General features: G+C 71.0%; 42 protein-coding genes and 2 pseudogenes (1 of these 44 only partly in view). 22 read left to right on the top strand and 22 right to left on the bottom strand.

The genetic code is table 11. The annotated features are described in order from the left end of the window. Positions 1-123: 123 nt before the first annotated feature. Positions 124-801 (bottom strand): MFS transporter, encoded by a 678-nt coding sequence (locus tag FM051_RS38995; protein ID WP_202919241.1) that lies wholly within the window; start codon positions 799-801, stop codon positions 124-126. A gap of 54 nt (positions 802-855) precedes the next feature. Here FM051_RS38995 and FM051_RS38990 point away from each other — a divergent pair, with 54 nt between their 5' ends. The 3 genes from FM051_RS38990 to FM051_RS50160 all read left to right on the top strand — a co-directional run bounded on the left by FM051_RS38990 (position 856) and on the right by FM051_RS50160 (position 5,701). Further along, positions 856-1,599 (top strand): AraC family transcriptional regulator, encoded by a 744-nt coding sequence (locus tag FM051_RS38990; protein ID WP_158852149.1) that lies wholly within the window; start codon positions 856-858, stop codon positions 1,597-1,599. A gap of 204 nt (positions 1,600-1,803) precedes the next feature. Then, positions 1,804-5,142 (top strand): AfsR/SARP family transcriptional regulator, encoded by a 3,339-nt coding sequence (locus FM051_RS38985; protein ID WP_158852148.1) that lies wholly within the window; start codon positions 1,804-1,806, stop codon positions 5,140-5,142. Continuing rightward, on the top strand, positions 5,129-5,701 hold the full coding sequence (locus tag FM051_RS50160; protein ID WP_162470782.1) for a suppressor of fused domain protein: 573 nt from the start codon (positions 5,129-5,131) through the stop codon (positions 5,699-5,701). The genes FM051_RS38985 and FM051_RS50160 overlap by 14 nt, the downstream gene beginning before the upstream one ends. Here FM051_RS50160 and FM051_RS52355 read toward each other — a convergent pair. The 5 genes from FM051_RS52355 to FM051_RS38965 all read right to left on the bottom strand — a co-directional run bounded on the left by FM051_RS52355 (position 5,657) and on the right by FM051_RS38965 (position 8,858). Next, positions 5,657-6,151, bottom strand: coding sequence for a hypothetical protein (locus tag FM051_RS52355; protein WP_238412965.1), 495 nt, complete (start codon positions 6,149-6,151; stop codon positions 5,657-5,659). The two genes, FM051_RS50160 and FM051_RS52355, sit on opposite strands and share 45 nt — an antisense overlap. Continuing rightward, positions 6,073-6,774: an FAD-dependent monooxygenase gene (locus FM051_RS52350; RefSeq protein WP_238412964.1), complete on the bottom strand. Its 702-nt coding sequence runs from the start codon at positions 6,772-6,774 to the stop codon at positions 6,073-6,075. The genes FM051_RS52355 and FM051_RS52350 overlap by 79 nt, the downstream gene beginning before the upstream one ends. After that, positions 6,774-7,115, bottom strand: coding sequence for a DoxX family protein (locus FM051_RS38975; protein WP_158852147.1), 342 nt, complete (start codon positions 7,113-7,115; stop codon positions 6,774-6,776). Before FM051_RS38975 ends, FM051_RS52350 begins: the two co-directional genes overlap by 1 nt. Positions 7,116-7,224: 109 nt before the next feature. After that, positions 7,225-7,728, bottom strand: a complete 504-nt coding sequence (locus FM051_RS38970) for a fumarylacetoacetate hydrolase family protein (RefSeq protein WP_158852146.1) — start codon at positions 7,726-7,728, stop codon at positions 7,225-7,227. Beyond that, a complete protein-coding gene (locus tag FM051_RS38965) occupies positions 7,725-8,858 on the bottom strand; it encodes a VOC family protein (protein ID WP_158852145.1) in 1,134 nt (377 codons plus the stop codon). The genes FM051_RS38970 and FM051_RS38965 overlap by 4 nt, the downstream gene beginning before the upstream one ends. 170 nt (positions 8,859-9,028) lie before the next feature. Between FM051_RS38965 and FM051_RS38960 the strand changes: the two genes are divergently transcribed. Further along, positions 9,029-9,658 (top strand): TetR/AcrR family transcriptional regulator, encoded by a 630-nt coding sequence (locus FM051_RS38960; RefSeq protein WP_238412963.1) that lies wholly within the window; start codon positions 9,029-9,031, stop codon positions 9,656-9,658. Positions 9,659-9,835: 177 nt separating this feature from the next. Then, positions 9,836-10,204 (top strand): STAS domain-containing protein, encoded by a 369-nt coding sequence (locus FM051_RS38955; protein ID WP_158852143.1) that lies wholly within the window; start codon positions 9,836-9,838, stop codon positions 10,202-10,204. A 48-nt stretch (positions 10,205-10,252) separates the two neighbouring features. On the opposite strand, the gene FM051_RS38950 is transcribed toward FM051_RS38955, so the two are convergent. Continuing rightward, positions 10,253-10,636, bottom strand: coding sequence for a hypothetical protein (locus FM051_RS38950; RefSeq protein WP_158852142.1), 384 nt, complete (start codon positions 10,634-10,636; stop codon positions 10,253-10,255). An 86-nt stretch (positions 10,637-10,722) separates the two neighbouring features. Here FM051_RS38950 and FM051_RS50910 point away from each other — a divergent pair, with 86 nt between their 5' ends. Next, complete coding sequence (locus FM051_RS50910) at positions 10,723-10,890, top strand: hypothetical protein (RefSeq protein WP_202919240.1); 168 nt, start codon at positions 10,723-10,725, stop codon at positions 10,888-10,890. Between the two features lie 203 nt (positions 10,891-11,093). Further along, positions 11,094-12,806, top strand: coding sequence for a tryptophan 2-C-methyltransferase (gene tsrT / locus FM051_RS38940; RefSeq protein ID WP_158852141.1), 1,713 nt, complete (start codon positions 11,094-11,096; stop codon positions 12,804-12,806). A 9-nt stretch (positions 12,807-12,815) separates the two neighbouring features. Here tsrT and FM051_RS38935 read toward each other — a convergent pair whose 3' ends face one another. The 4 genes and pseudogenes from FM051_RS38935 to FM051_RS38920 form a co-directional block, all read right to left on the bottom strand. Next, positions 12,816-13,445 carry a LysE family translocator gene (locus tag FM051_RS38935; RefSeq protein ID WP_158852140.1) on the bottom strand — a complete coding sequence of 210 codons (630 nt, stop codon included), beginning with the start codon at positions 13,443-13,445 and terminating at the stop codon, positions 12,816-12,818. A 148-nt stretch (positions 13,446-13,593) separates the two neighbouring features. After that, the gene (locus FM051_RS38930) at positions 13,594-15,669 is read right to left on the bottom strand and encodes a carbon starvation CstA family protein (protein WP_158852139.1); all 2,076 of its coding nucleotides are present in this window, start codon (positions 15,667-15,669) and stop codon (positions 13,594-13,596) included. Positions 15,670-15,754: 85 nt separating this feature from the next. Continuing rightward, entirely contained in the window at positions 15,755-16,090 is a 336-nt protein-coding gene (locus tag FM051_RS38925) for a hypothetical protein (protein ID WP_158852138.1), read from the bottom strand. Beyond that, a pseudogene (locus FM051_RS38920) lies at positions 16,087-16,197 on the bottom strand (DUF3311 domain-containing protein); the annotation flags it as partial. The gene FM051_RS38925 and the pseudogene FM051_RS38920, both read right to left, overlap by 4 nt. A gap of 32 nt (positions 16,198-16,229) precedes the next feature. Between FM051_RS38920 and FM051_RS38915 the strand changes: the two are divergent. The 3 genes and pseudogenes from FM051_RS38915 to FM051_RS38905 form a co-directional block, all read left to right on the top strand. Further along, positions 16,230-17,402 (top strand): annotated as a pseudogene (locus tag FM051_RS38915) (sodium:solute symporter family protein); the annotation flags it as partial. After that, positions 17,395-17,940: an RNA polymerase sigma factor gene (locus FM051_RS38910; RefSeq protein ID WP_158852135.1), complete on the top strand. Its 546-nt coding sequence runs from the start codon at positions 17,395-17,397 to the stop codon at positions 17,938-17,940. The pseudogene FM051_RS38915 and the gene FM051_RS38910, both read left to right, overlap by 8 nt. After that, positions 17,930-18,172, top strand: coding sequence for a hypothetical protein (locus FM051_RS38905; RefSeq protein ID WP_158852134.1), 243 nt, complete (start codon positions 17,930-17,932; stop codon positions 18,170-18,172). Before FM051_RS38910 ends, FM051_RS38905 begins: the two co-directional genes overlap by 11 nt. Before the next feature lie 26 nt (positions 18,173-18,198). Here the strand turns inward: FM051_RS38905 and FM051_RS38900 are convergent, their stop codons facing one another. After that, the gene (locus tag FM051_RS38900) at positions 18,199-18,471 is read right to left on the bottom strand and encodes a DUF1876 domain-containing protein (protein WP_158852133.1); all 273 of its coding nucleotides are present in this window, start codon (positions 18,469-18,471) and stop codon (positions 18,199-18,201) included. A gap of 448 nt (positions 18,472-18,919) precedes the next feature. On the opposite strand from FM051_RS38900, the gene FM051_RS38895 reads away from it, so the two are divergent. Together FM051_RS38895 and FM051_RS38890 are read left to right on the top strand one after the other, a co-directional pair. Then, positions 18,920-19,342 carry a CATRA system-associated protein gene (locus FM051_RS38895; RefSeq protein ID WP_158852132.1) on the top strand — a complete coding sequence of 141 codons (423 nt, stop codon included), beginning with the start codon at positions 18,920-18,922 and terminating at the stop codon, positions 19,340-19,342. After that, a complete protein-coding gene (locus FM051_RS38890; protein WP_158852131.1) occupies positions 19,323-21,008 on the top strand; it encodes a CATRA conflict system CASPASE/TPR repeat-associated protein in 1,686 nt (561 codons plus the stop codon). Before FM051_RS38895 ends, FM051_RS38890 begins: the two co-directional genes overlap by 20 nt. A 16-nt stretch (positions 21,009-21,024) precedes the next feature. Here the strand turns inward: FM051_RS38890 and FM051_RS38885 are convergent, their stop codons facing one another. Both FM051_RS38885 and FM051_RS38880 read right to left on the bottom strand, forming a co-directional pair. Beyond that, complete coding sequence (locus FM051_RS38885; RefSeq protein ID WP_158852130.1) at positions 21,025-23,964, bottom strand: CHAT domain-containing protein; 2,940 nt, start codon at positions 23,962-23,964, stop codon at positions 21,025-21,027. A gap of 103 nt (positions 23,965-24,067) precedes the next feature. Beyond that, entirely contained in the window at positions 24,068-25,135 is a 1,068-nt protein-coding gene (locus FM051_RS38880) for a LacI family DNA-binding transcriptional regulator (protein ID WP_158852129.1), read from the bottom strand. Positions 25,136-25,339: 204 nt separating this feature from the next. On the opposite strand from FM051_RS38880, the gene FM051_RS38875 reads away from it, so the two are divergent. The 7 genes from FM051_RS38875 (at position 25,340) to FM051_RS38845 (ending at position 34,943) form a co-directional block, all read left to right on the top strand. After that, positions 25,340-26,854 (top strand): sugar ABC transporter ATP-binding protein, encoded by a 1,515-nt coding sequence (locus tag FM051_RS38875; protein ID WP_158852128.1) that lies wholly within the window; start codon positions 25,340-25,342, stop codon positions 26,852-26,854. Further along, positions 26,851-27,918, top strand: a complete 1,068-nt coding sequence (locus FM051_RS38870) for an ABC transporter permease (protein WP_158852127.1) — start codon at positions 26,851-26,853, stop codon at positions 27,916-27,918. Before FM051_RS38875 ends, FM051_RS38870 begins: the two co-directional genes overlap by 4 nt. Then, positions 27,908-28,954, top strand: coding sequence for an ABC transporter permease (locus FM051_RS38865; protein WP_158852126.1), 1,047 nt, complete (start codon positions 27,908-27,910; stop codon positions 28,952-28,954). The genes FM051_RS38870 and FM051_RS38865 overlap by 11 nt, the downstream gene beginning before the upstream one ends. A gap of 65 nt (positions 28,955-29,019) precedes the next feature. Continuing rightward, complete coding sequence (gene rhaS, locus FM051_RS38860) at positions 29,020-30,114, top strand: rhamnose ABC transporter substrate-binding protein (RefSeq protein ID WP_158852125.1); 1,095 nt, start codon at positions 29,020-29,022, stop codon at positions 30,112-30,114. Between the two features lie 91 nt (positions 30,115-30,205). Further along, entirely contained in the window at positions 30,206-31,381 is a 1,176-nt protein-coding gene (gene rhaI / locus FM051_RS38855) for an L-rhamnose isomerase (RefSeq protein WP_158852124.1), read from the top strand. A gap of 38 nt (positions 31,382-31,419) precedes the next feature. Then, positions 31,420-33,456, top strand: coding sequence for a bifunctional aldolase/short-chain dehydrogenase (locus FM051_RS38850; protein WP_158852123.1), 2,037 nt, complete (start codon positions 31,420-31,422; stop codon positions 33,454-33,456). Continuing rightward, positions 33,453-34,943 carry a rhamnulokinase gene (locus tag FM051_RS38845; RefSeq protein ID WP_274383860.1) on the top strand — a complete coding sequence of 497 codons (1,491 nt, stop codon included), beginning with the start codon at positions 33,453-33,455 and terminating at the stop codon, positions 34,941-34,943. The genes FM051_RS38850 and FM051_RS38845 overlap by 4 nt, the downstream gene beginning before the upstream one ends. Positions 34,944-34,960: 17 nt before the next feature. Here the strand turns inward: FM051_RS38845 and ehuA are convergent, their stop codons facing one another. The 5 genes from ehuA to FM051_RS38820 all read right to left on the bottom strand — a co-directional run bounded on the left by ehuA (position 34,961) and on the right by FM051_RS38820 (position 38,740). After that, the gene (gene ehuA, locus FM051_RS38840; protein ID WP_202919244.1) at positions 34,961-35,725 is read right to left on the bottom strand and encodes an ectoine/hydroxyectoine ABC transporter ATP-binding protein EhuA; all 765 of its coding nucleotides are present in this window, start codon (positions 35,723-35,725) and stop codon (positions 34,961-34,963) included. 5 nt (positions 35,726-35,730) lie between these two features. Then, positions 35,731-36,390: an ectoine/hydroxyectoine ABC transporter permease subunit EhuD gene (gene ehuD / locus FM051_RS38835; protein WP_158852121.1), complete on the bottom strand. Its 660-nt coding sequence runs from the start codon at positions 36,388-36,390 to the stop codon at positions 35,731-35,733. Next, positions 36,387-36,746 (bottom strand): ABC transporter permease subunit, encoded by a 360-nt coding sequence (locus FM051_RS38830; protein ID WP_158852120.1) that lies wholly within the window; start codon positions 36,744-36,746, stop codon positions 36,387-36,389. Before FM051_RS38830 ends, ehuD begins: the two co-directional genes overlap by 4 nt. 16 nt (positions 36,747-36,762) lie before the next feature. Beyond that, the gene (gene ehuB / locus FM051_RS38825) at positions 36,763-37,644 is read right to left on the bottom strand and encodes an ectoine/hydroxyectoine ABC transporter substrate-binding protein EhuB (protein ID WP_238412962.1); all 882 of its coding nucleotides are present in this window, start codon (positions 37,642-37,644) and stop codon (positions 36,763-36,765) included. Between the two features lie 274 nt (positions 37,645-37,918). Further along, positions 37,919-38,740, bottom strand: coding sequence for a DUF4142 domain-containing protein (locus FM051_RS38820; RefSeq protein WP_158852119.1), 822 nt, complete (start codon positions 38,738-38,740; stop codon positions 37,919-37,921). Positions 38,741-39,165: 425 nt separating this feature from the next. Here FM051_RS38820 and FM051_RS38815 point away from each other — a divergent pair, with 425 nt between their 5' ends. Next, positions 39,166-39,987 (top strand): hypothetical protein, encoded by an 822-nt coding sequence (locus tag FM051_RS38815; protein ID WP_158852118.1) that lies wholly within the window; start codon positions 39,166-39,168, stop codon positions 39,985-39,987. 73 nt (positions 39,988-40,060) lie between these two features. Here FM051_RS38815 and FM051_RS38810 read toward each other — a convergent pair whose 3' ends face one another. Next, complete coding sequence (locus tag FM051_RS38810; RefSeq protein ID WP_202919239.1) at positions 40,061-42,241, bottom strand: esterase-like activity of phytase family protein; 2,181 nt, start codon at positions 42,239-42,241, stop codon at positions 40,061-40,063. 290 nt (positions 42,242-42,531) lie between these two features. Here FM051_RS38810 and FM051_RS38805 point away from each other — a divergent pair, with 290 nt between their 5' ends. Further along, positions 42,532-44,742, top strand: a complete 2,211-nt coding sequence (locus FM051_RS38805; RefSeq protein WP_158852116.1) for an NACHT domain-containing protein — start codon at positions 42,532-42,534, stop codon at positions 44,740-44,742. A 240-nt stretch (positions 44,743-44,982) separates the two neighbouring features. Here the strand turns inward: FM051_RS38805 and FM051_RS38800 are convergent, their stop codons facing one another. Continuing rightward, entirely contained in the window at positions 44,983-45,798 is an 816-nt protein-coding gene (locus tag FM051_RS38800) for a hypothetical protein (RefSeq protein WP_158852115.1), read from the bottom strand. Further along, positions 45,795-46,193 carry a hypothetical protein gene (locus FM051_RS38795; RefSeq protein WP_158852114.1) on the bottom strand — a complete coding sequence of 133 codons (399 nt, stop codon included), beginning with the start codon at positions 46,191-46,193 and terminating at the stop codon, positions 45,795-45,797. Before FM051_RS38795 ends, FM051_RS38800 begins: the two co-directional genes overlap by 4 nt. A 66-nt stretch (positions 46,194-46,259) precedes the next feature. Here FM051_RS38795 and FM051_RS38790 point away from each other — a divergent pair, with 66 nt between their 5' ends. Beyond that, positions 46,260-48,887 carry the start of a CHAT domain-containing protein gene (locus tag FM051_RS38790; RefSeq protein WP_158852113.1) on the top strand. The gene runs 3,066 nt beyond the window's last position, so 2,628 of the gene's 5,694 nt are visible here — the first part of the coding sequence; its start codon is at positions 46,260-46,262; the stop codon falls past the right edge of the window.

Here is a 48,887-nt window from a genome sequence, read left to right as displayed (position 1 = left end):
CGGGACGGCTGTCTCCCATCCCCGGCGTCGGCCCGTTACCGCACGGCCGCCCAGCTCCTGGCCACGGCTTCCACGCCGAACCCAGCGGGAACCGACACGCCGACAAGTTGATCTTTTACGGCTTCACAGCGAGATGAACGTGCTCAGACCGGTGAACACGACGGACCGGCAGATCACGGCCAGCGAGAGCTTCACGAACGAGACCTTGTCGTCGGCCCCCACCGGGACCGCGGCGCTGGAACCGGTGCCCGTCGTCCCGCCCAGTGCGCGCAGGACGGGCAGGCACAGCACGGCCCCGGCGAGGGCCGGCACCACCAGCAGAGGCGAGAACCGCAGACCTCCGGTCGCGACCACGGCGGCGACCACGAGGGGCGCGACGGTGAAGCCGATGTTGCCGCCGAGGGTGAACCAGCCCATCGCGGTGTGGCTTCCCCTGGAGGCGATCCGCGCGAGGCGTGCCGACTCGGGGTGGTAGGCGGCGACCCCGATCCCGGACAAGGCCACGAACGCCAGCGTCAACGGGTAGGAGCCGGTGACGCCGCTCAGAGCGATCCCCAGCCCGCCGAGGATCGTGCCGACCGGCAGCAACCACGGCATCGCCCACCGGTCGGTCAACGCTCCGAACAGCGGTTGCGCCACCGACGACAGCAGCGACGCGGCGAGCACGATGCCCGAGACCGCGGCATAGGTGTAGGCGCGCTCGGCGACGAAAAACGGGACCAGTGAAGCGACTGCGCCCTGGTAGACGTCAACGCAGGCATGCCCGACCGACAACAGGATGACCGATTTGTTCCTCCGCACACCACGATGCTCGCCGCCCGGGAACGTGTCGCGCTTTCGTTAAGATGCCAATCAATGACGAAAATCCGCCACACGCCGGTCGCGCCGACCCACATCCAGTGGCTGGCGCCCAGAGCCGCCATCGACGCGCACCGCCACGACGATCACCAGATCATCTACGCCGCCCGCGGGGTCCTGGCCATCACCACCGACGCCGGCTCGTGGATCGCCCCGGCCACCCGTGCCATCTGGGTGCCGGCCGGGACCGTGCACGCACACGTCGCCCACGGCGAACTCGAACTGCACCTGGTCGGCCTGCCCGCGACCGACAACCCGCTCAACCTGGGCGAGCCGACCGTCCTGACCGTCGGGCCGCTGTTGCGCGAGCTGATCCTCGCCTACACCCGCACCCCGCACGACGACAGCCCGGAACGCGGGCGGCTGCGCGCCGTCCTGCTCGACCAGTTGCGGGCTTCACCCCAGCAGCCCGTGCACCTGCCCACTCCCACCGACCCCCGGTTGCAGGCACTGTGCGAGATCCTGCGCGCCGACCCGGGCGACAGCCGTACCCTCGCCGCGCTGGGCAAACAGATCGGCGCGAGCGACCGCACCCTAGCCCGGCTCTGCAAAACCGACCTCGGCGTCACCTTCACGCAGTGGCGCACCCAACTGCGCCTCTACCGCGCACTGGTCCTGCTGGCCGAGAACACCCCGGTGACCACGGTGGCGCACGCCTGCGGTTGGTCATCCGCCAGCACGTTCATCGACGTCTTCCGCCGTACCTTCGGACACACCCCGGGAACACACCGACACCGGTAGGCCGTTGCCGTCACTTCGGCACGTCGGCCGAGCTGTGCGAGGTCATGGCGAGGCGGTCCGCCCCCTGTCCCCCCTTGACAGCCCCTCGAACCGCCTCGCGGTTGTCAGGGTGGACGACCGTTCCTGCGAGCCGCTTGCGAACTTTCTGCATTGCCCTGTTCAGGGCACTATTCCTGCCAGTGCACAGTGGTGTCAGGGGTGGGTATGGCGGTGGAGTTCGGTCTGCTGGGCGAGGTGACCGCACACGTCGGCGGGCGGCCGGTGGACCTGGGGCCGGCCAGGCAGCGGTGTGTCCTCGCGGTGCTCGCGGTGGACGTGGGCCGGTTGGTGTCGGCAGAACGGCTGGTCGAGCGGGTGTGGGGTGCGGAGACGCCGCGGCGGGGGCGGGCGACGCTGCACAGCCACATCTCACGGCTGCGCCGCGCTCTGGCCGTGGCGGACGCCGCGGAGATCGTCCTGCGCTCGGGCGGCTACGCGCTGGTGGTGAACCGGGCGGACGAGGCGGTGGACCTGCACCGGTTCCGCGACCTGTGCGCCCGTGCCCGTGCCGCCGACGACCAGCGGGCCGCGGCGCTGCTGGAGGAAGCCCTGGGGCTCTGGCGCGGGGAGGCGTTGACCGGGCTGGACGGCGAGTGGGTGGCGGTCGAACGCGACCGGCTGCGCCAGGAGCGGCTGAGCGCCGAGCACGACCTCACCGACGTCCTGCTGCGGCTGGGGCACGGCGAGGACCTGCTGGCCGACCTGTCCGCGCGCGAGGCCCGGTGGCCGTTGGACGAGCGGGTGGCGGGCCAGTACATGCTGGCCCTGCACCGCGCCGGGCGCACCGCCGACGCGCTGGTCCACTACCGGCGACTCCGGGAACGACTGGTGGAGGAACTGGGCACCGACCCCGGCACCGCGCTGCAGGACCTGCACCGGCAGATCCTGGCCACCGACCCCGCTCTCACCGCCGTGTCCGCGAGCGCCCGCCACCTCACGGGTGAGTGGACCCCACCGTCCGCGCCTGCCACACCACCGGTGCCGAACAGCCTGCCCCGCGACATCCCGGACTTCACCGGCCGTGAACACGAACTCGACGAGCTGATCACCGCCGTCGAGCGTGCCGAGGGGGACGGCGCCACCGCGATCGCCATCCACGCCATCGACGGAATGCCAGGCGTGGGCAAGACCGCGCTGGGCACCCACGCCGCCCACAAACTGGCACCCCGCTTCCCCGACGGCCAACTGTTCCTCGGCCTGCACGGCCACACCCCCGGCCAGAAACCCCTCGCGCCCCACGACGCCCTGCACTCCCTGCTGCTGGCCATCGGCGTGCACCCCGACGTGCTCAACAACCACAAGACGGTCGACGACCGCGCACGCCTGTGGCGCACCCTGGTCGCCGACCGGAAACTGCTGCTGGTGCTGGACGACGCCGCCACCCACGACCAGATCAACCCCCTGCTGCCGGCGGCGCCCGGCTGCCTGGTGCTGATCACCAGCCGCAACCGACTCCCCGAACTCGACGGCGTGCGGCCCCTCACCGTGACCGTCCTGTCCCGCGACGACGCCACCCGGATGCTGCTGCGCCTGGCCCGACGCGCACCCGACCCCGGCGAGGCCGAGGACGTGACCCGCGTGGTGGAACTGTGCGGGAACCTGCCGCTGGCGATCGCGATCACCGCCTCCCAACTGCGCGCCCACCCCACCTGGTCCGTCCGCAACCTCGCCGACCTGCTCGCCGACCAGCTCGCCCAGGCGGACGACAAGCTCGGCGAACTCGAATACGGCGGCCGCTCGGTGAAGGCGGCCTTCGACATGTCGTTCCGCGACCTGCCCGTCGACCAGCGCGAGATGTTCACGCTGCTCGGCGTTCACCACGGCCCCGAGATCGACGCCCGCGCCGCGGCGGCCCTGTCCGACACCACCCCGGCACGAGCCCGCCGCGCGCTCGACGCCCTGCACACCCGGCACCTCGTCCAGGAGACCAGCCCAGGCCGCTACCGGCTCCACGACCTCCTGCGCGCCTACGCCAACACCCACGCCGCACACATGGACCCCGACCACCACCAGCGGGCCACCACCAGAGTCCTCGACTACTACCTGCACACCGCCCACACCGCCACCCGGCACCTACCCGCGCACCGCACGCCCGGCACCCCGGTCACCCCGACCGCGCCCGCACACCCCACGCCGATCACCGACACCGATCACGCCCTGACCTGGCTCACCACCGAGCTCCGCACCCTGGCCACCGCCATCGACCACACCCACGCCACGCACCCCGCCCACACCGTTCACCTCTCCACCACCCTCAATCCCTACTTCCGCACCGCAGGCCAGTGGCAACACGCCCGCACCATCCACCACACCGCACTCACCACCGCCACCCGAACCGGCGACCCGCGCACCCAGGCCACCGCGCTCAACGACCTCGGGTACGTGTACGAGCGACGTGGTGATCTCGACGCGGCTGTGGATGCGCAGACGCGGGCGGCGGAGCTGTTCACCAGCAGCGGTGACCTTTTGGGGCAGGGCAACGCGCTCAACAACCTCGGTCGCGTGTACGAGCGCCGGGGTGATCTCGACGCCGCGGAGCGTGCGCAGACCCGTGCGCTGGACCTGTTCAGCCGTAGTGGTGATCTCCTAGGGCAGGGCAACGCGCTCAACAACCTCGGCCGCGTGTACGACCGTCGGGGTGATCTCGACGCCGCGGAGCGTGCGCAGACCCGTGCGTTGGAGTTGTTCACCCGCATCGGCAGTCTCGTGGGGCAGGGCAACGTGCTCAACAACCTCGGCTACGTGTTTGAACGGCGGGGTGATCTCGGCGCTGCGGTGGATGCGCAAACGCGTGCGCTGGAGCTGTTCACCCGCAGCGGTGACCTCCTGGGCCAGGGCAACGTGCTCAACAACCTCAGCTACGTGTACGAGCGTCGCGGCGATCTCGACGCGGCTGTGGATGCGCAGACGCGGGCGGCGGAGCTGTTCACCAGCAGCGGTGACCTTTTGGGGCAGGGCAACGCGCTCAACAACCTCGGTCGCGTGTACGAGCGCCGGGGTGATCTCGACGCGGCAGTGGATGCCCAGACGCGTGCGTTGGAGCTGTTCACCCGCAGCGGCAGCCTGCTGGGGCAGGCCAACGCGTGCCTCGGCATCGGCATCGCCCACCACCGGAAACACGACCTCGACACCGCCGCCGACAGCCTCACCCGGGCCCTGCACCTGTTCACCCGCGCCGAGGACCCCGACGGCCAAGCCGAAACCCACAACGCGCTCGGCGACCTCGTCCTCGACCGCCCCGACGCGGGAGAAGCCCACACCCACTACACCACCGCACTCACCCTCGCCCGCGCCTGCGGCAGCAGACTCCACGAAGCCAACGCCCTCGTCGGCCAAGCCCAGTGCCTCCACCGCACCGGCAACACCTCCGAAGCCATCTCCCTCCTACAACAGGCACTCACCATCCACCGTGACATCAACGCCCCCGAAACGACCCACACCGCCCACCTCCTCGCCGCACTCGACCCGACCGGCCGAACCAGGGAGAACCATGCGCATCGGTAGGAAGAAGGAAGCCGGTGGTGGCTCCCGGGCCGCTGTCGGGCGACATCTCGAGAAGCACCTCGGGAAGCCGATCTCCCGGATGACCGCGAAAGTAGCCGACCGCACCCGGATCGACCTGCTCCGGTACGCCGATGCGCCGTGGAAGGGCCAGACCACCCTGGTCACGAACGGCTTGGCGGACTACGCGCGGGAACACGCGTTCGCTGCGGACGGCGGCTACGCGCAGGAGCTGCTGATGGTGCTGCGGGCCGACTACGTGACCGAGCAGTCACTCGACTTCTTCGCCCGCAACGGCGACCTCTGCACGCGGCAACACCGGTTGCTTTCTGCCTGCTTCTCCCACTGCGGCACGCGGAGGTGGAAGCGGCCGGGCGACTGGGAATCGACGCGTTCAACGAACAAGTGGAGAGGCTCGACCCGGAAATCGGAGACCTGCGCAGACCGCCGATGCGGCTGCGGCCGTGATCCGGGTGGCGGTGTCAGGGTGGTGTGGGTAGCGCGGTGCAGGCCTTGGTCAGGTCGCGGCTCGCGTGGAGGACGGTGCCGTCGGGGCGGATGACTGCTGCGGTGGCGTGGCCCTGGTGGAGCCAGCTGTGCAGGTCGTCGCCGGGGGGGTCCGGATCAGGACGGCGCCGTGTGCTCGGACGGTGGCGCGTTGGGTGGGGGAGGGGGTTGTCGAGGTGATGACCGCGAACCGGCCTGCGGCGATGTCGTCGACGCGGCGGCCGTCGTCGAGGACCGCGTTCGGGCACAGTCTGCCGGTCAGGCCACGGCGAAACAGTGGGCGTCGCACGATGCCGGAGCGGTGCAGCGCGGGGGTTTCGCTGCTGAGTACGCGGGCCTTGAGGCCGGGCACCCGGTGCAGTCGGGGTACCACGACGCGGCGGATGAGGTTGGCCGTGTCGCCGCCTTCGGTCATGGCGCGTCCGATCAGCTTCGCCGACCGGATGAGGGTTCGGGCGTGCGGCGCGCGTTCGGTCTGGTACGTGTCCAATGTGGACTCGGGCAGCGTCCGGTCGAGGACGCCGGCCAGTTTCCAGGACAGGTTGGCCGCGTGGCCACGTCGACGACCAGCCAGCGTTGGGCGAACCCCAGGTCGCGCATGGTGGCGCCGATGGACGCCCGTGCGAGGCTGTTGGCGCCGTCGCAGCCGAGCACGTACCGCGCGTGCACGGAGGACCGGGCGCCGGTGGTGCGGTCGGTGAACTCGACGCGCACCGTGCCGGCGTCCTGGACGATCGCGGTGACCTCGGCGTTGCCGCGCAGGGTGACGGTGGACGGCAGGTTGGCGCGCAGGAGGCGTTCCAGCTCGGGCTGGTCGAACATGTTGGCCTCGGGGTAGCCGTGCCGGCCGCGCGCCGACCCGCGCCGGAACTCCGCCAACACCCTCATGTCGGAGTCGACCAGCCGCAACCCGTAACACGGCCAGGAGATCGAGGCGAACTGCTCTCCCAGACCCGCGCGTGCCAGGACGCGGTAGATCTCGTCGTCGAGGTGCACTGCCCGTGGCTGCGGGTAGACGGACTCCCACCGGTCCAACACCAGGCACTCCACGCCGTGTCGCGCGAGCAACGTCGCCGCGGTCAACCCGGTCGGCCCCGCACCGATCACGACAACGGGAACAACACTCATCACGTCGATCCTAACAGGACGATCACGTAGGAGGCGACCAGCACGGCGCACACCAGGGCGGGTGCGAGTTCACGCACCCCGTTGCTCCGACGCATGTGGACGATCAGCGCACCGGCGAGCAGGAGCAGCAGTCCGCAGGCGGCCAGGACACCGAGCAACGGCACCACCGGCCCGAGCGCCACACCGGCCGCGCCCGCCACCTCCAACACGCCGACGCGGCGGTAGGCGGCGATGGAGAAACCGGATTTCGCGGCGAGCGCGCGCATCGGTGGTACAGCAAGGATCTTGGCCAGCCCGAGCACGCCGAAGATCACCGCAACGATGACCGCGAGGGGGATCACGGCCGCACCCGCACCGTCGAACGAAGGGCGTAGCGGCTCAGCGTGGCCTGTGCGGCTGCCTGGTCTGCCGGTGCGACGTCGACCACGGCGATGACGGAACCGTCGTCGATCACCGGGTCCACCTCACGGTCGTGCGCTGCCGGCCGAGGTCGATCGCGCCGTCGTCGGTGACCACGAGGCCCGCGATGTGGTCGGCCAGGTTGTCCGCGGTGACGTCGGTGCCCACCGGCATCGACGCCCCGAACACGAGCCCGATTTCCACTTCGTAGTCGAGCAGTCGGACGTGCGCGGGCTTGACCACGTCGTCGTGCGGGCCGCTGATCGACCCCGACGACTTGCGGAAGAACGTCAGCGGCACGGTGTCGGGGTTCATGCCGGCGTCGCGGACGTGGGAGACGAAATTGGTCATCTGCGCGACGACCCGGCACGGCACCGTTACCGGAGAGAGCAGCGACAGTGACGCGACGGGCACGGCATCGCCGGTTGCCCCCTCGATTGCGCGTCGGTCGGCGAGCAGTTGTGCGGTGGTTTCGGCGTCGGTGTCGATGCGGACCGCACCCTCGCGCGTGTGCACCCACCAGGCGTCGGCGGTGCGGAGGACGGACGTGCTCATGAGGTGGCTACTTTCAGCAGACCGCGCAGGCGGTTCAGGTCGAATTCGTTGTCCTCGCGCAGCGCGGCCAACAGCGCCCGCAGCTCGTGCAGCGATTCCCGGCCCGGCTTGATGCCGAGGAAGTCCTTCGTGGCGGGTGGTCCCCACTGGGCGAGGCCGGATGCGGTCATCGGCGCCCAGCCCGGTTCCAGGGTGCGGTCGAACAGGTCGCCGTCGGTGAAGTGCTCGACCAGGAACCCGTCGGGATCGCGCCAGTAGTCGAAGACCTGGCTGCCGTGGATGTGCCGGCCGATGCCCCAGGAACGGTGGTAGCCCAGGTCGAGCAGGTGCTCACCGCCCGCCGCCAACGCGTCCAGGTCGGCCACCTGGTACGCCGAGTGCACGTACCGGTTGCGCGGGCCCAGCGTCATCGCCAGCGTGTGGTGGTCGGTCAGCGCGCTACCCCGGTCGCAGCGGATGAAGCTCATCACCGGCCCGCGTTCTCGTTGCCCCGGGTGGAACAGGAAGTCGCTGACGATCAGCCCCAGGTGCTCCAGGTACCAGTCCAGGGTCGCGCGGTAGGTGGTCGTCTGGAGCACGACGTGCCCCAGGCGCTGCACCTTCGCGGGCTCGCGGGGCGGCCGCTGCGTGGTGTTGGCGCGGGCGGTGCCGTGCCCGAGGTTCAGCGTGAGCGGCTCCTGGGGCGGCAACGCGGGGAGCGGGTGCGTGTCCGTCACCACCCGTACCCGCAGCCCGCTCGGGTCCACCAGGTCGACGCCGACCCCGCCGAGGCTCTCCGGCAGCTTGGCGACCGCCGTGCCGGTGGCGTCCGCCAGGCGCAGCACGTCGTTCGCGTCGGCGGCCTGGAACGCGGGGCCGAGGAACCGGGACCGCCGACCACGACGGATCAGCACGCAGGGGCCGCCGGCGTCGGTGCCCCTGAGGTGCAGTTCGTCGGACGTGCGCAGCGACGTGGCGAAACCGAAGGCGTGGGCGAACACCTCGGCGCCGCGCAGATCGGGCTTCTCGAACTCCAACCACGCCAGGTCGTGCACCTTGACGATCGGGTTCGCCGCTCGGCCCGGGTGCTCGCCACGCAGGGCGCCCTGCTCGCTGTGCAGCCCGGCATGAGGGTCTCGGTGGTTCGTCATCGAACACTCCCTTTCAAGAACTGATGACATCATCAGTCACGAGGAGTTCGTCAGTCAAGCGGTTCGTCGCGGAGGGTGACCAACATCGCGTCAGCGGTGATTACTTCGTCACTGTTGTGATGAGATAGCTTCGAGCTGTGGCGTCATCGCAGTCCGAGAGTCCAGGCCCCGTGTCGCGTGCCGAGCGCCGCAAGGCCCTGACCCGCCAGAAGCTGATCGACGCCGCGCGTGCGTTGCTGGCGAGCGACAGGCATTCCACCGCGAGCATCCAGGACATCACCGACGCCGCGGACGTCGGTTTCGGCTCGTTCTACAACCACTTCTCCAGCAAGGCGGAGCTGTTCCAGGCGGCTGTGGCGGAGGTCCTGGAGGAACTCGGTCAGCTGCTGGACGGGTTGAGCGGTGACGTCGACGATCCCGCGGTCACGTTCGCGCAGTCGGTTCGGCTGACCGTGCGCCTGGCCGTGGCACGCCCGGAGACCGCGCAGGTGCTCGTGCGGCACGGGATGGTCTTCATCGACGCCGACGAGGGGCTCGCTCCTCGGGCGCTGCGTGACATCAAGGCCGGGGTCGCGTCCGGCCGCTTCCGGGTCGGTGATCCGCGACTCGCGCTGGCGACCACGGCCGGCGCACTGCTCGCCGTGCTCCACGTGTCGTTGGTCGACCCGGACAGCGTGACCGACTCGACCTGCGACGAGGCGGCCGAGCAGTTGCTGCGCATGCTCGGCGTTCCGCTCGACGAAGCGCGCGTGCTCGCCACCGCGCCGTTGCCGGACATCCCCGCCGTCGACCGGGTGTGACCGCCGCTGTGACACCGACGCCGTGATCGATGTTTAGAAGTTCGTTTCGGGGGTAGGGCGAGGGCACGCGGTAATGTCGAAGTCGCCCGGCGAAGCCCAGAGCTGCGAAAACTATTCGGGTCCAGCAGCGCTCGAATGACGCAACTCGTGGCCTCAGGTTTGCGAGGAGAGGCCGACATGCCCGAACGCTCCACGTCCCAAGTCACCACCACCAAACTGGACGACGGTCTCCTGCTGGTCCGCGTGTCCGGTTCCCTCGACGCTGCGTCACACCGACCCATCGCGGCCGAGCTCGACGCCCTCTTCGAGCCGCATCCCACCTCGATCGTGCTCGACCTGCGCGACGTCGACTTCATGGGATCGGCCGGCATCGCCCTGCTCATCAACGCCCGGCACCGCGCCGGCAGGCTGGGCACGCCCTTCGCCGTCGTCGCGGACAACCGCTCGGTGCTGCGGCCCTTGCAGGTCAGCCAGGTCGACGGAGCGATCGGACTGCACGCCACAGTGGACGAGGCGATCGCGGCGGTGCGTCTCGTGTCGACCTGACCCCCGCACGAGTTCGACCACCTCGCGACGGACGAACGGACGTGACCGCTAGTGGTCGCGGTGTCCGGAGGTGCGGCGTGACCACAGTGCCAGCCACACGGCTTCCGCCGCCGCGTCGGCCAGGTAAGCCTTGCTGATGCGCCCTCGGGGCACGTAGACGAGGTCGATCGCCAGCAGGGTCGCGGCGGTGGCCATCCCGATCCGCCGCGCGTCCCGCCAGTCACCGGCGTCCGCGGCCGACATCTGCGTCCAGCCGATGCCCATCAGCAGTCCGGCGGTCGTGCGCTGGAGCCACCGGTCGGTCTTCCGGCCGAACACCGCCTCGAAACTGCGGGCGTTGACCATCGGCCACAACCCGCTCACCAGGTTGAACAGACCGTGCGCGCGGCCGAGCGCTCGCCCACGCCTGTCGTACCGCCGCAGTGCCCTCATGAGATGTCCGGTACCCGGTCGGGTGCGGGTGAACCCTGTCCGACCATGCGCTCACCCTCTGATCGGGCGACTCTGATCGGGCGACGGTGGGCGAGGCAACCCCGTGCACGTGTACAACAACCTTCGAGAACGTCTCCGACCCGACGCACCTCGGGGAGGGTGACTCGGACCCCGGCAACATCGTGGCGCGCAACAACTTCACCGTGGGCTCCGGCCCGATCCTGACCGCGGGCACCGGGAAGATCACCGGCTGACGCCGTGTGCCGGGATCGGCTTCCGACCGGGCACCGGACACGGGAAGCCGGACACGGGAAGCCGATCCCGGCCTCGTCACTACCGGTCAACTGTCAGCGCAGTCACGTGAGGGAAGTTCACTCGTACGATAAGTGACCACTCGGGGGCAGCTGCGTAACGTGGAGAAGTCGCCACGATTACATAGCTCACGGGGGAGCTTTGCATGCAGCGATCTCTGGTCACCTTGGTCAACCCGAACAAGATCCAGCCGACCATCACGCCGTACGCCCTGGACATTCTCACCACATCGTTGGAGGAAGCCGGGTTCGACGTCGAAGTGGTCGACCTGAACTTCCGCAGGGACGAGTGGCAGTCAGCGTTGACCGAGTACTTCGCCGACCGCCGTCCCCTGCTGGTCGGGGTCACCGTGCGCAACACCGACACGATCTACCCGCAGGAGCAGAAGGTGTTCGTCGGCGAGCACCGCGAGATCATCGGTGAAATCCGGCGCCTGACCGACGCGCCGCTGGTCGTGGGCGGTGTCGGGTTTTCGTCGATGCCCTTCGCGCTCGTCGACTACTTCGACGTGGACTACGGCGTCAAAGGTCCTGGCGAGCTGATCATCTGCCAACTCGCGGAGGCGTTGCGGACGGGCCGTTCACCGCTGACCATTCCCGGCCTGATCGTCAACGAGGGCGGCGGCAGGGTCACCAGGGTGCCGACGTCCCCGGAACAGCTGCCGTCCCTGCTGGCCCACGCCGGGCACGGGGAGAGCCGGAGCTGGCAGGTGAACCGCAGCACCGCCTACACCAGGCGTTCCGGCGTCGAGTTCAAAGTGGACAACCTGGCCTACTACCACCACGGCGGGCTGGGCAACATCCTCACCAAGAACGGGTGTCCGTTCGCCTGTGCGCACTGCGTCGAACCCGACGCCAAGGGCAGCGGCTTCGCGCGCCGCGACGTGCACGCGGTGGTGGACGAGATGGAGGCGCTGACCGCGCAGGGCGTGCACGACCTGCACAGCACCGACAGCGAGTTCAACCTGGCCATCGCCAACAGCAAGGCGGTCCTGCGGGAGATCGTCCGCCGCAAGGACTCCGACGCCTCGTCCCCGCTGCACTCGTTGCGGCTGTGGATCTACTCCCAGCCCGCGCCCTTCGACGAGGAGTTCGCCGACCTGCTGGCCGCGGCGGGGTGCGTCGGGGTCAACGTCGCGCCCGACCACGTGCGGGAAGACTTGCTGGACGGCTGGAAGGTGACCGCGAAGGGCACCCGCTACTACACGTTCGACGACACCGTTCGGGTGGTCGAACTGGCCCGCCAACGCGGCATGATGACCATGGTCGAGGTGCTGCTCGGCATGCCGGGTGAAACCACCGAGACGCTGCGCCAGTGCATCGACCGGACCATGGCGCTGGACGCCACGGTGGTCGGGTTCACGCTGGGGCTCCGGCTGTTCCCGTACTCGCCGCTGGGCATGGATTTCGCGCAGCGGTGCTCCGGCGAGCGCACGGTGCCCGGCCTGCAGTCGAACACGGCCACCGAGCCGATCGTGCTCAAGACGATCGACCAGTGCGCCGACGTGGTGGAGTACGAGCGCCAGTTCCTGTTCGAGCCCTCCGGCCGGTTCCGGCCGCTGTACTACTTCTCGCCCCTGCTGCCCGAGGACCCGGAAACGATTGCGCGACCGGACGGGCGGTGGCTGAACACCCTGCGATTCATGTGGGACTACATCCCCGAGCGGGACTACCCGAGGGTGATGCTGCCGACCGCGCCGGGCTTGAGCAGGCACGACAACAACTACGCCGACAACCCGTTCCTGACCAGCCTGGTGCAGTTGGGCTACCGGGGCGCGTTCTGGTCCCGTTGGCGGGACCGCGACCGGATCCTGGAGGAGGCCAGGGCCAAGGGCATCGCCGTGCCGGTCGGGGCCTGAAGCCCTGGGTCACTGCACGGCGACCCGCACGCCCAGCGCGATCAGGGTCGCCCCGAGCAGGCCCTCCTGCACCTGCCGCGCCTTCGGTGAGTCCAACCACCGCCGCACCCGTCCCAGGCCGACGGCGACCAGCCCCAATCCGGTGAGGCTGAACAGCACGGCGATCACGGCGAGGCCGACCGCGATCGGCACGGCCCGGCCCGGCTGGTCGACGGGCACGAACTGGGGCAGCGCGGCCAGGAAGAACAGGGTGGCCTTCGGGTTGGTCAGGTTGGTCATCAGCCCCTGCACCACGGGAGCGCGCCGACCGAACCGGCCGGCGCCTCCCTCCTCCACCGGCGGCGGCTCGACCGGCCTGCGCGCCGCCCACAACGACCGCAGCCCCAGCAGCACGAGGAGCACCGCACCCGCCAGCCGGACCAGGTCGAACGCGTACCGGCTGCGGAGCAGGAGGTTCGCCAGGCCGACCGCGACGACGACCGCGTGCACGAACAGCCCCGCCGCGCAGCCCACCGACGTCCACAGCCCCGCCCTGGTGCCGCCGCGCAGCGCGTTGCGCACCACGACCGCTGTGTCCAGTCCGGGAGTGATCGTGATCAGCAGGCACAGCCCGAGGTAGGACAGCAGCACCGACGTCATGGCGCCATCTTCCCGACCACGGCCGGCTGCGGCCACATGACGTGCCGACCCCGTGACGAGTTCATGCCGTTCTTCCTGCACCCCCGCGCCGACGACGAGAAGGTGGCGGAGCTGAAGCGGGCCCTCGCCGAGACCGGCGCCCGTCCCGCTACGACCGTGACAGCGACAGCTCGGACGGCACGTAGGGCGACTCGGTCGAGTGCTTCGTGCCGTCGCGCAACACCTTCCGCCACACCCGCATCGCGTCGAGGATCACGATGATCACCAGCAGCGCGAACGCGGCCGCGAGGACACCGTCCACGGTCGAGTTGGTGATGACGGCCTGCATCTGCTCCGGGGTTTTCGCGGGTGCCAAGAGCTTCCCCTGCTCCAGAGCGTCGGCGTACTTCTCGCGCTGGGCGAAGAAACCGAGCTTCGGGTCGCTGCTGAACACCTTCTGCCAGCTCGCGGTCAGCGTCACGGCCACGTCCCACGCCAGCGGGACGCCGGTGACCCACGCCCAGCGCACCCTCCCGCTCTTGATGATCAGCGTGGTGCACACGGTGAGCGCGATGGCCGCGAGGAGCTGGTTGGCGATGCCGAACAACGGGAACAGCTGGTTGATCCCACCCAACGGGTCGCTCACGCCCGCGTACAGGAAGTAGCCCCACGCCAGCACCACCGCCGCGCTGGTGATCCACAGACCCGGCCGCCACGACACCCTGGCGAACGGCTTCCACACGTTGCCCAGGCCGTCCTGGAGCATGAACCGGCCGACGCGGGTCCCGGCGTCCACCGTCGTGAGGATGAACAGCGCCTCGAACATGATCGCGAAGTGGTACCAGAACGCCTTCATCGCGTCACCGCCGAGCAGGTCGGAGAAGATCTCCGACATCCCGACGGCGAACGTCGGCGCGCCACCGGTCCGCGCCACCAGCGTGGACTCCTGCACCGCCGCCGCCGCGGCCTGCAACTCCTGCGGTGTGATGGCGAACCCGAGTTGGCCGACCGCCGCGGACGCCGACTCCACCGTCGTACCGACCACGCCGGCGGGTGCGTTCATCGCGAAGTAGATGCCCGGGTCCAGCAGGCTCGCCGCGATCAGCGCCATCACGGCCACGAACGACTCCGCGAGCATCGCGCCGTACCCGATGAGCCGGACCTGCGACTCCTTCTGGATCAGCTTCGGCGTGGTGCCGGACGCGATCAGCGAGTGGAACCCCGACAGGGCGCCGCACGCGATGGTGATGAACACGAACGGGAACAGCGAGCCCGCGAACACCGGGCCGTTGCCGTTGAACGCGAAATCGGTGAACGCGTCGTTGCGCAGCACCGGTGCGGTGACCAGGACCCCAACCGCGAGCAGCACGATCGTGCCGATCTTCATGAACGTCGACAGGTAGTCGCGCGGCGCGAGCAGCATCCACACCGGGAGCACGGAAGCGAGGAAGCCGTAGCCCACCAGCCACAGCACCAGCGTCTTCGGTTCGAGCGTGAACGTGCCCGCCCAGCTCGACGTCTGCACCCAACCGCCCGCCACGATGGCCGCCAGCAGCAGCACGACGCCGATCACGCTGGTCTCCGCCACCCGGCCGGGCCGGATGACCCGCATGTAGAAGCCCATGAACAACGCGATGGGGATGGTCATCGCGATCGAGAACGTGCCCCACGGCGACTTCGCCAGCGCGTTCACCACGACCAGCGCCAGCACCGCGAGCAGGATGATCATGATCGCGAAGACGCCGATCAGCGCCGCCGCGCCGCCGATCGGCCCGATCTCCTCGCGCGCCATCTGGCCGAGGCTCTTCCCGTCCCGCCGCATCGAGAAGAACAGCGTGACCATGTCCTGCACGGCCCCGGCGAAGATCACGCCGACGATGATCCAGATCGTGCCCGGCAGGTACCCCATCTGCGCGGCGAGCACCGGTCCCACCAACGGCCCGGCGCCCGCGATGGCGGCGAAGTGGTGTCCGAACAGGACACGGCGGTCGGTCGGCTGGAAGTCCACGCCGTCGTCGAGCCGTTCCGCGGGCGTGGCGCGGGTGTCGTCGACCCGGAGCACGCGCTTGGCGATGAACCTGGCGTAGAAGCGGTAGGCGATGGCGTAGGAGCCGAGTGCGGCGGCGACGAGCCAGACGGCGGAGACGGTCTCCCCCCTGGACAGCGCCAGCACCGCCCAGGCGACGGCGCCGACACCCGCGACGGCGGTCCACACCAGGACCGACCGCAACCGTGTTGCGTTCATGGATCTCCTTGTCAGAGCTGAAAAAGGCACGCGGAAGTCCGCCCGGCCGCGCTGGAGGCGCACGGTCGGTTGTGGGTGGTGCGAGTCAGGCGTTCAGCGGTGGCAGCCTGCCGAGGCACGCCCGCAGGCCGGCGTCGGGCGGGAGGTCCGTGGTGAACCACCGCAGCGGACCGGCACGTCGACAACTGACCGCGACGTCACGCTTGGCCAGGTGCGCCCACGCCGTGGGGTGCGCGTAGACGATGTTGTGCGGCAACGCGTCGACGGGCCGGAAGCGGCGGGGGAGACGGCCGCGGCGCAGCGCCCGCACGGAGAACTCCCCCGAGTCGGCGCAGCACAGACCCGTCACGTGCCAGTCGACCACCACGACCTCGTCGGGGCGGAGCGCGTTGCGCGCCAAGGCGTCCAGCCGGAACGTCACCTCGCCCCCGGCTTCGCGAGGCGCAGCGCGACGCCCAGGAACAGGGCCGTGAGCAGCAGGCACCCGAACTGGTACCAGTAGAAGAACGGCACGCCCGCCAGCCGCGGCGCGACCCTGGCGGGAGGCGCGGGACACGGGTGCGGTGACGATCGCCGACGTCGTGCGCGTCCGGTACGACTCGCCCGGCCTGGCTCTCGCGGTCGCGCTCACCGGCATCCTGGTGACGATGCCGTACGTCGCGCTGCAGCTGTTGGGCATCCGCACGGTGCTGACAGTGCTCGGCGTCTACCCGGCGGGCGTGGTGGGCGACGTGATCCTCGGCGTGGTGTTCGCGGTGCTGGCCGTGGCGACCTACCGCAACGGCATCCGCGCGGCGGCGGTGATCGCCTTCCTCAAGGGCGTGCTGGTGTTCGCCGCGATCGTGGTGATCGTGGTGCTGCTCGGTGACCCGGCGGACGTCTTCGCGCGGGCGGAACGGCGCGCGACCGGACCGCCGGACGTCGTGTCGGCCGGCGTGGACGGCGGCGTGATCACCACCCACCTCGACCCCGGCCTGTCCACTGTGTACGTGACGCTGGCGATCGGGTCGGCGCTGGCGCTGTTGATGTACCCGCACGTGCTGACCGGGGCGTTCGCCGCGCGTGACGAGCAGGTGCTGCGCCGCAACTCCGTCGCGCTGCTCGGCTGGACTGCGCTGCTGGGCCTGTTCGCGCTACTCGGTGTCGCCGCTCACGCACTCGGCGTCGTCACCGCGCGGGGGCAGGCGGAACTGGCGGTGCCGATGCTGATCGAGGGGCTGATGCCCGGCTGGGCGGCCGGGCTGGTGTTCGGCGCCCTGGCCATCGGCGCGCTGGTGCCGGCGTCGATCATGTCGGTCGCCGCCGCGATGCTGTTCACCCGCAACGTCTACGTCGAGTACGTCAACCCGAACAGCACGCCCAAGCAGCAGACCACGATCGCGCGGTTCGTGTCGCTGCTGGTCAAGCTGGGCGCGCTCGGGTTCGTCCTGGTGCTGGCGGCCCAGGACACGATCAACCTCCAGTTGCTGGGCGGGGTGTGGGTGCTGCAGACGTTCCCCGCCGTGGCGCTCGGGCCGCTGCGCCGGCTGACCTCGCCTGGTCTGCTCGCCGGCTGGGCCGCCGGGATGCTCGCGGGCACCCTGCTGGTGACCTCGGGCGGGTTCTCGGCCGTGGTCGTCATCGGTGGTGTCCAGGTGTACGCGGCGGTGGTCGCCCTGGTGATCAACCTGGCCGTCGCGTTCGCGGTGAGCGCCGCCCTGACGCTGTCGTCACCGGACCGGGCCGGTGACTGACGAGGGGCCGGACACCGTCGAGACGCTCGCCGCCCGTGACGCCGACCGGGAGGCGGCGCTCGCCGACCTGTTCCAGCGGCACCACCTCGACCTGGTCCGGCTGGCGACGCTGCTGGGCGCGGAGTCCGACGCCGAGGACGTGGTCGGGGACGCGTTCTGTGAGCTGCACCGCGGCTGGAAGCGGCTGCGGTCGCCGGACGCGGCGCTACCCTACCTGCGTGCGGTCATCGTGAACCTGGTTCGCATGCGGGTCCGCCACCTGCAGGTCGTCCGCAAGCACGTCGAGTGGGTGCGCGAGGACGACGTGGCTTCGGCGGAGTCGCAGGCACTCGTGCGCGATGACCAGCGGGCACTGGTGGCCGCGTTGCGCGGGCTGGCGGCCCGGCAGCGCGAGGCGCTGGTGCTGCGGTACTGGTTGGGGTTGAAGGAGGCCGAGATCGCGGAGGCGATGGGCATCAGCGCCGGCGCGGTGAAGGCCCACACCGCGCGGGGCATGGCGAAACTGGGCAAGGTGCTGGAGGCGCAAGGTGACGGCTAGCGAACAGCGGATCGAGGAAGCGCTGCGCACCATGGCGTCCGGCGTGCGGACCTCGCCCGACGCGTTCCTCCAGGTCCAGAGCCGGTGGCGGCGCCGGGAACGACGCCGGCGGCTCGTCGTCGCCGCGCTGGCCACCGCCGTGATCGTCGCCGCGGACGGCATCGCCCTGTGGGCGCTCAGCGACGCGCCACCCGAGCAGCACATCATCTTCAACGATCCTACCGCCCGGTAACTCCGCTGTCCCGGATGGACCCGCGGTCACAGGGGCACGTGGGCCGGCCTGTGCGTGATGCCCTCGATGTCGGCCGTCGCGGCGTCGAGGAGTCGGTGCGCCAGGTCCGACAGCGCCCTCGCGCTGGCGAGTTCGTCCCCGATCTCCGGGACGTTGGTGTCGGCCGGGTTCAGCCTCGCGGTACCGACGCCCACGAGGTGGGTGTCGTCGTCCCCGGTGCGCAGACGCGCCGTGGCCCTCGTCTTCTCTTCGTGTTCGTCGATGGTGACGTCAACGCGCCACTGCTTGGTCGTGTTCATCGGTTCCTCCGTTCGGGTCTCACGGTCACGGTAACGCCTGTGGTCGGCCGTCGCCGGGGGGCCGATCCTGACCGGTGAACGTCGGGGTACGACGCCCTGCTGCCGCCGTTGGGTGGAGGCGCGGACCACCGGTCGCCACAGCCCGAGCGGACGGTTCCGGCACAGCGGCCTTCACCAGGCGATAGCAGAGTCCTCGCACACCGGGGTGATCGACTCCCGTGGCACGGCGTCAGCCCGATCAGCTCTGTGGCGGTTACCGCAAAAGTGCGTCGGAGAACGACCGGTCGCGCGCCTACGCTCGGCGTCCACTGATCATCAGGATCTGGACGAGGTGCGGCACCGTGCACGACCGACGCCCCGGGACGGGCCGTTGGCCGAGGACCTCACGCGCGTGCTCCCCGCCTCGCCCGAACGGCGTGTGCGGTTCTGGGCCGTGGTGTTGCCGGCCGTGCTGCTCGCCGCGTACGAATTGGAAGCGGGACGTCACCGTCCTGCCCGCATTCGCATCGAGGTGCACCGGAGCATGAGCAGCGTATTTCCCGACCTGGACGACGAATCGGCCGACGACGCCCTGACGGTCCTGGGCGACGTGAGGTCCTGGCAGCTCACCGAGGTCCGGTGGGCGACCGTGGCCGACGTGCTGGCCGCGCTGGCCGGCGCGGTGGAACGCGGTGATGTCGAGGGTCTCCGGGTCGCGACGATCGAGCTCGAGCTGGCGTCGCCGACGCGCATCACGCGGATCGGTGCGGAACCCGCGGTACCACCACCTCCGCCGGTGCTGGAGATCGTCAATTCGCTCGTCCGCCGCCTCGTGGCGGAAGACGGGCAGGCGCGCGACGCGGAGCGGTCCGATGAGCGACGCGCCGACTGACCAGGAGCTGGTCGGACACCTGTTCGCGCCGCTGGCGGACCCGCCCGACCCGGTGGTGGAGGCCGGCCTGCGCGCGATCTGGGCGCGCTGCCGTGACCTGGGCGCGGTGCACCCGATCGCGGCGACGGGGCTGCCGGCCGACCTGCCGGAGAACCTGAGGTCGGCGCGGCCCGACCAGGCGGTCGCCGCGCTGGAGAACGGCACGGCCGACGTGCAGGTGGTGCTGCGCCAGTCGCACGACGTGCTGAACCTGTCGCTGGTGCTCGCGGTGCCCGGTGACACGAGGGCGCGGCGGTTGCGCGGCGGTTCGGCGGTGCCGCCGGGGTGGGTCGAGTTCGACCGGATCTGGCGTGAGGTGGTCGGCCGGGACGCCGACGGGTGGCTCGGCGCGGTGCGGGCCTTCCAGGGCAAGCTCAGCCAGGGCATGCCCAGCCAAGGCGAGCTCAGCCAAGGCGAGCTCAGCCAGGGCGAGCACCGGCCGGCTGTGGACCATGCCGTCCTCGCCGCGTTGCCGGACGGGCTGGGCGATCGGGTCCGGTGGCTCGCATCGGAGTCGCCCGCCGCGCACCTGTCGGTGTGGGACCCGGAAGGCGATCACGGCACGGACCGGGCCTTGGTCGTGTTGGCGCCCGCCGATCGCGACCGGGAACTGAGCGCGTGGACGTGGAGCAGAGGCACGGCCGAGATGCCGCCACTGGCCCGCTACCTCATGCACGCCGCCAAACTCCGCTACTCGGTCGAGGTGTGGCGCCGTGATCTCGCGTCCCTGGAACGGCTGCGCACCGCGGTGGACGACCAGGTCGATCGGGCCCGCGCCGACCCCGTGGCGGCGGGCGGACTGCACCGAGGACAGGTGGACATCGCCGCGGCGATGTCGGCGCTGCGCCGGCTGCGCCAGGTCTCGGAGATCGCCCGGACGAACATGGCCGCCGTGCTCGACGAGCCGCTGCACGGTGACCGGGGACTGGCCGAGTGGTTCGACCGCCAGCTCGACCACACCCTCACGCAGCTGGCCGAGAGCAGCCGCTTGGCGCAGGAGGTGCGGGAACTGACGCCGGCGGTCACCCGCGTCGGCACCACGCGTCGGGGCACGCCACCGAACCGGCGCGCGCGCCGTCCCATCCGGATGGGATTCATGCTCGACATCGTCGGTTACGGCGGTCGGGACTCGCCGGCGAAGGAAAGCCTCCAGGAACGGCTCGCCACCGTGGTGCGGCTCGTGCTGACCGACATGGGCGTGGCGCTGTCCGAGACCGAGCGCCAGGGCACGGGGGACGGGGTCCTGGTGTTCCTGCCCGAAGGGCTCGACGTCCAGCGCGCGCTGCCCGTGCTGCTGCGGTCCACCGCCGAGCGGCTCGCCCACGACAACAGGGTGTTCCAGGACCGGATGCGAGTGCGCATGGCCGCCGACGTGGGGCCGGTGGGCTTGGCCGAACTCGGGTTCGGCGGGGCGACGGTGACGAACACGGGCCGGTTGCTGGACAGCAAGCCGCTGCGCCGGTGGGTCGCCGACAACCCCGACCGCGACCTCGCGGTGGCCCTGTCGGACCCGCTGCACTCGTTCGTGGTCGCCGAAGGCGTCCCCGGCCTGCCCCGGGAGCAGTTCACCCGCGTCACCGTCCGGGCGAAGGAACTGGTGACCACCGCCTGGCTGTGGACGGGCTGACCGGCGATCAACACGGCTAAGGACCGGTGTGGATGTGGGCCGCCCAGATCTCGGGGTGGTCGGGTAGGCGGTCGCGGAGTCGGCGCGTCGCCAGGTGTACGGCGGTTGCCGCGCTGTCGGCGCCGTGTTCGGTCACCACGGCGTAGAAGTCCCGGGCGAACCGGGAGGTGAAGGCGTCGCGCACCGGCCACAGCGTGGCCACCACGTGCCGGTAGCCCGCGAGCTGGAACGCCGACGCCAGGTGGATCGCCTCGTCCGGCAGCACCGACCCGACCGTGGCCGTGGAGCACGCCGACAGGTGCGCGAGGTCGGCGTCCAGCCTCAGCCGGGCGATGTCGGTGACGGTCAGCGGTGCTTCGTCGGCCAGCAGCAGTCGGCTTTCCGACGGGTGCGCGGTGTCGGTGAAGGCGTGGCACGCGAAGTGCGCCCAGCCGTATCGGGTGATCTGCGCCAGCACCTCGGCTCGGCGGGCGTCGCGCAGCACCGTCGTCGCGGGGAGGATGTCCTCCAGGAGCGCCACTTCCCGTTCCACGCCCGGCAGCGGGGGCACTCCCTCGGCCCTGGGCACCGCCACCACGAGAGTGTCGGTGCCGGGGGAGGTGCCGGCTCGGCGGGCGTGCAGCAGGGCGCGGATCGTGGACGTGCCGGAGGACACCACCCGGTCCAGCACGCCGTGGCCGTCGCGGCCTGCCGCGTGCAGGGGCAGGAACGCGAGCGATCCCGTGGGGCACCACCAGACCCGTTGCGACGGGTTGTCGGGCAGGTGGTCCAGCACCGGTTTCGCGACCGCGTCCCACAGCCACCCGAGGATGTCGGTCACGTCCTCGCCGTCCTCGCCGTCCTCGCCGTCCGCGACGGCCGCGAGGAACTCGCGCGCGTTGCGTTCCACGACGTCCGGCGTGACGCCGGGCAGTGGCACCACCTCGATGCCGTCCGGGCGCACGATCAGCGCGTCCGACCGGATGTGGCTGATCGAGAACACCACGACCGGGCCGCGTTCGGCGGCGGACAGCAGTTCGGCGACCTGAGGCTGCCCCAGAAAGCCTTGCTGTCCGGGGATTTCCCTGACCTGGGCGACCAGTTCCTCCCACCGCCGGGCCAGCCGGTGGTGGTCGTCGCCCACCGCGGCGCCCTCGGCTGTCCACGTGGCCAGGGTGTCGCGCAGCGATAGCAGTTCACGCGCCAGGTCGGGGTGTTCGGCGTGCAGGTCCTCGAAGTCGTCGCGGTTCTCCAGCGACTGCGCGAAGAGCGTGCCGCGGCCGTACTCGATCAGCGCCAGCGCCTGCTCCGGGCTCCCCGCCTGCAACGCGACCGCGCCCGCGTCCCGGACGGTCGCGGTGCGTTCGGCGAGCCGCAGCTCCTGGTCGCCTCGGGTCAGCCGCCGTGAGACCAGCATCGGGAACAACCCGATCGCCCGCCCGTAGGCGTCGGCGGCCTCGGCCCACCGCTGCTCCGCCGTGCACTCCTCCGCGACCATGACCAGCATCCCGGCCCGGTCGAGCGGTGACTGGTCGGGCAGTGCGGCGGCCTCCGCCACCAGCCGCCGGGATTCGACCAGCGCCGCCTGGTCACGGGTGTGGTGGTGCACCCGGCTCAACACGTGGGACAGCGCGAACAGCAGCATCGGGCGGTGCGGGTGGTCGTGGCGCAGGCCGTGCAACGCCTCGCGGGCCACTGCCGCCGCCTCCCGCGCCACCGCCGGATCCCTGGTGGCGTCGTAGTACGTCGACAGGATGAGGGAGGCCTTGCCGAGGAGGAACGGCCGGTCCGGGTCCAGGCGCGGGCCGTTTGCGACGAACACCCGGATCAGCGTGACGGCCTCCTCCAGGCTCGCCAGGTCCGCGGACTGCTTGTACCGCATGCTGAGGCTTGCCGCGAGGGCGAGCGCGAGGGTGAACCGCTGGCGCGGCGGGGTGTTCTCGGCGGCGTACGCCCGGCGGGACAGCTCGATGGACCGGTCGACGACGGCGGGGTGCTCCTCGGGCGGGAACCGGGCGTTCAACAGCTCGGACAGGTTGTGCAGGCGGCTCGCGTACTGCGGATCGGCCGGGTCGGTCATGGCGATCGCGCGCTCGTGCAGGCCGATCGCCTCATCCGCCGCACGGGTGTCGCCGGTCTCCGCGAAGCGCGCGACGAGGCCCGCGGCCAGGTTGTTGAGCCTGCTCATCTCGGCCTCGCCCTCGTCCTGGACGGACCTCATCAGCTGGAACGCCTCCTCGCGCACCGCCTCGTCCCGCTCCAGGTCGAAGAGGTTGTGCAGCGCACCCGCCAGATTCGCGACCAACTGCACGCGCGCGTTGTTGCCCGAGGTGTGGACCAGGGCACGCCGCCACGCCGCGATCGCCGCGCGGAGGTCACCGGGGTCGGCGTGCAGCTGGTAGCGCAGGACGAGCGCCAGCCCCAGGCTGCCCAGCGGGCCCCGTTTGTCGGACTCCTCCGCGATGTCGAGGATTACCGCCCGGTACCGCGCGATGGCCTCGTCGAGCGAGGCCTCGTCCTCGGTGGCCTCGAACCGGTCGAGCAGTGCCCTGGCCTCGTCGATCCGGTCGTCGCGCAACGACTCCCGCCGTTTCGCGGCGACCGAGTCGAGCATCCCGGTGAGCCGGGCACGCATCGGGTCGTGGTCCGGCAGGTGTTCGGCCTCGAACCGCACCACGGTCTCGAACTCGGTGTAGGCCTCCTCGTCGCCGTGGTACTGCGCCGAGTTGATCCGTGCGACGGCGAACAGTCTCAGGCACTTCTCGCGCAACGGGTGTCGGGGCGAGATCTCGGTGAGCGTGAACCGCATCAGTGCGGCCACCACGTCGAGCACCGGTCTGTCCACAGTAGACTCGTCAAGTGTGCTGTCCGCCAGGGCGACCCAGCCCACCGGGTCGTCGTCGATAGCCGCCAAGAACCAGTCCGGCGCGTTGTCGACGCGGTCTGTGACCGCTGCCCGCGCACGTTCTCCCCGCACCGCACCAGTTGTACCGCAATCACCGTCCCGAACGGGGGAAACGCGGCGGACCGCCTCGACCGGGAACGGCGGCACAGCACCGACAGCCGATCAATGGGTGGCCCTACTGCCGCCGTTGGGTCGAGGCGCGGACCACCAGTTCGGGTGTGAACAGGACCTGGCTGTGTTCGTGGTTCGGGTTGCCGGCCTCGTCCAGGAGGAACTTCGCCGCGGTGCGGCCCAGGTCGAGGCGGGGTTGCCGAACCGAGGTCAGGGGCACCGCCGCCGCGGCGGCGAAGTCGATGTCGTCGTAGCCGACGATGGCCAGGTCGGTCGGCACGCGGATCCGGAGGCCGACGCACGTCTGGAGCAGACCGAGCGCGAGCAGGTCGTTGGCGCAGAACGCCGCGGTCGGGCGGGTCGCCGCGGGAAGGCCCGCCAGGCGTTCGCCCGCGTTGCGGCCCTCCGCCACGCTGAGCGCCGACGTCCTCAGGTCGACCAGGGCGTCCGGGGCCATGCCCGCTTCGGTCACGGCCTTGAGGGCGCCGAGCCGCCGGTCGCGGACCTGGCCGAGGGTGTCCGGACCCCCGATGTAGGCGATGCGCTCGTGTCCCGCCTCGATGAGGTGCTGGACGGCGAGCGCTCCGCCGAGCACGTCGTCGACCGCCACCGTGCAGTGGGTGTTCCCACCGCGGTTGCGGTCGACGATGACCACCGGGGTTCCCCGCTGGGGCAGCTCGTCCAGGATGGCCGCGTCCGGGTCGATGGGCGTGATCAGGATGCCCTGGACGCGCTGCTGTTCGAGCCGGTTGAGGTAGGTCGACTCGCGACTGACCCGGTTGTCGCTGTTGCAGCTGAACAGCGACACGTCGGCCGCGTCGGCGGCCTCCTCGATGCCGCGGGCGACGTCGATGAAGAACGGGTTGGACGCGTCGAGCATCACGTACGCGACGGTGTTGCTGCGCCCGCTGCGGAGCTGGCGCGCGAACTCGTTGGGCACGAACCCGAGATCGGCCATCGCGGTCTCGACCCTGGCCTTCGTCCGGTGGCTCACCCGTTCCGGGTGGTTCAGCACGTTGGACACGGTGCCCACCGACACCCCGGCGCGTTCGGCGACGTCCTTGATGCCCGCAGGCTTCGACCCGCCTGTGGGCCGCGGTGCTTCCGGGGGGTTCGACTTCGCGGTGGTCATGCGCCCGTCCTTGATTGAAACGTGTAATCAAGTGAGTCCGGAGCGTGCGCGTAAGTCCCCCGAGCGCGTGTTCGCCGGTTCTCGTCCGGCCAGTGTAGACGGAAGTTGACCAGCCTTTTTCGTGTGACATCCGTTGACGGTGAATGTTCCGTCGGCGTAACGTTCAGCCAGCTGAACTTGAAACCTTTCAATTGGAGGTGCCGCATGGCGGGGGACGACGCCGTTCCGCTGCTGGCCGTCCGCGACGTCACCAAGTCGTTCGGCGCCGTTGCCGCCGTCGCTGGTGTGTCGTTCGCACTGCACGGCGGCGAGGCGCACGCGCTGGTCGGCGAGAACGGTGCGGGCAAGTCGACCATCGTCAAGATGCTGGCCGGCGTGCACCGCCCGGACTCCGGTGCGATCGAGATGGACGGCGCGCCGCTGGTGCTGGGCAGCCCGGCCGACGCGCGTGCCGCGGGCATCGCGATCATCTACCAGGAGCCGACGCTGTTCCCGGACCTGTCGGTCGCGGAGAACATCTTCATGGGCCGTCAGCCGCTCGGGCGGCTGCGCCGGATCGACAAGGCGGCGATGAAGGCGGAGGCCGAGGAGCTGTTCGGCCGCCTGGGCGTGCACCTCGATCCGGACCGCCCCGCGCGCGGCCTGTCGATCGCCGACCAGCAGTTGGTCGAGATCGCCAAGGCGCTGTCGGTCGACGCCCGCGTGCTCGTCATGGACGAACCCACCGCGGCGCTGTCGGGCGTCGAGGTCGAGCGGCTGTTCGCGGTCGCCCGGACCCTGTGCGCGCAGGGCGCGGCGGTGCTGTTCATCTCGCACCGCTTCGACGAGGTGTTCTCGCTCTGCGAGCGGATCACCGTGATGCGGGACGGCCGCTGGGTCTCCACCGACCCGACCGCCGACCTGACCGTCGACCAGGTGGTGCGGCGGATGGTCGGACGTGATGTCTCGGCGCTGTTCCCCAAGGAGGAGGTCGAGCCGGGGGAGGTCGTGCTCGACGTCCGCGGCCTGACGCGCCACGGCGTGTTCTCCGACGTCACCTTCTCGGTGCGCCGCGGTGAGATCGTCGCGCTCGCCGGCCTCGTGGGCGCCGGGCGCAGTGAAGTGGTCAGGGCGATCTTCGGCATCGACCGCCTCGACGAGGGCGAGGTGCACGTGGACGGCGAGCGGCTGCCCGCCGGGTCGCCCGCCGCGGCGATGAACGCCGGGCTCGCGCTGGTGCCGGAGGACCGCCGCCAGCAGGGACTGGTGATGGAGCTGTCCATCGAGCGCAACGCCACCCTCACCCGGCTGGGCGCGCTGGCGCGCGTCGGACTGCTGTCCGGGCGGGCCGAGCGGCGTGCCGCGCGCGAGTGGACCAAGAGGTTGCAGGTGAAGTACGGGCTCCTGGCCGACGCGGTCGGCACCCTGTCGGGCGGCAACCAGCAGAAGGTCGTGCTGGCCAAGTGGCTGGCGACCGAGCCGAAGGTGCTGATCGTCGACGAGCCGACCAGGGGCATCGACGTGGGCACGAAGGCGGAGGTGCACCGGCTCATGTCCCGGTTGGCGGGTCAGGGCATGGCCGTGGTGATGGTGTCCTCGGAGCTGCCCGAGGTGCTCGGCATGGCCGACCGCGTGCTGGTCATGCACGAGGGGCGCGTCACCGCCGAACTCAGCCGCGCCGAGGCCAACGAGGAGACGGTGATGTTCGCGGCGACCGGGCAGAACGGAACGGCGGCATGAAGACTTCCGAGAAGCACGCCGGCGCGCAACGCGCCGACCGGTCCGACGTGGACGGGCAACGGCCGGACAGGCGCACCGGTCTCGGCCGGCGCATCCTGGTGGCCAGGGAACTGGGCATCGTCGTCGCGCTGCTCCTGCTGGTGGCGGTGACCACGGTGACCAACCCGGCGTTCCTGTCCGCGCAGAGCATCCGCGACGTGTTGTTGGGCGCCTCGATCCTGGTCATCCTGGCGGTCGGGCAGACGGTCGTGATCGTCTCCCGCAACATCGACCTGTCGGTGGGTGCGGTCCTGGGACTGGTGGCGTTCGCGACGGGCAAGCTGTTCGGCGCGGCGCCCGGCACACCGATCCTCGTCGCGGTGCTCGTCGGGATCGCGCTCGGCGCGGCGTGCGGTGTGGTCAACGGTGTGCTCGTCGCGGCGGCCAGGGTGCCGGCGCTGGTGATCACCCTGGGCACCCTGTACGTGTTCCGCGGCATCGACCACTCGTGGGCCAAGGGCGAGCAGATCAACGCCGCCGACATGCCGTCCGGATTCCTGCGGCTGGGCACGTCGACGCTGCTGGGCATCCCGCTGCTGGCGGTCATCGCGCTGGCCGTGGTGCTCCTGGTCGGCGCGTACCTGCAGTCCTACCGCTCGGGACGGGAGCTGTACGCGATCGGTTCCGAGCCGAACGCGGCCCGCCTGTCGGGCATCCCGGTGGGGCGGCGGGTGTTCATCGCCTTCGTGGTGAGCGGCGGTATGGCCGGGTTGGCGGGCGTGCTGTACGCGGCGCGGTTCGGCACCCTCGACGCCACGGTCGGCACCGGGATCGAGTTGCAGGTCGTCGCGGCGGCCGTGGTCGGCGGCGTGGCGATCTTCGGCGGCAGCGGCAGCGTGTACGGCGCCGCGGTCGGCGCGGTGCTGCTGACCACGATCGGCAGCTCGCTGGCCGTGCTGCGGATCAACCCGTTCTGGCAGCAGGCCGTCGTGGGCGGCCTGATCCTCGCCGCCATCGGGCTCGAGCGGCTGCTGGCGGCACGGGCGGCCAACCGTTTGCGAGGGAGGACTTCCCATGGCGCATGACACGCTGTACGCACACCCGGAAGCACCTGCTCCGGAGCCGGGCGCACGCCGGGCCGGCGCGCTGTGGCGAGCGTTGTTCACCCGGTGGGACACCTGGGTGGTCATCGTCCTGGCGGTCGTCGTGGTGGGCGCCGGAGCGTCCGTCGACGGGTTCGCAGGCCCCCGCAACACCCAGTTCCTGCTGATGGACATCGTGGCGATCGCGCTGATCGCGCTGCCGATGACGCTCATCGTGATCACCGGCGAGATCGACCTGTCGGTCGCGAGCACGCTGGGCCTGTGCAGCGCCGTGATGGGCCAACTGTGGGTGGCGGGACTGCCCCTGGAGCTCATCGTCGTGCTCGTGGTCGTGCTGGGCGCGGTCCTGGGCGTGGTGAACGGCGTGTTCGTGACGAAGTTCGGACTGCCCTCGCTCGCCGTCACCATCGGCACGCTCGCCGCGTACCGGGGGCTGTCGTTCGTGGTGCTGGGTGACCAGGCGGTCGCCGACTTCCCCCGGCAGTGGACGGATGCCGCGTCGAGCACCATCGGCGGCAGCCCGGTGCCCTGGTCGGTGTTGATCGCCGTGGTGTTGGCCGTGGCCTTCGCCGTGGTGCTGCACTGGACCCCGTTCGGCCGGTCGCTGTACGCGATGGGCAACAACGCCGAGGCGGCGACGTTCGCCGGCGTCTCGGTGAACAGGGCCAAGTTCTGGCTGTTCGTGGCTTCCGGCGCGGTCGCGGGACTGGCGGGCGTCTACTGGACGCTGCGCTACGCCAGCGCCCGCGCGGACAACGGCTCCGGGCTCGAACTGGCGGTGGTCGCCGCCGTCCTGCTCGGTGGTGTGTCCATCTTCGGTGGACGCGGGACGTTGCTCGGCGTACTGGCCGGTGTGCTGCTGTTGGGCAGCCTGCGCAACGCCCTCCAACTGGCCGACGTCCCGGCGGACACGCTGAACGTCGTGACCGGTGCTCTTCTGATCACCTCGGTGGTCGTACCGAACGTCGTGGGAATGGCCCGCTCGTGGCTCCGTCAACGACGACATCAACGGGGATGACCAAGCCCCGTCGACTCCACGCGTGCCGCCTGTTCTCCAGGACGGCCGGTAAGGAAGGAAATCCCATGTCACTGCGCAATTCCGCGTTCCGGCGCAGCCTTCGCATCGGCGTCATCGCCACAGCGCTCACCGCGGTGCTGGCCACCGCTGCGTGCGGTGGCACCACCCGCGGCGGTCAGGACGGCGCCGGTGACGCGACCGGTCAGGCGACCGGCCAGGCGGACCCGAACGCGCCGATCAAGGAAGGCCTCAAGATCGCCTTCCTGCCGAAGCAGGTCAACAACCCGTACTTCACCGTCTCCGACAACGGCGGCAAGACCGCGGTGGAGGAGCTCAAGGGCGAGTACAAGGAGGTCGGCCCGTCCGAGGCCAACGCCTCCTCGCAGGTGAGCTACATCAACACGCTGTCGCAGCAGGGCACCGACGTGATCGTGACGTCGGCCAACGACCCGAACGCGATCTGCGGTGCGCTCAACGACGCCCGCAAGGCGGGGGCGAAGGTCGTCACCTTCGACTCGGACACCAAGCCGGAGTGCCGTGACGCGTTCGTCAACCAGGTGACCGCCGAGGGCATCGCCGAGAACCAGGTCAAGCTGATCTCCGAGCAGATCGGCGGCGCGGGCAAGATCGCCGTCCTGTCGGCGACCCCCAACGCGACGAACCAGAACGCCTGGATCGAGCTGATGAAGAAGGAGCTGACCAAGCCCGAGTACAGCAAGATCGAATTGGTGACCACCGCGTACGGCAACGACGACGACCAGAAGTCGTTCCAGGAGACCCAGGGCCTGCTGCGCTCCTACCCCGACCTGAAGGGCATCATCTCGCCCACCACGGTCGGTGTCGCCGCCGCGGCCCGGTACCTGTCCGGCTCGGAGTTCAAGGGCAAGGTCGCGCTGACCGGCCTCGGCACGCCGAACCAGATGCGGGCGTTCGTCAAGGACGGCACGGTCAAGGCGTTCGCGCTGTGGAGCCCGGCCGACCTCGGCTACCTGGCGGCCCACGTGGGCGCGTCCCTGGCGTCGGGCCGGATCACCGGCGCGGAGGGTGAGAAGTTCACCGCGGGCAAGCTCGGCGACTACACCATCGGCAAGGACGGCACGATCGTGCTCGGCCCGCCGACGGTGTTCGACGCGAGCAACATCGACCAGTTCGATTTCTGACCCGCGACCGGGTCTGCAGCCGTACCCCCGGTGCCGTGCGCGTGACGTCGGCACCGGGGGTGCCTCCCCCAGAGGGGCCAGCTGAGGAGATGTGATCGACGTGCCTGACCTGAAGGCCGTGAAGCAAGCTCTGCGCACCCAGCGGATCGAGACGCCGTCGTGGGGGTACGGCAACTCCGGTACCCGCTTCAAGGTGTTCGCCCAAGCCGGTGTTCCGCGCGATCCCGAGGAGAAGATCGCGGACGCCGCGACGGTCCACCGGTTCACCGGCGTGGCGCCGACCGTCTCGCTCCACATCCCGTGGGACAAGGTGGACGACTACGCCGCCCTGTCGCGCTACGCCGCCGACCTCGGCGTCGGACTCGGCGCGATCAACACCAACGTCTTCCAGGACGACGACTACAAGCTCGGTTCGGTGACGAACCCGGACCCGGGCATCCGCCGCAAGGCGACCGACCACCTGCTCGAAGCGATCTCCATCATGGACGCCACCGGGTCGCGCGACCTCAAGCTGTGGTTCGCCGACGGGCTCAACTACCCCGGCCAGGACGACCTGCGCGACCGGCAGGACCGGCTCGCCGAGGCGCTGCGCGAGACCTACGCGCGGTTGGGCGACGGCCAGCGGATGCTGTTGGAGTACAAGCTCTTCGAACCGGCCTTCTACGCCACGGACGTCCCGGACTGGGGCACGGCCTACGCGCACTGCGTGGAACTGGGGCCGAAGGCGACGGTGGTCATCGACACCGGGCACCACGCACCCGGCACCAACATCGAGTTCATCGTCGCGTTCCTGCTGCGGCAGGACAAGCTGGGCGCGTTCGACTTCAACTCCCGCTTCTACGCCGACGACGACCTGATGGCGGGCGCGGCCGACCCGTTCCAGCTGTTCCGGATCATGAACGAGATCGTCCGGGCGGACGCGTTGGACCCGGCGTACGGCATCAACTTCATGCTCGACCAGTGCCACAACATCGAGGCGAAGATCCCGGCGGTCATCCGTTCGGTGATGAACGTCCAGGAGGCCACCGCCAAGGCGCTCCTGGTGGACCGCGAGGCACTGCGGACCGCACAGCAGGAGGGTGACGTCCTGGGCGCCAACGCGGTGCTGATGGACGCCTTCAACACCGACGTGCGGCCGCTGCTCGCCGAGGTCCGGGAAGAGTCGGGGCTGGACCCCGACCCGGTCGCCGCGTACCGGCGCAGCGGGTACCAGAAGCAGATCGAGGCCGAGCGGGCACACGGACCGCAGGCCGGCTGGGGCGCCTGAGCGTGGCGCCGAAGAACGAACCGAGGGACACCACGGAGATGACCACCGATACCGTCGCCGACCTCATCGCGCGCAGCAACGCGCTCGGCGCGGACCCGCGCAACACCAACTACGCCGGGGGCAACACCTCCGCCAAGGCCGCCGCGCTCGACCCGGTGACCGGGGAGGAGACGGACCTGCTGTGGGTCAAGGGCTCCGGGGGAGACCTCGGCACCCTGACCGAGGCGGGCCTCGCCGTCCTGCGGCTGGACCGCCTCCGGGCGCTCGTCGACGTCTACCCCGGCGTCGACCGCGAGGACGAGATGGTGGCCGCGTTCGACTACTGCCTGCACGGCAGGGGAGGCGCCGCGCCGTCCATCGACACCGCCATGCACGGCTTGGTCGACGCCGCGCACGTCGACCACCTGCACCCCGACTCCGGTATCGCCCTGGCCACCGCCGCGGACGGCCAGGCGCTGACGAAGGAGTGCTTCGGCGACCGGGTGGCCTGGGTGGACTGGCGCCGGCCCGGCTTCCAGCTCGGCCTGGACATCGCCGCGGTGAAGAAGGCCAACCCGCAGGCCATCGGCGTGATCCTGGGCGGGCACGGCATCACCGCGTGGGGCGCGACGTCCGAGGAGTGCGAGCGCAACTCGCTCGACATCATCCGCACGGCCGAGCGGTTCATCGCCGAACGCGGCAAGGCCGACCCGTTCGGCGCGGTCGTCCCCGGTTACGAGCCGCTGCCGGTCGTGGAGCGGCACGCCAGGGCCGCGGCGCTGGCACCGGTCGTCCGCGGCCTGGCGTCCACCGACCACCGGCAGGTCGGCCACTACACCGACACCGACGTGGTGCTCGACTTCTGCGCGAGCGAGAAGCTGCTGCCGCTGGCCGCGCTGGGCACCTCGTGCCCGGACCACTTCCTGCGCACCAAGGTCCGCCCGCTCGTGGTGGACCTGCCCCCGTCGACGCCGATCGAGGACGTCGTGGCGAGGCTCAGGGAACTGCACCAGGCCTACCGGGCCGACTACGCCGCCTACTACGAGCGGCACGCCACCCCGGACAGCCCGCCGATGCGCGGCGCAGACCCGGCGATCGTGCTGGTGCCCGGTGTGGGCATGTTCTCGTTCGGCAAGGACAAGCAGACCGCGCGCGTGGCGGGCGAGTTCTACCTCAACGCCATCAACGTGATGCGCGGCGCCGAAGCGGTCTCGACCTACGCGCCCATCCCGGAGAGCGAGAAGTTCCGGATCGAGTACTGGGCGCTGGAGGAGGCCAAGCTCCAGCGGATGCCCAAGCCGAAGCCGCTGGCCGGCCGCGTCGCACTGGTTACCGGCGCCGGTTCGGGCATCGGCAAGGCCATCGCGGAGCGGTTGGGCGCGGAAGGCGCCTGCGTGGTGGTCGCGGACCTCGACACGGCCGCCGCGTCGGCGGTGGCCGAGGGGATCGGCGGCAGCGACCGGGCGATCGCGGTCACCGCCGACGTCACCGACGCCGACGCCGTCCAAGCCGCGGTGGACGCGGCGGCGCTCGCCTTCGGCGGGGTCGACCTGGTGGTGAACAACGCCGGCCTGTCGATCTCCAAGTCGCTGTTGGAGACGACCGAGCGCGACTGGGACCTGCAGCACGACGTGATGGCCAAGGGTTCGTTCCTGGTCTCGCGGGCCGCCGCGAAGGCGATGATCGACCAGGGCTTCGGCGGTGACATCGTCTACATCTCGTCGAAGAACTCGGTGTTCGCCGGGCCCAACAACCTCGCCTACGGCGCGGCCAAGGCCGACCAGGCGCACCAGGTGCGGTTGCTGGCCGCGGAACTGGGCGAGCACGGCATCCGGGTCAACGGCGTCAACCCCGACGGCGTGGTCCGCGGCTCCGGCATCTTCGCCAAGGGCTGGGGCGCGCAGCGGGCCGCGGTCTACGGCGTGCCGGAGTCCGAACTGGGCAAGTTCTACGCGCAGCGCACCATCCTCAAGCGGGAGGTGCTGCCCGAGAACGTGGCCGCCGCGGTGTTCGTCCTCACCACGGACGAACTCAGCCACACGACCGGCCTGCACATCCCCGTCGACGCGGGCGTCGCCGCCGGATTCCTCCGGTGAGCAGCGATCTCCGCGTCGCCGCCGTCGACCTGGGCGCCACCAGCGGCCGGGTGATGGTCGGCACGGTGGGAGCCGGGCACCTCGCGCTGGAGGAGGTGCACCGGTTCCCCAACGGTCCGGTCCGCGTCGCGCGTCCCGGCGGGTCGACGCTGCACTGGGACATCCTGGGCATCTACCGGGAAACCCTGGCCGGGATCGCGGCGGCCGACCGGGCCGCCCCGATCGCGGGTGTCGGCATCGACTCCTGGGCCGTCGACTACGGGCTGCTGGATGGGGACGGCGCGCTGCTGGGCAACCCCGTGCACTACCGCGACGCGCGCACGGCCGACGCGATCCAGCGGGTGCGCGCGATCGTGCCGGATGACGAGCTGTACGACGTGACCGGCTTGCAGCAGTTGCCGTTCAACACGCTGTACCAGCTCGTGACCGAGGTGGGCGGCCCCCGCCTGGGCTGCGCCGAGACCGCGCTGCTGATCCCCGACCTGATCGCCTACTGGCTCACCGGGGAGATCGGCGCCGAGCGCACCAACGCGTCCACCACCCAGCTCTACGACGTGCGCGCCCGCACGTGGGCTGTCGACCTCGCCGACAAGGTGGGCGTCCCGGCCCGCCTGCTGCCGCCGTTGCGGTCGCCGGGAGAGGTCATCGGTCCGCTGGTGCCCGAAGTCGCGGACGACCTGTCGGTACCGCGGCTGCCGGTGGTCGCGGTCGGTTCCCACGACACCGCGTCGGCCGTCGTCGGTGTGCCCGCGGAGCCGGGAACCAACTACGCCTACATCTCGTCGGGCACGTGGTCCCTCGTGGGGGTGGAGCTGGACGAGCCGGTGCTGTCGGCCGAGGCGATGGCGGCCAACTTCACCAACGAGGGCGGTGTCGACGGCAGCATCCGCTTCCTCCGCAACGTGATGGGGCTGTGGGTGCTGTCCGAGACGCTGCGCACGTGGGAGGTCCGCGGGGTGCCGGCGGACCTGACGAGCCTGCTAGCCGAGGCGGCGGCGGTGCCCCGGCTTCGTGCCGTGGTGGACATCGACGCGCCGGTGTTCCTCCCGCCCGGCGACATGGTCGCCCGCATCGGGAAAGCCTGCCGTGACACCGGGCAGCGCCCTCCCGCCACGCCGGCGGAGATCGTCCGCTGCATCCTGGACAGCCTCGCCCTGGCGTACCGCCGGACCGTCCGGCAGGCCGCGGCGCTGTCGGGCCGACCGGTCGACGTGGTGCACGTCGTCGGCGGCGGCGCGCGCAACGACCTGCTGTGCCAGCTGACCGCCGACGCCTGCGGCGTCCCGGTCCTGGCCGGTCCGGTCGAGGCAGCCGCTCTCGGCAACGTGCTCGTCCAAGCCCGCACGCTGGGTGTGGACCTGCCCGACGTCGCCGCCATGCGCGCACTGATCCGCTCCACCCACGAGCCACGCCGGTTCACACCGTCGGGCGACGGCGGTGAGTGGTCGGCGGCCGAGGCCCGCAGCAGGGGCGTGAGCGCGACGTAGGGCGTGCCGACGGGCCCTCAGGACTCGTCGATCACCGAACGCAGGAACCGCTTGGTGCGTTCCTGCGTGGGCGCGTCGAACAGCTCGCCCGGCGGCGCCGACTCGATGATCCTGCCCTCGTTGAACATCAGCACGCGGTCCGACACGTCGCGCGCGAACTTCATCGCGTGGGTCACGCACAGCATGGTCACGTCGAACGTCCGCGCGACGTCCCGCAGCACGTCGAGCACCTCGGCGGCCAGTTCGGGGTCGAGCGCGGAGGTCACCTCGTCCAGCAGCAGCACGTCCGGCCGCATGGCCAGCGCGCGGGCGATCGCGACGCGCTGCTGCTGGCCGCCGGACAGCTGCGACGGGTAGGCGTCGAGCTTGCCCGCCAGCCCCACCATGCCCAGCAGTTCCCGCGCGCGTTCCTCCGCTTGTTCCGGCGGTAGCCCGAGCACGTGGACCGGCGCTTCGGTGACGTTGCGCAGCACCCTCATGTTCGGGAACAGGTTGTACTGCTGGAACACCATCGTGGTGTGCCGGCGCATCGCCCGCAGGTGCCGTTCACCGGCCGGCACGAGGGTGTCGCCGCGCCGCTCGTGGAACAGCGGCTCACCGGCCAGGGTGATCGTCCCGTCGTCCGGGCGGGTGAGCGTCATCAGCATGCGCAGGATGGTCGTCTTGCCGGACCCGCTGGGCCCGATCAGGGTGACCCGCTCACCCGCGCGGACGCCGAAGGACAGGTCGTCGAGCACGACGGCGTTCCCGAACCGCTTGCCAACCCGGTCGAACGTGATCAACGCGGTCATGCGCTTTCCCTTCGGTACCGGCGTTCCAGGACCCGCACCGGCCACGCGATGACGAGGGCGGTGATCAGGTACAGCACCCCGGCCACGGTGATCAGCTCCAGGTACCGGAAGCTCTGCGCGCCGACCGCCTTCACCACGCTGAGGACTTCGGCGACGGTGATGACGGTGAGCTGGGGCGTGTCCTTGAACAACGCGATGGCGTAGTTGCCCAGCGCGGGCACCACCCGCGGCACGGCCTGCGGCAGGACGACCCTGGTCCAGGTTCGGCCGCGGGACAGGCTGAGCGCCTTGGCGGCCTCCCACTGGCCGGCGGGGACCCCGTCGATGCCCGCGCGGTACACCTCCGAGGTGTAGGTCGCGTAGTGCACGCCGAGGCCGATCGCGCCGGTCGCCATCGCGGACAGCTCGATGCCGACCGTGGGCAGCACGAAGAACAGGAAGAACAGCTGCACGAGCAACGGCGTGGAGCGGACGAACTCCACGAAGAACGCGACCGGCAGCCTGATCCAGCGCTGGGGGCTGCGGCGCAGCAACGCGAAGACCAGGCCCAGCACCAACGCGATCAGGTAGCCGAGCGCGGCGGCTTGGAGTGCGGTCACCAGACCGCGCAGCAGGGACGGCACCGCCTCCCAGGCGGCCTGCCATTCGAACGTCATCGTGCCCCCTCGACAGTCAGGGATCCGGTACGGCCCATCGAGGCCGCGCCGCGCACGACCTCCGCGCCGTACGCGCCGATGTTGAGCGACAGGGCCAGCACGCCGGCGAACAGCGGCTCCAGTTGGAAGCCGAGGCCGGGCAGGGCGAACACGAGCCAGAACAGCACGACGAGCGCGGGCAGCCCGCGGAAGCCCTCGGTGTAGGTCAGTGCGACGCCGCGCACCAGCCGGTTCCCCGACAGCCGGGCGAGCCCGGCGGCGAACGCGAACACCAGGCCGAGCGCCGCGCCGAACAACGTCAGTTCCAGGGTGACGAACAGCCCGTCGAGCAGGCGCAGCCACAGACCTGTTGACATGGGGTGACCCTTCCCCTCACGCCGTGCCGGCCCGGCAGAGCCGGTCCGCGGTGAGGTCGGTCATCTCGAACTCGGTGAACCCGAACGGTCGGACGATCTCCAGCAGCTCACCGCTGCGCTTGAGCGCGGCCAACTCGACGTTGAACGCGTCGCGCAGCCGCCGCTGGTCGGGCCGGAAGCCGAACCCGCCCGCGCCGTACTGCTCGACGCCGTCCAGCACCGGCACGAACGGCTCGGTCAGCTCCACCGCCGCGTCCGGCCGGCGGGCCATCGCGTCGCGCAGCGAGACGGCGGTGAGCAGGAAGCCGTCCGCGCGACCGGCCAGCAGACCGTCGACACCGCCCGCCTGGGTGGGGAACGTGACCGTCCGGTCGGCTGGCACCCCGTACCCGGCGGCGACGTCGGCCTCGAAGCTGCCCAGCAGCACGCCGAGTCTCGTGCTGTCGTCGCGGGCGAAGTCCTCCAGCTTGGTGAACCGCCCGACGTCCTCGCGGCGCACCAGCAGCGCTTCGGGCGCGTTGTAGTCCGGGTCGGAGAACAGGATCTGCTCGCACCGGGCCGGGGTGATGAACATGCCCGCGGCGATGACGTCGAACAGCCCGGCGCGCAGACCGGGGATCAGCGCACCGAAGTCCGACAGCGCGGGCACGAAGCTGGTCACGCCGAGTCTGCGGAAGACCGCCTTGGCGACCTCGGGCGCCTCCCCGGTCAGCTCGCCCCGGCTGTCGACGTAGCCGTAGGGGGCCTCGTTGGCGAAACCCATCCGCACCTCACCTGTGGCGCGCAGGCGTTCCAGCAGGTTGCCGCCATCCCGCTCGGCGGACAGGTCGACCGTGCTGCAACCCGCCGCGGCGAGCCCGGCGCCCAGGCCGGCTGCCAGGAAGAGGCGACGGGACACATGTGGAGGAGACACGAAGTGGGATTCCCAACTTCGACGACAGGACGGTCCGCCGCACCAGGACACGACGGGGCGGACGGGGCGACCCTAAAGAGCGGTCACCGAACCCGTCAACATGGGACAACGTCTCATTAGGAGGAATCGACCCGAATCTCCTTCTGTGTCAAGGGAAGTGAAGATGCTGCACATCACAACAATCTATTGTGGACTATCGGCCTCGAGGTTTCGTGACAGCTGTCACAGGTTTCGGGCGTCGGGCCGCGTCAGCCGTCGGTCAGCTGTCGGTCCGGCGTCGACTCCGACGGGAGGCCCCGCCCGAGCCGCTGCCCCGGATCCAGAGGAACACCATCGCGCCGACGGCGAGGAGCAGCGCGGCGCCGAGCAGGGTGTCCCGTGTCGTGTCGGCGTCCGTGGACGCGGCGGCCGTGGGTTGTGGTGCGGCGGTGCGTGGCGCGCCCGGAGCGGGGACGGCCGCCTGCGGGGTGGGCGCGGCGGCAACGGCGACCGTGGCCAGTGGGATCGCCTCGGTGTCGGTGAAGTCCACCAGCCCGGTCGCCTCCAGCACGGTGATGTGGTCGAGCACGGTTGCCATGCACTGGTCGGCGTAGCTGCGGATCAGGCTGTTCCGGGTGCCGGTGCGCACCTGCGCGAGGAACTTGTACACACTGCCGTGCGCGGCGCGCAGCCGGTTGGCGAAGACCCGGTCGAACTCGACGCTTCCGGCGGGCGCGGCGGTCATCTCGGCGATCCAGCCCTTTTGGTCGGCGTTGGCCTCGGTCGGCAGTTCGACGTCGAGCAGTCTGCCCAGTTCGAGGGTCTTCTCGTCGAGTTCCTCGTGGCCGTCGATGAGGTGGCGGCCGGCTTCCTTGACCTTCGGGTTGGCCGACTTCGACAGCCCCATGCGACCGGCGGGGCCTTCCCACAGGCCGGCCAGCCGCACCTTCACCAGCAGGTCCCGCCCGGCCGGGCCGAGTGGACCCCATTGGGTCTCGACCTGCCCGGCGGGCTCCGGTTGGGCCGCGGCCGGGCCCGCGGAGCCCGCGAGCAGCGCCAGGGACCACACGGCGCACAACACGATGAATCGGATCGGAGGCATCGGATCATTCCCCATCTTCGTTTCGACCGTCGGGGTTCGACAAATGCGAATACGGCTGGGAATGGGCGGCGGTTCAGTCGGTGCGGCGCTCCTGGAGCGGTGACCACGCGCTGAAGACCTGGTCGACGCGGTTGAGCGTGCGTCCGCAGTGATCACGGATCAGCACGGGAGCGGACCCCTCAAGGTCGCCGGGAATGGCGGTCACGGTGCCGGAACCGACTTTCTCGTCGGGCACCTGTCCGGCGCGCAGTGAATTCTCGAGGGCCTCGTACCACTCTGGCGGAAAACCGCGGCGTTGAACCTTGCGATCTGCTTACGGATGCGAAGGAGGGGTCGAGCGGCACGAACGGGGTGCCGCACCCTCGTTGCACCCTTGTGGGTGATTGGGGCGATCACGGCTGTGTGACGGCGTTACGTTGCCTGGTGTGAAGCGATCCGGGTGGGTTCTCGTGCTTGCTCTGGTGGCCGGGCTGTTGGCGCCTGTCCCGGCATCGGCGGTGGTGCGGTCGCCGGAGGAGTGCGCGGCGTCGTTGGACTGCACCGGGGCCGAGATCGACCGGATGAGCATGGCGGAGCGGTTGGAGTTCCTGCGTCTGGTGCAGAGCGGTCCCGCCGCGGGGTTGGGCGCGTCGGACCGGTGGCGCAACATCGAGGGTGTCATCTCGTTCTTCCGCGATCGCGGACTGGGTGCGCCGGGCACGTGGGTCTCGCACGTCGACGCGGGGATCCTGGAGGGGATCGAGCGCGGCGTCGCGATCGCGTTGGGCCGTTCGACCGATGGCTTCGGCAACCCGGGATCGGTGCGGTGGGCCGACTACCTGACCCGGTTGCACCGCGGCGAGTTGACCGACCGCGGCGCCCACGACCGGGCGTGGGGTGAAGCCGAGCAGACCGCGACCGATCACGGTGTCGCGGTGGCCGAGCGGGAGCACGGGTTGCGGCAGACGGCGGTGGAGCGCCGGTTCTTCCTGTTCTCCGAGTTCTACCGGTGGGCCCTGCGCAACCGCCCGGCGGTGCTGGACCTGCTGCTGCTCCACGCCGCGCTGCTGAACCCGGTGCTGGTCCTGCGGCGGGTGCCGTTCGTGGACTGGTTCACCGACGTGCGCGAATCGACCCCGTCCCGCAAGGGGTGCGAGATGGCCTACGCCTACGCGCAGCTCGACCCGGTCAACGGGGCGTTCAGCACCCTGGACCTGTTGTTCGCCTACGTCCCGGAGCTGTTCGAGGAGTTCCAGGCAACTCACTAGACCGGCTCAAGGCCCGCAGGTTGTCGACCCCCGACCCCGACCCCCGACCCGGCGAACGTTCGTGGTCGACGCGCTAGCGGATCCAGCCGAGGCGCAGGAACACCGATTCACCCGGTGCGTCGTCCACGCCGTCGTTGTCGACCACGCCGACCAGGTTCCGCAGCGGGCCGTCCCCGACGACTGCCAGGCCTTCCGGCTTGTCGTGCGCCGCGCCGCCACCCGCGGTGAGGGCGGGCAGCAGGTCGCGTGCGGCGGTCTTGGTCACCAGCGGCTTGGGTTGGCCTGCGGCGGCCGGTGCCAGGTCGGAGATGTCGACGCGGTAGACCTTCTTGATCGCCGCCGCGTCGCCGCGCTGGTTGTCGCGTTCGAGCACGAGCAGGGTGCGGTCGTTCAGGGCGGTCACCTCGGACAGGCCCACCCAGCCCGCCGGCGCGGCGTCGAGCGGGTAGGCGGCGAACGCCCACTCGCCCGTGGCGGGGGTGAACCGGGCCAGGGTCGCCTGTCCGGGCCGGTCGTTCTTCCACTCCCGCTGCACGGCCAGCCACACCTGCTCGCCGTCGCCGCGTCCCGTGGTGGTCACGCCCTCGAAGCCGTTGCTCGTGGCCGTGGCCGCCACCGCGGCGGGCAGCGGCACCTCGCGGACGACCTCGCCCGAACGGCTCACCTCGACCAGCAGGTTCGGCCGCGCCTTCCCGTCGCCTTCGGCGGCCACCCAGTAGCCGCCGCCCCGGCGTGCGGCGATGCCCTCGCCGTCGTAGTCGACCGGCTGCCCGGCCTTGGTCACGGTCAGTTCCGCGTGGACGCGGGCGGGCGCGGACAGGGTGTCGATCGTCAACACCCGCGTCGGGCTGTACGCCGAGTCGGTGACCGCGACGACGTCGCGCTGGTTGCCGGGGACGCCGGAGAGTCCCGACAGCGCCCCGAAACCGATGGCGCCGAAACCGGTGGCGCCGAAACCGATGCCGTCGGACACGATCGACGGCGCGCCTTCGTTGCGCGCCAAGGCCACCGCCAGTGGCGTGCGGGTCAGGCGGTAGGACGTGAGCGAGGACCGGACGCCGTCGGCGGCGGAGTCCTCCTCGGCCGACACGATCAGGCCGCCGGTCGCCGGGATCGGCAGCAGACCCTCCGGGCCCACACCGGTCGGCAGCGCCTGCACGAGTCGTGGCCGGCGCGGGTCGTTCACGTCGTAGACCGCGACCAGGTTGGCGCGTTCCATGCCGACGAACGCGTACCGGTTGCGCCCGAAGGTGGCCACGACCAGGCCTTCCGGCTCGACGCCCTTGTTGTCCGAGCGGCCGTCGGGGTACTGGCCCTGGCGGATCGCGGCCTGCTGGAGCTCGTTGCCGGAGGAGAACACGACCCGGCCGGACGCCGCGTCGAACACCGTCCACGTGCGCGACCCGCCCTGGTAGTCGCCCTCGTCGGCGGTGCCGAGCGTGCGGTCGTCCAACCAGGCCACCGCGTCGGGCTCGCGGGCCGCGGTGATCGTCGCCGTCGGGTCGATCCGGCCGTCGTCCTCGGTGTCCACGCCCCGGACGGTCACCGTGCCCGCGGAGAAGTGGTTCACCACCGTCGCCGAACGCAGGTCCACGACCGCGATGTGGTTGTTCTCCTGCAACGTCACGGCCACCTGACCCCGGCCGTTGACGCTCACGTACTCCGGCTCGGGGTCGCTCGGAGCGACCTCGGCGATCCCGGTTAGCGCGACGCGGCGCAGCGCCCACGCCGTCGGGGCGCCCGCGAGGTCGACGATCGTGAGGAAGCCCGCCGGCGCCTGCGGGATCGCGCCGTCGTCGACGTCCTCGTCGCGCTCGTTCTCGATCGCCACGGCGGCGTGGCGGCCGTCGGGGGAGACGTCGATCGAGTCCGGCTGCCCACCGAGGTCGTGCGTGGCCACGACCGCCCTGGTGTCCAGGTCGACCACCACCAGCACGCCGGAGGGCGCGGTGAACGACTCGGAGGTGTTGACCGCGACCAGCGCCAGACGTCCCAGGACGTCCACCGACGTCGGCTCGCCCGGCATGTCGAGCACCCCGGCGGGCTCCAGCTCCCCGTCCCGACCGACCGCGGCGAACCCGATCCGCTCGGCCGGTGAGTCGGTGTAGACCACGGTCCCGCCATCCGCCGTCGCCGCCGCGATCTCGGCGGCCGTGTGCTCGCCGACCGAGCCGTTGCGCAACACGGACAGGGTGTCGACCCGCTGGAACCGGTCGGGCACGGTCGCCGTGGCGGACGCCGGCAGGAGCGACATGGTCACCCCACAGGCCACCAGACCTGCGAGAAGACGGACCGGACGGGCCATGGGGCCTCCTACCTCGATGACGGGCGCGCGCTTTCTACCCCATCGAGGCGTCTCCGAGGTGAACGGCCAGTAGCCGCTTTGGAGAGGGCGCTGACCGAGGCGGTTCAGTAATCCGCGGTGTGGCTCTCGATGCGGAAACAGGCCGCTGGGGACGACGAAGCGTGGGTCGACCGCAGTTTTGCGGCTCTACGTAAGGGAATCGCATGACCTAAGGTGGAGGTGACGACAGGGGGAGAGGCGTGGCGGGCGGCCGGATTCCGACGGGTCGGGTCGTGCTCATCGGGGTGGCCGTGGTGGTCGGCGCGGTGTTGGTGCCCGCGGCGATCAACATCGGTACCGGCGGGTCGTTGCCCGGTCCGCTGGAGGGCTTCGAGCCGTGGGCGTGGCCGGTGGTGGGGGCGGGGCTGGTCGTCCTGATCGCGTTGGGTGTGCTGGAGTTCCGGCGCTCTCGTGAGTCCGTGCGCGCCTACGACCACCCGCGCAACCGGCCGAACGCGTTGGCGCAGGTCGAGAGCTACGTGACGCGGCGGCTGGGGCAGACGCTCACCGAACAGCTGCGCATCACCCTCGCCCTGGACCAGGTCGAGCACGCCGTGCTGCCCGCGCCTCTCCTGGTCCAGCCTGTGGACGGGGTCGAACTGCCGCTGAACGCGGGCATCACCGACGCGTTCGACAGCCTCCAGGAATCGCTGCTGGTGCTCGGCGCACCGGGCGCGGGCAAGAGCACCATGCTCCTGGAACTGGCCCGTGACCTGCTCGAACGCGCCAAGGCCGACGACGGGCAGCCCATCCCCGTCGTGGTGGAGCTCGGTGCGTGGTCGCGGTCGGGGCGGGTGCGATCGCGGCACGATCCCGAATCGGCCGGTGTGATCCGGGAGCGGGTGGACGAGTCGCGCGTCGTGGCACGGGACTTCGCGGGATGGCTGTTCGCCGAACTGCACCGCCGCTACACGCTCCCGCCGCAGATCGCCCGGACGTGGCTGGCCTCCGGACAGCTCGCGCTCCTGCTCGACGGCCTGGACGAGGTGGAGCCGGCCGACCGTGAGCGGTGTGTGCGTGAGATAAACGCGTTGCAGGAGACGTTTTCCGTGCCGCAGTTGGTGGTGTGCAGCCGGGACGGGGTGTACGAGCGGCTCCAGGGGCAACTGCGGCTGCACGGCGCGGTGTCGATCCGGCCGTTGAGCCCGGAGCAGGTGGAGGAGTACTTCGACGCCGCCGGGGGACGGCTCGACGGGCTGCGGAAAGCCATGCGGTCCAACGGCGTGTTGCGGGACCTCGCCCGGACGCCGTTGGTGCTGGGCATCATGTTCCTGGCCTACCACGACCGCCCGGCCATCGCGTTGGCGAGACGCGCCGGGCTCGGCTGGCTGTTCGACGCCTACATCGGCGAGATGCTGGCCCGCCGGCGCGTCCCGCACAGCCGGTACACCACCGAGCAGGTCGGCCGGTGGCTGTGGACGCTGGCCAACCTCAACGACTACGACTGGCGGGCGTTGTTCGCGAGCCTGCCCGGCACCGTGCGCCGCCGGATCACCCGCGAGGACCTGCCCGCCCTGCTCGCCGGGTGCGTGGCCGGGATGGCCGTGCCGATGGCTTTGGCGCACGGCAGGACCACCGGGTTGGCGACGGTGCTGATCGGTCTCGGGCTGGTCGCGTTGCTGGACCACACCATCGGGCTCGGCACGGTCGTCGTGCTCGTGCCCGAGAAGGGACGGCGGCTGTCGGTGGGGTGGGTGTTGTGCGTGCTCGGCGGAATCGTGTTGGGTCTGGCCGCGTATCTGGTGGGCGACGTCGCGCGGTTCGTGATGAGCCCCTGGGTCGTCACGGCGTTGTGCGGTGTCGCGGCGGTGAACGTCGTGCTGTACGTGGCGCGGCTGCCGTGGCCGTGGGCTGTTCCGCTGGTGCCGCTGGGAGTCCTGAGTGGACATGAACTGTCCCAAGTGGACGGTGTGGTGTCCGGGTTCGGCTTCGGTGTGGCGTTCGGGTGGGCGTTGGCGGGCCTGTGCGTGGTGGGGGACCTGGTGCTGTTCACCGTGGTCCACCACAGTTGGGATCTGCGTGGGTTCACTGTCCGGTTTGCCCTGCACGCCGCGCCGGTGGCGGTCGTGATGCTGTTCCTGGCGGAGATCGGGACGTTCGCGTGGCCGTTCCTCGCCGGGATCGCGGTCGGCGGACTGCTCGCGCCGACCGTCACCGAGACCGGGTGGCGTTGGCTGGAACCGCTCCGCCAGCTGTGGGGTGGCGTGGTGGTGCGGCTGCTGCTGGTCTGGGACGGCTACCTGCCGTGGCGGCGGCGCGCGTTCGTCCGCTACGCCGTGGACCGCAGCCTGCTCGTCACGGACGGCCGCGGCAAACACCAGTTCGTGCACATCCTGCTCCGTGACCACCTCAAGCGCCGCGACCCGCGGCAACTGGCGGAAGTGATCAGGCAACGCGCCGCCCGCGAGTGACGACCTGGCGACGGTCAGCGCAACCCGTCCGCGTGCTCGGCGACGAACTCGGCATCGCTTCCCACACCGGACAGCAGCCCCGACTTGAACGTGTGCATCCAGTGCAGCCCGAGGAAGTAGAGGCCCGGTCACGAGGTGACGCCTCGGTGCTGGGCCGGGCCAATCTCCTGATGAGGGCCGGAAGCCGGGCTCGACGAACGTTCCGGAGCAGCACTGGCCGGGGCGTTTGCGGCCGAGCGCCTACTCGCCCTTGGTGAACCGGTCGTTGATGCGGGCGGCCAGGTCGCGGGTCAGGCCGGTCGGCGGCAGGGGATGGCCGAGGGCTGTGGTGAGGACGTCGAGGTGGGTGTCGACGGTCGCCTCGATCAGTTCGGTGAGCGCGGCGGCCGCCGCGCGGGCCCGGCGCCAGCCCACCACCGCCACGCCGAGGCCGACCACCGCCGCCGGGTACCAGCGCGGGCCCAACGCCGCGTAGAGCACGCCCCAGCCGACGAGCGTGGTGGCCGAGTGGAACCTGGTCTCGGCCGCCTGCACCGGCAGCCGCGCCGGTTCGGGCACCAGCAGCCACAGCCGCGGCCACAGCGGGCCCAGACGCAGGCCCTGGTACTGCGCCGCGACCCGCGAGTCGAGCAGGCGGAACCGCTCGCCGATCCAGGTGGCCCGCCGCGGTCGGTACGCGGGCACCGGGTCCACGCCGGCCCTGGCGGCGGCCCGGTCGAACCGCCACCCACGCACCGCGACCACCGGTCGTGCCAGCCAGGCCGCCGGTCCCCGCCACGGCTTCACCCACACCGCCTGCACCAGCGCGCCGAGCGCCTGCGCGGCGAACGCCGCTGCCGCCGCCCCGAGCAGCAGCCCGACCGCGGCGACCGCGACCGGCAGCCGGGGGAACGCCGCGACGACGTCGTTGCCGACCCGCACCACGTCCAGCGCGTGGCGGTGGCCGAGCCGGACCGCGCACACCGCCGCGGCGACGAACAGCGCGCCGGGCAGCACGAGCGTGGTTACCCACCGCTCGGCGAGCTTGCCGCCCAGTGACTGGAGGAACGGGTTCATCGCGGTGCCCCGGTGGGCAGCATCGGTTCGTCGTCGAACAGCGCGCAGACCGGCGGGCGGCCCTCGTCGTCGCGGCGGTCGTAGCGGCCGCAGACCCCGCGTGGGCAGCGGTACTCGCCGCGACCGGTGCTCGGCGGACGTGACCCGCGCGGGTCGGGGTAGGCGTTGGGGACGCCGGCGGGATCGCCGACACCCCGGGTCGGGCTGTCCGAGCCCATTCCGGGGATCAGGTCGAACTGGAGGCACGCGTCGAGGGCCGAACCGCCGTCCCGCACCCGTGCGACGGTGCGTTCGAGCCGGTCGGACCAACGGCCCGCCGCCGCGGCCCGCCGCAGCTCGGGTAACAGCAGGCACCACAGCACCAGCGCCTGTCCCTCGTCCATTTCCACCGCCACACCGTCCCCCTTGTGTCACGCTGAGTCGCAAGGTCGAACCGTAACGGGTGACACGAGGTCGTTGTCTTGGACACGTCGAGCGGCATTCCCCTGAACGAACGCATCGCGCGCTGCATGCGGACCAGCGACCCGACCGACGTCCTCGGTCCCGACGCCTTGGCGCAGGCCGCGCGGTTGGCGCTGCCCACCATCGGCCAGGACGTGGACCCCGAGGTCCTGACCACCCTGGCGTTGCTGCACTGGGTCCGCTACAACGCCCTCCAGGCGGAGATCGCCGGACCGGACCTCAACGTGTGCCTGAACCTGTACGCCCCCCTCGCGTCCCTGGCCCCGAACGCGGTGCCCCCGCCCGTGCTGGAGTGGCTCGCGGCCAACCCCGCCGTCCCCGTGCTGCCCCTCGACGAGGTCGGCGGCTACTACGCCACCGTGATCACCCGGGTCGCCACGACGACCGAGTACCCGGAACTGGTGGACCTCGGGGTGGAGGCGTGCCGGGCGGCCTGCCGGAGCGCCGACCGGGACAACCTCACCGTGCACCGGTTGAACCTGCACGTCCTGCTGTGCGCCCGGCACGAGCGCGGCGGCTCGGTGGCCGACCTGGACGAGGCCGTGGCGGTGGGTCGTGCCGCCCTGGAACCCGCCGACCACCCGTTCGCCACCACTGTGGCGCTCAACCTCGGCTTGGCGCTGCGCACCCGCTTCGAAGTCCTGGGACGCGAAGCCGACGTCGACGAGGCCGTGGAGCACCTGCGCCTGGCGAAGACCCTGCCACCCGATGCCGACAACCGGCTCGGCTACCTGCTCGCGCTCGCCGCCGTGCTGGCGTTCAGGTGCGAACGCGGCGCCCCGTCCACCGAGGTCGACGAGTGCGTCGCGGTGGCACGGGACGTCGTGGCCGCGTGCCCCGAGGGTCACCCCGACCACGGCGTCGCGCTCCTGCTGCTGGGCGAAGTTCTGAAGATCAGGTTCGTCCTCGCCGGGGAGACCGCCGACGTCGCGGACATCGACGAGAGCGTCGGGTGCGCCTCGGCGCTGCCGGCCATCGCCGCCGAGTCCGACGAGGTCGACGTCACGGCGCTGCTCAAGCTCATCGTCGCGTTGGCGACCCGGTTCATGCACGCCCGCGCCTACGGCAGTCCCGACGAGGGCGACCTGGCCGAGGCGACCAGGCTCTCCGCCATCGCCGACGCCGCCATCCCCGAAGGCCACCCGATGCGGCACGAGGTGGACGGCGTGCTGGCGACCGTCCAGCGCGCGGCACGCGACGACCACCCCGCCGCCGAACGGGCGGCCCGTGCGGCGTTGTCCCCCGTGGCCGCGGAGCGTGCCGAGCGGGCCGGCGCGCAGTTCGCCTTGGCCGACGTGCTGATCGTGCGGTACCGGGAAACCGGCGACACCGCGGTTCTCCACGAGGCGACGCACCTCCTGCGGGAGGCGTTGGCGGACGCGGGCCACCCCGCCCGGGTGGCGGTCCGATTCAAGTTGGCGGAGGTCTCGCGGGAGTGGTTCCGGCTCTCCGGCACGGATCGCGACCTCGACACGGCCGTCGACGTGTCGCGTGAGGCCGTCCGAACCCCCATTCCCGACCAGGTCGTGCGCGCCATGAACATGTGGGAGCACGCGAACCTGCTGCGGCAACGGTTCGAGCGCACCCGGCGGCTCGTCGACCTCGACGAGCGGATCGAGGTGCTGAGCGCGATCCCGTCGTTGGGCGACGACCTCTTCCGAGCGGACTGCCTGCGCGAACTGGCCTCCGCGTGCGTCGACCGGTTCCACTCCACCGGAGAGCGGATCGACATCGACCGCGCCGTGGACGCGGCGGACCGCGCCGCCGCGCTCGTCCCCGCCGACCACCCGGGATGGCCTCGCGTGCGGAGGCAGGGCGCGCTGACGCGGAAAATCCGCTTCAGCGTCGTGGGCGACCCGAACGACCTCGCGGAGGCGATCCGCCTCGCGCGCTCGGCCGCCGACAGCACGCCGGCCGACGACCCGCACCGTCCCGCCGTGCTGAACACCCTCGCCGCCACGGTCGGTGTGGCGGCGAAGGAAGCACAGGACGTGGCGGGATTCACCGAGGCCATCGGGATCTGTCGCGAAGCGATGGCGTTGGACGGCGTCCCCGACGTGTCCAGGATCCTGACGTTGAGCGGGGTGCTGTTCGACCGCTATCTGCTCACCGGGGCCGTGGCGGACTTGGCGGAGGCCACCACCGCACTGCGGTCGGCATTGTCCACCGCTACGGGCAACGATCGCGGTTTCCTGCTGAACAGCCTCGCCATGGTGCTGCTCCCGCAAGTCCAGCACCTGGGGGCGTCCGCGCACTTGGACGTGGAAGTCGAGGACACCATCCGGGAAGCGGAGCGCGTGCTGGCCGAACTGCCGCCCGGGAGCTTCGGCACCCTGGAGCTGCTCACGAGGATCGCCGTCCTGCGCACCGGCCGGTACGAGCTGCACCGGGACCCCGCCGACCTCGACCAGGCGATCGCCGTCCTGCGAGCCGCCGTGGCCGACGTCCCAGCCGACCACCCCGCGCTGACGGGGTGCCGGCTGTACCTGGGGCAAGCCCTGACCCAACGCTTTCACCACACCACCGAGATCGCCGACATCGAGGACGCGGTCGCCGTGCTGCGCGAGGGGCTGGCCGGGCTCGGACCCGGAAAGACGACCGAAGGGCTTCGAGCCCAGTTGGGGCTC

This window comes from Saccharothrix deserti, from assembly GCF_009769385.1.
Classification (GTDB): domain Bacteria; phylum Actinomycetota; class Actinomycetes; order Mycobacteriales; family Pseudonocardiaceae; genus Actinosynnema; species Actinosynnema deserti.
This window is presented reverse-complemented; position numbering and strand designations above follow the sequence as displayed.

Excerpts from the sequence above, each read along its gene's own strand:
- FM051_RS38990 (WP_158852149.1), top strand. The coding sequence starts at position 856 with ATGACGAAAATCCGCCACACGCCGGTCGCGCCGACCCACATCCAGTGG.
- FM051_RS38985 (WP_158852148.1), top strand. The coding sequence starts at position 1,804 with ATGGCGGTGGAGTTCGGTCTGCTGGGCGAGGTGACCGCACACGTCGGC.
- FM051_RS50160 (WP_162470782.1), top strand. The coding sequence starts at position 5,129 with ATGCGCATCGGTAGGAAGAAGGAAGCCGGTGGTGGCTCCCGGGCCGCT.
- FM051_RS52350 (WP_238412964.1), bottom strand. The coding sequence starts at position 6,774 with ATGAGTGTTGTTCCCGTTGTCGTGATCGGTGCGGGGCCGACCGGGTTG.
- FM051_RS38970 (WP_158852146.1), bottom strand. The coding sequence starts at position 7,728 with ATGAGCACGTCCGTCCTCCGCACCGCCGACGCCTGGTGGGTGCACACG.
- FM051_RS38965 (WP_158852145.1), bottom strand. The coding sequence starts at position 8,858 with ATGACGAACCACCGAGACCCTCATGCCGGGCTGCACAGCGAGCAGGGC.
- FM051_RS38955 (WP_158852143.1), top strand. The coding sequence starts at position 9,836 with ATGCCCGAACGCTCCACGTCCCAAGTCACCACCACCAAACTGGACGAC.
- FM051_RS38950 (WP_158852142.1), bottom strand. The coding sequence starts at position 10,636 with ATGAGGGCACTGCGGCGGTACGACAGGCGTGGGCGAGCGCTCGGCCGC.
- tsrT (WP_158852141.1), top strand. The coding sequence starts at position 11,094 with ATGCAGCGATCTCTGGTCACCTTGGTCAACCCGAACAAGATCCAGCCG.
- FM051_RS38935 (WP_158852140.1), bottom strand. The coding sequence starts at position 13,445 with ATGACGTCGGTGCTGCTGTCCTACCTCGGGCTGTGCCTGCTGATCACG.
- FM051_RS38930 (WP_158852139.1), bottom strand. The coding sequence starts at position 15,669 with ATGAACGCAACACGGTTGCGGTCGGTCCTGGTGTGGACCGCCGTCGCG.
- FM051_RS38900 (WP_158852133.1), bottom strand. The coding sequence starts at position 18,471 with ATGAACACGACCAAGCAGTGGCGCGTTGACGTCACCATCGACGAACAC.
- FM051_RS38890 (WP_158852131.1), top strand. The coding sequence starts at position 19,323 with ATGAGCGACGCGCCGACTGACCAGGAGCTGGTCGGACACCTGTTCGCG.
- FM051_RS38880 (WP_158852129.1), bottom strand. The coding sequence starts at position 25,135 with ATGACCACCGCGAAGTCGAACCCCCCGGAAGCACCGCGGCCCACAGGC.
- FM051_RS38875 (WP_158852128.1), top strand. The coding sequence starts at position 25,340 with ATGGCGGGGGACGACGCCGTTCCGCTGCTGGCCGTCCGCGACGTCACC.
- FM051_RS38870 (WP_158852127.1), top strand. The coding sequence starts at position 26,851 with ATGAAGACTTCCGAGAAGCACGCCGGCGCGCAACGCGCCGACCGGTCC.
- FM051_RS38865 (WP_158852126.1), top strand. The coding sequence starts at position 27,908 with ATGGCGCATGACACGCTGTACGCACACCCGGAAGCACCTGCTCCGGAG.
- rhaS (WP_158852125.1), top strand. The coding sequence starts at position 29,020 with ATGTCACTGCGCAATTCCGCGTTCCGGCGCAGCCTTCGCATCGGCGTC.
- FM051_RS38850 (WP_158852123.1), top strand. The coding sequence starts at position 31,420 with ATGACCACCGATACCGTCGCCGACCTCATCGCGCGCAGCAACGCGCTC.
- ehuD (WP_158852121.1), bottom strand. The coding sequence starts at position 36,390 with ATGACGTTCGAATGGCAGGCCGCCTGGGAGGCGGTGCCGTCCCTGCTG.
- FM051_RS38830 (WP_158852120.1), bottom strand. The coding sequence starts at position 36,746 with ATGTCAACAGGTCTGTGGCTGCGCCTGCTCGACGGGCTGTTCGTCACC.
- FM051_RS38820 (WP_158852119.1), bottom strand. The coding sequence starts at position 38,740 with ATGCCTCCGATCCGATTCATCGTGTTGTGCGCCGTGTGGTCCCTGGCG.
- FM051_RS38810 (WP_202919239.1), bottom strand. The coding sequence starts at position 42,241 with ATGTCGCTCCTGCCGGCGTCCGCCACGGCGACCGTGCCCGACCGGTTC.
- FM051_RS38800 (WP_158852115.1), bottom strand. The coding sequence starts at position 45,798 with ATGAACCCGTTCCTCCAGTCACTGGGCGGCAAGCTCGCCGAGCGGTGG.